This is a genomic window from Candidatus Pantoea gossypiicola, from assembly GCF_008632075.1.
GTDB classification, from domain to species: Bacteria; Pseudomonadota; Gammaproteobacteria; order Enterobacterales; family Enterobacteriaceae; genus Pantoea; species Pantoea gossypiicola.
In genome coordinates this window covers 113,772-167,070 of the sequence record NZ_VWVM01000010.1, presented here as the reverse complement: position 1 = coordinate 167,070, position 53,299 = coordinate 113,772, and the positions used below count along the sequence as shown (strand labels likewise).

At 56.7% G+C, this 53,299-nt stretch carries 51 protein-coding genes, 2 tRNA genes and 2 CRISPR repeat arrays (1 of these 55 running past the window's edge); of the genes, 34 read left to right on the top strand and 19 right to left on the bottom strand.

Going from position 1 to position 53,299, the window contains the following annotated elements:
• The first annotated feature begins 49 nt into the window (after positions 1-49).
• Positions 50-126 (top strand) — tRNA-Asp (locus F3I20_RS14645).
• 144 nt (positions 127-270) lie between these two features.
• On the opposite strand, the gene yafC is transcribed toward F3I20_RS14645, so the two are convergent.
• The gene (yafC, locus tag F3I20_RS14640; RefSeq protein ID WP_150012948.1) at positions 271-1,173 is read right to left on the bottom strand and encodes a DNA-binding transcriptional regulator YafC; all 903 of its coding nucleotides are present in this window, start codon (positions 1,171-1,173) and stop codon (positions 271-273) included.
• 261 nt (positions 1,174-1,434) lie between these two features.
• Between yafC and F3I20_RS14635 the strand changes: the two genes are divergently transcribed.
• Positions 1,435-2,226, top strand: coding sequence for an endonuclease/exonuclease/phosphatase family protein (locus tag F3I20_RS14635; RefSeq protein WP_033732016.1), 792 nt, complete (start codon positions 1,435-1,437; stop codon positions 2,224-2,226).
• Positions 2,227-2,322: 96 nt separating this feature from the next.
• On the opposite strand, the gene mltD is transcribed toward F3I20_RS14635, so the two are convergent.
• Both mltD and gloB read right to left on the bottom strand, forming a co-directional pair.
• Entirely contained in the window at positions 2,323-3,699 is a 1,377-nt protein-coding gene (mltD, locus tag F3I20_RS14630; protein ID WP_013356866.1) for a murein transglycosylase D, read from the bottom strand.
• 71 nt (positions 3,700-3,770) lie between these two features.
• Positions 3,771-4,526 (bottom strand): hydroxyacylglutathione hydrolase, encoded by a 756-nt coding sequence (gene gloB, locus F3I20_RS14625; protein ID WP_150013179.1) that lies wholly within the window; start codon positions 4,524-4,526, stop codon positions 3,771-3,773.
• Positions 4,527-4,568: 42 nt separating this feature from the next.
• Here gloB and F3I20_RS14620 point away from each other — a divergent pair, with 42 nt between their 5' ends.
• Positions 4,569-5,306: a class I SAM-dependent methyltransferase gene (locus F3I20_RS14620; protein WP_150012952.1), complete on the top strand. Its 738-nt coding sequence runs from the start codon at positions 4,569-4,571 to the stop codon at positions 5,304-5,306.
• Here F3I20_RS14620 and rnhA read toward each other — a convergent pair.
• A complete protein-coding gene (rnhA, locus tag F3I20_RS14615; protein WP_150012954.1) occupies positions 5,288-5,755 on the bottom strand; it encodes a ribonuclease HI in 468 nt (155 codons plus the stop codon). The two genes, F3I20_RS14620 and rnhA, sit on opposite strands and share 19 nt — an antisense overlap.
• 51 nt (positions 5,756-5,806) lie before the next feature.
• On the opposite strand from rnhA, the gene dnaQ reads away from it, so the two are divergent.
• Together dnaQ and F3I20_RS14605 are read left to right on the top strand one after the other, a co-directional pair.
• Complete coding sequence (gene dnaQ / locus F3I20_RS14610) at positions 5,807-6,538, top strand: DNA polymerase III subunit epsilon (protein WP_150012956.1); 732 nt, start codon at positions 5,807-5,809, stop codon at positions 6,536-6,538.
• Positions 6,539-6,672: 134 nt separating this feature from the next.
• A tRNA-Asp gene (locus tag F3I20_RS14605) sits at positions 6,673-6,749 on the top strand.
• A gap of 49 nt (positions 6,750-6,798) precedes the next feature.
• Here F3I20_RS14605 and F3I20_RS14600 read toward each other — a convergent pair.
• Positions 6,799-8,307 (bottom strand): NCS1 family nucleobase:cation symporter-1, encoded by a 1,509-nt coding sequence (locus F3I20_RS14600; RefSeq protein WP_150012958.1) that lies wholly within the window; start codon positions 8,305-8,307, stop codon positions 6,799-6,801.
• Positions 8,308-8,451: 144 nt separating this feature from the next.
• Between F3I20_RS14600 and F3I20_RS14595 the strand changes: the two genes are divergently transcribed.
• Genes F3I20_RS14595 through puuE form a run of 3 tightly spaced genes read left to right on the top strand, consistent with a single transcriptional unit; the run spans position 8,452 to position 10,890 of the window.
• Positions 8,452-9,174, top strand: coding sequence for a GntR family transcriptional regulator (locus tag F3I20_RS14595; RefSeq protein WP_150037867.1), 723 nt, complete (start codon positions 8,452-8,454; stop codon positions 9,172-9,174).
• A complete protein-coding gene (gene hpxA / locus F3I20_RS14590) occupies positions 9,171-9,902 on the top strand; it encodes an allantoin racemase (RefSeq protein ID WP_150012962.1) in 732 nt (243 codons plus the stop codon). Before F3I20_RS14595 ends, hpxA begins: the two co-directional genes overlap by 4 nt.
• Positions 9,903-9,936: 34 nt before the next feature.
• Positions 9,937-10,890: an allantoinase PuuE gene (gene puuE / locus F3I20_RS14585; RefSeq protein ID WP_150012964.1), complete on the top strand. Its 954-nt coding sequence runs from the start codon at positions 9,937-9,939 to the stop codon at positions 10,888-10,890.
• Positions 10,891-10,941: 51 nt separating this feature from the next.
• On the opposite strand, the gene hpxZ is transcribed toward puuE, so the two are convergent.
• Genes hpxZ through F3I20_RS14565 form a run of 4 tightly spaced genes read right to left on the bottom strand, consistent with a single transcriptional unit; the run spans position 10,942 to position 14,497 of the window.
• The gene (gene hpxZ, locus F3I20_RS14580; protein WP_150012966.1) at positions 10,942-11,322 is read right to left on the bottom strand and encodes an oxalurate catabolism protein HpxZ; all 381 of its coding nucleotides are present in this window, start codon (positions 11,320-11,322) and stop codon (positions 10,942-10,944) included.
• Positions 11,322-12,719, bottom strand: a complete 1,398-nt coding sequence (locus tag F3I20_RS14575; RefSeq protein WP_150037866.1) for an AtzE family amidohydrolase — start codon at positions 12,717-12,719, stop codon at positions 11,322-11,324. The genes hpxZ and F3I20_RS14575 overlap by 1 nt, the downstream gene beginning before the upstream one ends.
• Positions 12,716-12,898, bottom strand: coding sequence for an oxalurate catabolism protein HpxX (hpxX, locus tag F3I20_RS14570; protein WP_150037865.1), 183 nt, complete (start codon positions 12,896-12,898; stop codon positions 12,716-12,718). The genes F3I20_RS14575 and hpxX overlap by 4 nt, the downstream gene beginning before the upstream one ends.
• Before the next feature lie 12 nt (positions 12,899-12,910).
• The gene (locus F3I20_RS14565; protein WP_150037864.1) at positions 12,911-14,497 is read right to left on the bottom strand and encodes a gamma-glutamyltransferase family protein; all 1,587 of its coding nucleotides are present in this window, start codon (positions 14,495-14,497) and stop codon (positions 12,911-12,913) included.
• A gap of 138 nt (positions 14,498-14,635) precedes the next feature.
• Between F3I20_RS14565 and hpxU the strand changes: the two genes are divergently transcribed.
• The 9 genes from hpxU to uraH all read left to right on the top strand — a co-directional run bounded on the left by hpxU (position 14,636) and on the right by uraH (position 21,835).
• On the top strand, positions 14,636-15,475 hold the full coding sequence (hpxU, locus tag F3I20_RS14560) for a MurR/RpiR family transcriptional regulator HpxU (protein WP_150037863.1): 840 nt from the start codon (positions 14,636-14,638) through the stop codon (positions 15,473-15,475).
• A 191-nt stretch (positions 15,476-15,666) separates the two neighbouring features.
• Positions 15,667-16,452 carry a transporter substrate-binding domain-containing protein gene (locus F3I20_RS14555; protein ID WP_150059922.1) on the top strand — a complete coding sequence of 262 codons (786 nt, stop codon included), beginning with the start codon at positions 15,667-15,669 and terminating at the stop codon, positions 16,450-16,452.
• A 10-nt stretch (positions 16,453-16,462) separates the two neighbouring features.
• Complete coding sequence (locus F3I20_RS14550; RefSeq protein ID WP_150012978.1) at positions 16,463-17,131, top strand: amino acid ABC transporter permease; 669 nt, start codon at positions 16,463-16,465, stop codon at positions 17,129-17,131.
• Positions 17,131-17,787, top strand: coding sequence for an amino acid ABC transporter permease (locus F3I20_RS14545; protein ID WP_190285956.1), 657 nt, complete (start codon positions 17,131-17,133; stop codon positions 17,785-17,787). Before F3I20_RS14550 ends, F3I20_RS14545 begins: the two co-directional genes overlap by 1 nt.
• Positions 17,768-18,499: an amino acid ABC transporter ATP-binding protein gene (locus tag F3I20_RS14540; protein WP_061061686.1), complete on the top strand. Its 732-nt coding sequence runs from the start codon at positions 17,768-17,770 to the stop codon at positions 18,497-18,499. Before F3I20_RS14545 ends, F3I20_RS14540 begins: the two co-directional genes overlap by 20 nt.
• 21 nt (positions 18,500-18,520) lie before the next feature.
• Positions 18,521-19,756, top strand: a complete 1,236-nt coding sequence (locus F3I20_RS14535) for a pyridoxal-phosphate-dependent aminotransferase family protein (RefSeq protein WP_150037862.1) — start codon at positions 18,521-18,523, stop codon at positions 19,754-19,756.
• The gene (gene hpxK / locus F3I20_RS14530; RefSeq protein ID WP_150012982.1) at positions 19,753-21,006 is read left to right on the top strand and encodes an allantoate amidohydrolase; all 1,254 of its coding nucleotides are present in this window, start codon (positions 19,753-19,755) and stop codon (positions 21,004-21,006) included. The genes F3I20_RS14535 and hpxK overlap by 4 nt, the downstream gene beginning before the upstream one ends.
• 2 nt (positions 21,007-21,008) lie before the next feature.
• Entirely contained in the window at positions 21,009-21,503 is a 495-nt protein-coding gene (gene uraD, locus F3I20_RS14525; RefSeq protein WP_150012984.1) for a 2-oxo-4-hydroxy-4-carboxy-5-ureidoimidazoline decarboxylase, read from the top strand.
• Complete coding sequence (gene uraH, locus F3I20_RS14520; RefSeq protein ID WP_010671151.1) at positions 21,500-21,835, top strand: hydroxyisourate hydrolase; 336 nt, start codon at positions 21,500-21,502, stop codon at positions 21,833-21,835. The genes uraD and uraH overlap by 4 nt, the downstream gene beginning before the upstream one ends.
• Positions 21,836-21,844: 9 nt before the next feature.
• Here uraH and F3I20_RS14515 read toward each other — a convergent pair whose 3' ends face one another.
• Together F3I20_RS14515 and F3I20_RS14510 are read right to left on the bottom strand one after the other, a co-directional pair.
• A complete protein-coding gene (locus tag F3I20_RS14515; RefSeq protein WP_150037861.1) occupies positions 21,845-22,612 on the bottom strand; it encodes an amidohydrolase in 768 nt (255 codons plus the stop codon).
• Positions 22,600-23,760, bottom strand: a complete 1,161-nt coding sequence (locus tag F3I20_RS14510) for a pyridoxal phosphate-dependent aminotransferase (protein ID WP_150037860.1) — start codon at positions 23,758-23,760, stop codon at positions 22,600-22,602. Before F3I20_RS14510 ends, F3I20_RS14515 begins: the two co-directional genes overlap by 13 nt.
• Before the next feature lie 296 nt (positions 23,761-24,056).
• On the opposite strand from F3I20_RS14510, the gene F3I20_RS14505 reads away from it, so the two are divergent.
• The 3 genes from F3I20_RS14505 to F3I20_RS14495 are packed head-to-tail and all read left to right on the top strand — an operon-like array spanning position 24,057 to position 25,895.
• Entirely contained in the window at positions 24,057-24,671 is a 615-nt protein-coding gene (locus F3I20_RS14505; RefSeq protein WP_150037859.1) for a methylthioribulose 1-phosphate dehydratase, read from the top strand.
• Entirely contained in the window at positions 24,668-25,351 is a 684-nt protein-coding gene (gene mtnC / locus F3I20_RS14500) for an acireductone synthase (RefSeq protein WP_150037858.1), read from the top strand. The genes F3I20_RS14505 and mtnC overlap by 4 nt, the downstream gene beginning before the upstream one ends.
• Position 25,352: 1 nt before the next feature.
• Positions 25,353-25,895: a 1,2-dihydroxy-3-keto-5-methylthiopentene dioxygenase gene (locus tag F3I20_RS14495; RefSeq protein ID WP_150012994.1), complete on the top strand. Its 543-nt coding sequence runs from the start codon at positions 25,353-25,355 to the stop codon at positions 25,893-25,895.
• A gap of 54 nt (positions 25,896-25,949) precedes the next feature.
• Here the strand turns inward: F3I20_RS14495 and mtnA are convergent, their stop codons facing one another.
• The gene (gene mtnA, locus F3I20_RS14490) at positions 25,950-26,972 is read right to left on the bottom strand and encodes an S-methyl-5-thioribose-1-phosphate isomerase (RefSeq protein WP_150012996.1); all 1,023 of its coding nucleotides are present in this window, start codon (positions 26,970-26,972) and stop codon (positions 25,950-25,952) included.
• Between the two features lie 121 nt (positions 26,973-27,093).
• On the opposite strand from mtnA, the gene mtnK reads away from it, so the two are divergent.
• Entirely contained in the window at positions 27,094-28,293 is a 1,200-nt protein-coding gene (gene mtnK, locus F3I20_RS14485) for an S-methyl-5-thioribose kinase (protein ID WP_150012998.1), read from the top strand.
• Positions 28,294-28,767: 474 nt separating this feature from the next.
• Here the strand turns inward: mtnK and fadE are convergent, their stop codons facing one another.
• Positions 28,768-31,218 carry an acyl-CoA dehydrogenase FadE gene (gene fadE / locus F3I20_RS14480; RefSeq protein ID WP_150037857.1) on the bottom strand — a complete coding sequence of 817 codons (2,451 nt, stop codon included), beginning with the start codon at positions 31,216-31,218 and terminating at the stop codon, positions 28,768-28,770.
• 253 nt (positions 31,219-31,471) lie between these two features.
• On the opposite strand from fadE, the gene lpcA reads away from it, so the two are divergent.
• Entirely contained in the window at positions 31,472-32,050 is a 579-nt protein-coding gene (gene lpcA, locus F3I20_RS14475) for a D-sedoheptulose 7-phosphate isomerase (protein ID WP_013356896.1), read from the top strand.
• 51 nt (positions 32,051-32,101) lie between these two features.
• Entirely contained in the window at positions 32,102-32,869 is a 768-nt protein-coding gene (locus tag F3I20_RS14470; RefSeq protein ID WP_013356897.1) for a class II glutamine amidotransferase, read from the top strand.
• Here F3I20_RS14470 and dpaA read toward each other — a convergent pair.
• Entirely contained in the window at positions 32,840-33,586 is a 747-nt protein-coding gene (dpaA, locus tag F3I20_RS14465) for a peptidoglycan meso-diaminopimelic acid protein amidase (RefSeq protein WP_150013002.1), read from the bottom strand. The genes F3I20_RS14470 and dpaA overlap by 30 nt on opposite strands.
• A 244-nt stretch (positions 33,587-33,830) precedes the next feature.
• Here dpaA and dinB point away from each other — a divergent pair, with 244 nt between their 5' ends.
• Complete coding sequence (gene dinB / locus F3I20_RS14460; RefSeq protein WP_150037856.1) at positions 33,831-34,886, top strand: DNA polymerase IV; 1,056 nt, start codon at positions 33,831-33,833, stop codon at positions 34,884-34,886.
• A 36-nt stretch (positions 34,887-34,922) separates the two neighbouring features.
• Here dinB and F3I20_RS14455 read toward each other — a convergent pair whose 3' ends face one another.
• The 4 genes from F3I20_RS14455 to pepD form a co-directional block, all read right to left on the bottom strand.
• A complete protein-coding gene (locus tag F3I20_RS14455) occupies positions 34,923-35,990 on the bottom strand; it encodes a sugar ABC transporter substrate-binding protein (RefSeq protein ID WP_150037855.1) in 1,068 nt (355 codons plus the stop codon).
• Positions 35,991-36,015: 25 nt separating this feature from the next.
• The gene (locus F3I20_RS14450) at positions 36,016-37,017 is read right to left on the bottom strand and encodes an ABC transporter permease (RefSeq protein WP_150037854.1); all 1,002 of its coding nucleotides are present in this window, start codon (positions 37,015-37,017) and stop codon (positions 36,016-36,018) included.
• Positions 37,014-38,519, bottom strand: a complete 1,506-nt coding sequence (locus F3I20_RS14445) for a sugar ABC transporter ATP-binding protein (RefSeq protein ID WP_150045068.1) — start codon at positions 38,517-38,519, stop codon at positions 37,014-37,016. The genes F3I20_RS14450 and F3I20_RS14445 overlap by 4 nt, the downstream gene beginning before the upstream one ends.
• 260 nt (positions 38,520-38,779) lie before the next feature.
• Positions 38,780-40,237: a beta-Ala-His dipeptidase gene (gene pepD, locus F3I20_RS14440; protein ID WP_150037852.1), complete on the bottom strand. Its 1,458-nt coding sequence runs from the start codon at positions 40,235-40,237 to the stop codon at positions 38,780-38,782.
• A 254-nt stretch (positions 40,238-40,491) separates the two neighbouring features.
• On the opposite strand from pepD, the gene gpt reads away from it, so the two are divergent.
• The 5 genes from gpt to F3I20_RS14415 all read left to right on the top strand — a co-directional run bounded on the left by gpt (position 40,492) and on the right by F3I20_RS14415 (position 45,605).
• Positions 40,492-40,950 carry a xanthine phosphoribosyltransferase gene (gpt, locus tag F3I20_RS14435; RefSeq protein ID WP_150013014.1) on the top strand — a complete coding sequence of 153 codons (459 nt, stop codon included), beginning with the start codon at positions 40,492-40,494 and terminating at the stop codon, positions 40,948-40,950.
• Positions 40,951-41,065: 115 nt separating this feature from the next.
• Positions 41,066-42,313: an esterase FrsA gene (gene frsA / locus F3I20_RS14430; RefSeq protein WP_150013016.1), complete on the top strand. Its 1,248-nt coding sequence runs from the start codon at positions 41,066-41,068 to the stop codon at positions 42,311-42,313.
• Between the two features lie 131 nt (positions 42,314-42,444).
• Positions 42,445-42,846, top strand: a complete 402-nt coding sequence (gene crl, locus F3I20_RS14425) for a sigma factor-binding protein Crl (RefSeq protein ID WP_009091890.1) — start codon at positions 42,445-42,447, stop codon at positions 42,844-42,846.
• Between the two features lie 439 nt (positions 42,847-43,285).
• Positions 43,286-43,864: a CRISPR direct-repeat array (repeat unit 29 nt; unit sequence GTGTTCCCCGCGTGAGCGGGGATAAACCG).
• 239 nt (positions 43,865-44,103) lie between these two features.
• Complete coding sequence (locus F3I20_RS14420) at positions 44,104-44,817, top strand: zeta toxin family protein (RefSeq protein ID WP_223813102.1); 714 nt, start codon at positions 44,104-44,106, stop codon at positions 44,815-44,817.
• Positions 44,818-44,843: 26 nt separating this feature from the next.
• Positions 44,844-45,605: a hypothetical protein gene (locus F3I20_RS14415; protein ID WP_150037851.1), complete on the top strand. Its 762-nt coding sequence runs from the start codon at positions 44,844-44,846 to the stop codon at positions 45,603-45,605.
• Between the two features lie 429 nt (positions 45,606-46,034).
• Positions 46,035-47,102: a CRISPR direct-repeat array (repeat unit 29 nt; unit sequence GTGTTCCCCGCGTGAGCGGGGATAAACCG).
• A gap of 124 nt (positions 47,103-47,226) precedes the next feature.
• Here the strand turns inward: F3I20_RS14415 and ompC are convergent.
• On the bottom strand, positions 47,227-48,339 hold the full coding sequence (ompC, locus tag F3I20_RS14410; RefSeq protein WP_150013021.1) for a porin OmpC: 1,113 nt from the start codon (positions 48,337-48,339) through the stop codon (positions 47,227-47,229).
• A 238-nt stretch (positions 48,340-48,577) separates the two neighbouring features.
• Between ompC and proB the strand changes: the two genes are divergently transcribed.
• The 5 genes from proB to F3I20_RS14385 all read left to right on the top strand — a co-directional run.
• Entirely contained in the window at positions 48,578-49,681 is a 1,104-nt protein-coding gene (gene proB, locus F3I20_RS14405; RefSeq protein ID WP_150013023.1) for a glutamate 5-kinase, read from the top strand.
• A 10-nt stretch (positions 49,682-49,691) separates the two neighbouring features.
• Positions 49,692-50,945, top strand: a complete 1,254-nt coding sequence (gene proA / locus F3I20_RS14400; RefSeq protein ID WP_150013025.1) for a glutamate-5-semialdehyde dehydrogenase — start codon at positions 49,692-49,694, stop codon at positions 50,943-50,945.
• 360 nt (positions 50,946-51,305) lie between these two features.
• Entirely contained in the window at positions 51,306-52,037 is a 732-nt protein-coding gene (locus tag F3I20_RS14395) for a S24 family peptidase (protein WP_150013027.1), read from the top strand.
• 423 nt (positions 52,038-52,460) lie between these two features.
• Complete coding sequence (locus F3I20_RS24430; RefSeq protein WP_150013029.1) at positions 52,461-52,739, top strand: transcriptional antitermination N peptide; 279 nt, start codon at positions 52,461-52,463, stop codon at positions 52,737-52,739.
• Between the two features lie 204 nt (positions 52,740-52,943).
• Positions 52,944-53,299, top strand: the 5' portion of a protein-coding gene (locus F3I20_RS14385; RefSeq protein ID WP_013356911.1) for a glycoside hydrolase family protein. 112 nt of this gene lie beyond the right edge of the window; 356 of the gene's 468 nt are visible here — the first part of the coding sequence; the start codon lies at positions 52,944-52,946; its stop codon lies off the right edge, out of view.

Sequence of the window (53,299 nt, the reverse complement as noted above, 5' to 3'; positions counted from 1 at the left end):
GGGAACAGACGGTTATCAGCCGGTTGCTGATAAGCGTGAAAGAATCGGTGGAGCGGTAGTTCAGTTGGTTAGAATACCTGCCTGTCACGCAGGGGGTCGCGGGTTCGAGCCCCGTCCGTTCCGCCACTTAATTGGAAAGCCCTGACTTAACGGTCAGGGATTTTTCCATTTCAGCAAATTCATGGCGGATAAAATATCCGCGCTGATTATCTTCGATCTCCAGGATCAGACGGTAGCAACAGACCCCGAGAAGGCCTGCTCTTATAGACCTCACGTACGCCACGGCTGCTCAGCTGTCCACTCACTGAGAAAATCGATAAAAGCCCGCACACGCTGGCTTACGCCGATATCGCTGTAGTAGACCGCATTGAAGGGCATCTCGACCGGCAGACGCTGATCGGCCAGTACTTCCACCAGTGATCCTTCCGCGACCTCACGATCAATCATATAGTCCGACAGACACGCAATCCCATTGCCGGTAAGACAGAGCTGCTTAATTGTCTCTCCGCTATTCGAAGAGATAGCCCAGTCAATGTCATAGAGTTCGCCGCTTTCACGTGCAATGGGCCAGCGATTGAGCCTCGGGGATTCTTCGAAGCCAAGACAATGATGGTTATCCAGATCGGTCACCTTTTGTGGTACCCCATGCTCACGGAGATAGGCAGGAGAGGCGACAACCTTGCGAAAACTGTTGAACAGCAATCTGGCGCGTAGTGTTGAGTCCGTGAGATTGCCGGCACGAATCGCAATATCCACTTTCCGTTCAATCAGATTGATAAAACTCTCTGAGGAGATCAACGAAAGAGTCACCCCGGGATAGCGCTGGCGAAAGGGCTTAACCATTGGCATCAGCAAATGCAGAATAACCGGTGTCGCGGCATCAACGCGCAGTAACCCTTTAGGCTCCTGTAGGCTTTCCATTAAATCGCTTTCTGCGGTAGTCATCTCCTGCAAAAAACGCTGAACATGGCGGAAATAGCGTTCGCCTTCCTGCGTCAGTGCCAGCTGTCGCGTGGTTCGGGTTAGCAGAGCAATGCCCAGCTTGTTTTCCAGTTTTTTTATGGTTCTGCTAACGGCAGAATTCGCCATCTGCAACTGCTCAGCAGCGCGGCTGAAACTTCCACTCTCTACTACACTGACAAACACTTTGAGTTCGTCAGAAGATGCCTTCATTCTTCCTCCCTGTCATGTCGTAGATATTTAGCTATTTTATGAACGATTATACTGGCCTAACCCGTACAGGCGTCCTCAATGATGACACCGTTGATGTGGTTAGGTTCTGCCTCGTTTAGCTTAGCGAGCTTAAAGTAACTCCTTTATTCTGGAAAAGCGTGATGAATTCTGACATTCACCTGCATCCATTGAAACGCCGGTCTAGAATCCCTATAACAGACAGGTGTTAACTGTATTTTGAATTATCAGCCAGGCGGGAAAGTGCGCAAAAAAACTTATGCAATGCGATATGTAGCAGGACAACCAGTGGAGCAGATCTTTCCACCTGGCGCGATGCTCCATCTCGGCCAGGCACTGCCACCCGGCGCACCGTTGCCCGCGCATCCAAATCTTAAAGTTCTGGTATGGAATATCTTCAAGCAACAGCGTGCAGACTGGATGTCAGTGCTGGAAGGATTTGGTAAGGATGCGCATCTGGTGTTACTGCAGGAAGCGCAGACCACACCTGAACTGGTGCAGTTTGCCACCAGTAATTATCTGGCTGCCGATCAGGTGCCTGCCTTTGTGCTGCCTCAGCATCCCTCTGGCGTGATGACCCTCGCCTCTGCCCATCCTGTCTATTGTTGCCCCTTACGCGAGCGTGAGCCTCTGCTGAGGCTGTCAAAATCAGCGCTGGTTACGGCCTATCCTCTGCCAGCGGGAGAAATGCTGATGGTGGTTAACATCCATGCGGTTAACTTCAGTCTGGGTGTGGACGTCTACAGTAAACAGCTGGGGCCTATCGGCGAGCAGATCATGCATCATCAGGGACCGGTAATCATGGCAGGGGATTTCAATGCCTGGAGCCGTCAGCGCATCAATGCGCTCTACCGGTTTGCACAGCGGATGAAGCTGGAAGAGGTGATGTTTACGGCCGATCACCGCCGCAAAGCATTTGGTCGCCCGCTGGATTTCGTCTTCTATCGCGATCTCAGAGTGAGCGAGGCATCCGTACTGGTGACGCGCGCTTCCGATCATAACCCCTTACTGGTGGAGTTCAGTTCAGGCGGCTAATCCTGCGCCGGGCCGGGGAGGTATGTTGGTGTGAGGCCTGAATAGCGGCAGATGAATAAATGAAAAAGGCTGACAAATGTCAGCCTTTTCAACGTATCAGGTATCCGGTGTTGCGTTATTATTCACAAACAGCGTTAAGTTATCGCCGGGTTGAATATCTTTCGCACTGTCCAGCACACTGTTCCAGCGCATCACGTCTTTGATATTGACGCCGTGATGACGGGCAATACTGTCAAGAGAATCACCCTTACGAACACGGTAGGTGATGCTGTTGCCGTTATCAGCCAGTCGGGTACCGTTCGAACCGATGGTCAGTGTCTGACCCGGTCGGATATCAGCACCGCGCAGGTTGTTTTCCTGCTTCAGTGTCGAGACGCTAACGCCAAGTTTAGCGGCGATACCAGAAAGCGTATCACCCCGTCGCACTTTGTACCCGCCACTCGCGCTGGCTTTCGCAAGCTGCACAGGCTGTACCGCTGCGATGTCACCTGAGGCCAGTGAGTTACGCAATTTCGCGACGTTCGACTTTGGCACCATAATATAGTGCGGGCCGTTTGGCGCTGTTGCACCGCCTTTGTAGCCGGTATTGAAGCTCTTCAGTTTCGTGAGCGACATACCTGCCATTTCGGCAGCCTGCGTCAGCTGTATCTGCTGACCCACTTCCACTCGTGCCAGAGCACGACTTTCATTGGGTGTCGGCAGTTTGATACCGTAACGCTTGTTATTTTTAAGCAGTTCACTCAGCGCTAACATTTTAGGCACATACACGGTCGTTTCGCGTGGCAGCGATAAATGCCAGAAGTCAGTCGGCTTACCGCGCGCCTTATTCTGTTTAATCGCTTTGAGCACCCGTCCTTCACCACTGTTGTAGGCAGCGATGGTCAGTAACCAGTCACCGTCAAACATGGTATTAAGACGCTGCATCATATCCAGCGCAACTTTCGTGGATGCGACAACATCACGTCGCCCATCGTAATACTGGTTTTGTTTTAAACCATAGTTTCGACCTGTAGCTGCAACAATCTGCCAGATACCAGCGGCATTGGCGGATGAGGTTGCGCGAGGGTCAAAAGCGCTCTCCACTATGGGTAGCAGTACCAGTTCCATCGGCATTTTACGTTTCTGTATCTGCTCGACTATCCAGTACATGTACGGCTCTGCCCGTAATGTTACATCGTGGAGATAGCTCTTATTTTTTAAAAATTTACTTTTTTGTTCGCGGATTGCCGGGTTTTCCGGAATCCCCATCTTCAACTCGTCACTAATGAAACTCCAGAGATCTGCGTCTGCTGCGAGGCCAGTTCCATCTTCCTGCCATCGCGGCGACAAAAACTCGTCTCCGTACTTTCCATTTTCACCTTGACCAGCTGAAGACAGACTCTGTGCATGCTGTTCGGGGATATTGGCATCGTTCCTGGACGCCTGACATCCTACCAGCAAGACTGAGGCGAGTAAGATCGCTTTAGCCTTCATGTGTGTGTCAATAGTTCGCTTAAAAGACGAGCAACTATACGTGACGACTTTTCACAACACAACCCGAAAAATCAAAAAACGTCTTTCTTCTCGCGTAGAACGGCAAATGTCCGCCATACTGGTTCATCAGTAATATTAACGTTTAATGCCCTTTTCAAATCAATGTCTTGCGTACGAAGAAATAAATTTATTGACCGTTCGTGCGCCAGTTTTGTTGGCAAAGTAATGCCATTTTCGGCGCGTAAGTCCTTAATTTTCTGGTATTCGGCTGTTATTTGCGGGTCATGGGGCAGAATAGCCGCAGCAAACTTCAGATTGGATAAAGTATATTCATGTGCGCAACAGACTAACGTCTCACCCGGGAGCTGGTTAAGCTTTTGAAAGGAATCATACATCTGCTCTGGGGTGCCTTCGAAAAGGCGTCCGCAGCCGCCTGAAAAGAGAGTGTCGCCACAGAAAAGATAAGGTGAGCTGTAATATGAGATATGTCCTAAAGTGTGACCAGGTGTATGGATCACTTCAAAGGTCAGGCCCAGTACGGTGACTTTATCCCCTTCGCTGACTATCGTTCTGGCCCCTTTCGCTTCGGTTTCCTGAGGACCGTAAACCTCCAGGTGAGGAAAATGTTCACATAATGTTTTCACGCCGCCCGTATGGTCGTTATGGTGGTGAGTCAACAGAATGGCGACTGGCTGCCAGCCGTTTGACGCCATTTTTTCTAACACTGGCTGAGCTTCGCCGGGGTCGACGATCAGGCAGTTACCCTCATCATCATTCAGCGTCCAGATGTAATTGTCCTGCAACGCAGGAATACTGGTAAGATTCATCATCACCTCTCGCAGGTCGTAGGAAAAGGAAGAGCGTAAAGCATGAAGCCCGCTAAATCACGCCAGGTTCTGAACGCACCGCTGTCCTGGCGCAATATGCCGTGGGGAGATTATTTCCGCGACGCGCTAACGCAGCAGCTTCAGCCCTACCTCGGAAAGCTTTATGGCTTTCATATGCTTAAGCTTGGCAACCTCAGCGCAGAAATCAACACTGAAAACTGTGCTATTTCACATCAGGTCAATGTGGGCAGTGAAGGCGAGCTGTTACAGGTGCGGGCTGATCCGATGCAGTTGCCGTTTGAGTCGAAGTCGATTGATGCCTGTCTGCTGGCCCATACGCTCGCCTGGAGTCAGGATCCTCACCGGGTTTTACGCGAAGTGGACAGGGTGTTAATCGATGATGGCTGGATGATCATCAGCGGCTTCAATCCTTTCAGCCTGCTTGGTGTGAGTAAAATGGTACCGGGATTAACCCGTAAAGCCCCCTGGAGCGGGCGGATGTTCAGCCAGATGCGATTGCTCGACTGGCTGGGACTACTGAATTATGAGGTGGTCTACCGCACCCGATTTCAGGTGCTGCCATGGCATCAGCAGGGCGGGAAACTGATCAGCGCCCACTTACCGGCGCTGGGATGTCTGAATATTGTAGTGGCGCGCAAGCGAACCTTCCCGCTGCTGCCGACCCGGGCAAAGAAGAGCCTGAGCACCAGCAAGATCCGCCAGACGGTCAATGCCACGCGTCAGTTTCGCAAGGCAGAGGATCAGGACTCGGCTTTATAACCGATATCCTCAAAGGCAGGATTTTCCGCCGCGCTGCGGGCCAGCACGTCGCAGCGCTCGTTTTCCGGGTGTCCGGCATGCCCTTTAACCCACTCCCACTGAATCTTATGGGTGCTGAGGGCTAAGTCGAGACGCTGCCAGAGATCGACATTCTTCACCGGCTTTTTATCGGCGGTTTTCCAGCCACGCTTTTTCCAGTTGTGGATCCAGCTGGTAATGCCCTGACGCACATACTGACTGTCGGTGCTGAGCACCACATCGCACGGCTGGGTCAGCGCTTCAAGCGAGACAATCGCCGCCATCAGCTCCATCCGGTTGTTAGTGGTAAGGCGATAGCCCGCGCTGAAGGTTTTCTCATGCTGACCGTAGCGTAAAATCGCCCCGTAACCGCCGGGACCGGGATTTCCAAGACAGGATCCATCGGTGAATATCTCTACCTGTTTGCGCATCTCTGGTAGACTTCCTCTCAAAAGCGCCAAGTCTGACATAAAACGGGTCTTATGAGCACTGTAAATAACCGCCAGATCGTTCTCGATACTGAAACCACCGGCATGAATGTGATCGGGGTACATTATGAGGGGCACCGCATCATTGAGATTGGTGCGGTGGAGGTGATTAACCGTCGCCTGACCGGTAACAATTTCCATATGTATCTCAAGCCCGATCGGCTGGTCGATCCCGAAGCCTTTGGCGTACACGGTATTGCCGATGAGTTCCTGGCCGACAAGCCCGCCTTCAGCGAAATAGCCGATGAGTTTCTCGACTACATTCGCGGTGCCGAATTAGTCATTCATAACGCGCCGTTTGATATCGGCTTTATGGACTATGAATTTTCAAAGCTGAACCGTGGCATTGAGAAAACTGAAACCTTCTGCAAAATTACCGACAGCCTGGCACTGGCGCGTCGTATGTTCCCCGGCAAGCGTAACAGCCTGGATGCGCTCTGCTCACGTTACGAAATAGACAACACCAAACGAACCCTGCACGGCGCACTGCTCGATGCCGAAATTCTGGCAGACGTGTTCCTGACTATGACCGGCGGGCAGACCTCACTCTCCTTTTTATCGGAGAGTGAAAGCGCCCGTCAGGCGCAGGGAGAGAGCATTCAGCGCATCGTGCGTCCCGCTTCTGCACTACGTGTGGTGACGGCCAGCGAAGAAGAGGTTGTTGCTCATGAGTCCCGTCTGGATCTGGTGATGAAAAAAGGCGGCAGCTGCCTGTGGCGCGGCTGAAGGGCCTGTTTTTGTGGATAAAATCAGCGCCAAGCTGAAAAAAACAGCAAACGATTCATTCACCTGGAAAAAGCGTTGACGCCGTAACGGCCTGCCATTACTATGCGCCTCGTTCCCGACGGGGAACAAAGCGCGGAGCGGTAGTTCAGTTGGTTAGAATACCTGCCTGTCACGCAGGGGGTCGCGGGTTCGAGCCCCGTCCGTTCCGCCAATCTCTTTAAAAAAGCCGATTCAGAAATGAATCGGCTTTTTGCTGTCTGCTATTCAGCGGCGGCTTGCTTCTTCTGCGCCATTCCCTCGCTATGCCAGCAGGTCACATCCTCCGCCTCACGATCTTCACGGGCGATAAAGCGATAGCAGCCTGCCGCCAGACCGGCACCAATAAACCAGCTGAAGTTCGCCACCTGATGCAGGGAAGGGATAAAGCTAATCACCAGGCAAATTGCCACCGACGGCAGCAGCGCGCCAATCGCTTTGGGGTTAAAGCCACCGCGATACCAGTAACGGCCTGCTGGCGTATCGTTAAACAGATCGTCGACCGAGATGCGTCCACGTTTGATCAGATAGAAATCGGTCAGCAGAATCCCGAACAGCGGCCCGATAAAGGAGCCCAGCACATCCAGCGTGTAATGAATCAGCTCAGGCGACTGGAACAGGTTCCACGGCGTTAACAGCACGGAACCCACGGCGGCGATCATGCCACCGGTGCGGAAGCTGATTTTCTGCGGTGAACAGTTGGAGAAGTCAAAAGCAGGTGAAACGAAGTTCGCCACGATATTGATGCCGATGGTGGCAGTAATCATGGTCAGCAGGCCAATCGCCACGGCCAGATCGTTGCCGACCATGCTCACGGTTTCGATGGGATCGGTAATCATTTTGCCAAACAGCGACTGCGTACCTGACACAATTACCACCGTCACCACAGAGAACAGCAGGAAGTTGAACGGCAGGCCCCAGCGGTTGCCACGACGGATCTCTGACATGCTTTTGCCGTAGCGAGAGAAATCACCAAAATTCAGTAGCGGCCCGGAGAAGTAGGAGACCACCAGCGCCGTGGCCGTAATCATCTGCCACGTCTGCTCGCCTGCGGTCAGTGATTTGCTGGCAAGGGTAAAGGAGATCCCATCGAAGCCGGTCTTGTATACAATCCAGCCCGCCAGAGCCACCATCACCACATAGACCGCCGGACCTGCAACGTCGATAAAACGTTTAATCGCGTTCATGCCGTGCCAGAACACCATCGCCTGCAGTAACCACATCACCCCGAAGCAGCACCAGCCCAGCAGCGACAGGCCCAGCCAGTGCGGCACGGTCATTGACGTCAGCGACGGCGCGAACTTCAGCAGCACCAGCATCAGGGCATTCGCCGCCAGATAAGTCTGGATGCCATACCACGCGAACGCGATCAGCCCGCGGATTACTGCCGGAATATTGGCACCAAACACGCCAAACGCCTGACGGCAAATCACCGCATAAGGTACGCCTGCCATCTGGCTCGGTTTCGCCACCAGATTCGCACAGAGCTGCACGATGCAGATCCCGGCCAGCAGGCAGAGCAGCACCTGCCAGCTGGCTAATCCCAGCGTGAAGAAGCTGGCGGCCACCACATAGCCGCCCATGCTGTGAACATCGGACATCCAGAAAGAGAAAATGTTGTACCACGACCAGTTCTGATCGCGTGTCGGTGCCAGGTCGTCGTTACAGAGCCGTGGGCTGTAACGGGCACTGGCTTCAGAGGCCGTGCTGACCACCGTTGATTGATTTGGCATGAAACCTGCTCCTTTACCCGAGAGTGAAATGAATAATCTGGTAAAACGGTATTGCAGGATTCAGGCCAGAACTCTTTTCTTGTATACAATTTTTAATTTTCACGTATACGATATGTGGCACACAGTGAGTGACCGGAGCAGGTAATGACGAGTAAAACAGGCCAGCGAGACGCCACCAGGCTGCAGGATAAGGATGAAGGGATCTACCAGGCGTTAATGAACGCCATTGTTGAGCATCAGTTGCCACCGGGCAGCAAATTACCGGAAGAGGCCCTTTCCGGAGTCTTTGGCGTGAGCCGCACCGGCATCCGTAAAGTGCTTCAGCGCCTCGCGGCGGTGCAGATGGTGACGCTGACGCCCAAACGTGGTGCGCAGGTGGCGACACCCGGTGTTGAAGAGGCGCGGGACATCTTCTCCACCCGCAGTTTAATGGAGTGCGCCAATCTGCCCGCGGTAGTGGCGCATCTGCAGCCGCCTCATCTGGTGGCGCTGGAGCAGCTCATCGCGCAGGAGAACCAGGCCCTTGCCGATCAGGATGGCCCGGCAGCGATCCGGCTCTCTGCGGCATTTCATATCCAGCTGCAGGCGATCTCCGGCAATCAGGTGCTTACCGGCATGGTGACCAGCCTGACGCAGCGCTCGTCGCTGGTGATTGCCGCTTATGGCGCGCCGTGGCAGCGCGGCTGCCGCTGTGACGATCACGCGAATCTGCTGAAGTTACTGCGCGCGCGTGCGCTGGAGCCGCTGACCCACGCGCTACAGCATCACTTTGAGCACATTGTCTCCAGCCTGCACTTTGAGCGCAGCGGGGAAACGCTGCCCGATTTCTCCCGACTGTTTGCCACAGGCTCTGGAGCTGCCTTATGAGCCTGATTCAGGTGATTAACCCTAACACCAGCCTGGCGATGACCGAAACCATCGGTCAGGCCGCCCGTGCGGTCGCTGCACCGGGCACCGAAATTCTGGCCGTTTCGCCATCGCAGGGCGTGCCTTCCATTGAAGGACACTTTGATGAAGCAATCGCCGCCATCGGCGTGCTGGAGCAGATCAGGCTCGGCAGGGAGCAGGGCGTCAGCGGCCACGTCATTGCCTGCTTTGGCGATCCGGGTCTGCTGGCGGCACGCGAGCTGGCCAGCGGACCCGTGATCGGCATTGCGGAAGCGGCGATGCATACCGCCACGCTGCTGGCGACGCGTTTCTCCATTGTCACCACGCTGCCGCGCACGCTGGTGATTGCGCGTCATCTGCTGCAGCAGTATGGCTTTACGCATCACTGTGCAGCATTGCACGCCATCGATCTGCCGGTTCTGGCGCTGGAAGATGGCAGCGGCCTGGCGCAGGAGAAAGTGCGGGAACGCTGTATTCAGGCGAAACGGGAAGATGGCAGCGGGGCAATTGTGCTGGGCTGTGGCGGAATGGCGACGCTGGCCGCCTCGCTGACCCAGGAGCTGGGCCTGCCGGTGATCGATGGTGTCAGTGCGGCGGTAAAAATGGTGGAGTCGCTGGTGGCGCTTGGCTTTGGCACCAGTAAACATGGCGATCTGGCCTGGCCTTTGCAGAAACCGCTCTCAGGTGCGTTTCAGCATCTAAACTAACGGAACTTTCCAGACAGAAGACAGGAAGCGAGTAATGACTGACGCTGCAGAGAAGAAAGAGTACAGCTTTAACAAAAACTATCCGCGCGATTTGATCGGTTATGGCGCTCATCCGCCGCACGCCGCCTGGCCCAATAACGCCCGTGTGGCGGTGCAGTTTGTTCTGAACTATGAAGAGGGCGCAGAAAACAGCGTGCTGCACGGCGATGCCGGCTCCGAGCAGTTCCTCTCCGACATCATCGGTGCCGCCAGCTATGCCGACCGTCATATGTCGATGGAGTCACTCTATGAGTACGGATCACGCGCCGGTTTCTGGCGCATTCACAATGAGTTTCAAAAGCGCGGTCTGCCGCTAACCGTGTTTGGTGTGGCGATGGCGCTGGCGCGTCACCCGGAAGTCGTGGAGGCGATTAAACAGGCAGACTACGATGTGGTCAGTCACGGCTGGCGCTGGATCCACTATCAGGGCGTGGATGCGAAAACTGAACGTCAGCATATGCAGCAGGCGGTGGATGTGCTGACTGATCTGTTTGGGAAAGCCCCAACCGGCTGGTATACCGGACGGGACAGTCCGAACACGCGCCGGCTGGTGGTGGAGCAGGGCGGCTTCAGCTACGACAGCGACTACTACGGCGACGACCTGCCGTTCTGGACCCAGGTTACCTGTCAGGATGGCACAGTTAAGCCGCACCTGATTATCCCCTACACCCTGGAGTGCAATGACATGCGCTTTGCCTCGCCGCAGGGATTTAACACCGCCGAGCAGTTCTTCACCTACCTGCGCGACAGTTTCGATGTGCTGTACGAAGAGGGAGAGACCGCGCCGAAGATGATGTCGATCGGGATGCACTGTCGTCTGCTGGGGCGTCCAGGCAAATTCCGTGCGCTACAGAACTTTCTCGACCACATTCAGCAGCATAACGATGTCTGGATCTGTACCCGCCAGCAGATCGCCGATCACTGGATCACGACGCATCCGGCACCGTAAGCCGGTTACGGTGCGTCGCCTCGCTCAGGCCAGGCGACGCACCGGAGATAATCAGCTCATCAGACTGACCTGCGCCGCCACGATGCACCAGCCGTGGGGCATGCGCACCCAGGTCTGCTGCTGACGGCCGATTTTATCACTGCCGGCACGGGTAAATTCGGTGCTGCAGACCGCATAATCCTCACCGAAGGTGGTAATCACGGTGTTGCGCAGCGTCCGGTTCAGCCCGGCTGAAGGGCGGGCAGCACGGAAGGCGCGAATCTCATCGATGCCATATAAATTTTCACCCGCCCCGAGGCGCACGGTGCGCGGGTCGTGCCAGAACAGGGCATCCAGTTCGTCCACATCATTGCTGACCAGCGCCTGCTCGTAGCGATAAAACTGCGCCGTCACCTCGCTGAGCACCTGCGGTAAATTAATCTCTCTGTTCATCAGGCTCCTGCCATATTCATTTGCGGTATCGTAATGCCCTGTTGTTCCAGTGACCAGGCGGCACGTAACACTGCCTCTTCGTTAAACGGACGGGCGATAAGCTGTAAGCCAATCGGCAGACCACTTCGGGTCGCCAGCGGCACGGTACAGACCGGCAAGCCCAGGAAGGAGATGGGCTGCGTCAGCATCCCCATGCTCGCTTTGGCGGGCAGCGATTCACCCTGAATTGACAGCGTCTGCTGACCGATGGTGATCGCGCTGCAGGGCGTCGCCGGCGCAATCAGCACATCAAAGCGATCAAACAGCGGTAACACCTGCTGCTGGAAATGGCGACGGAAACGCTGCGCCTGCACATACCAGGCGCCTGGCATCATGGCACCCGCCAGCAGACGCTCGCGTGAGTTGGGTTCAAACTGCTCCGGTATCTGACGCAAGGCAGGCAGATAGTGGTTGCCGCCCTCTGCGGCGGTCATGATAAACGCCGCCGAACGCGCCAGCTCCGCGTCCGGCATCAGCACCTCTTCCTGGGCCTCCAGCGCGGCTGCGACCACCGCGACTGCAGCGCGGGCGTCATCATCGCACCAGTGGGAAAAAAAGCCGCCCAGCACGGCGCAGCGTAATCCTTCGCTGCCTTGTGACAGCCCCGGCAGCGTCGCGGCCACCGTACGATCGGCCTGAAACGCATCGGCGGGGTCTGCGCCCTGCAGCAGGTCATAAACCAGCGCCAGGTCTTCCACCCGCCGGGCCAGCGGCCCGATATGGTCAAGGCTGGCGACAAACGGATGGCTGCCGCTGCGTGACAGACGGCCAAAGGTGGGCTTAAGGCCAAAAATACCGCACAGCGACGCGGGCACCCGAATCGAACCGTTGGTGTCGGTACCGAGCGAAAAGTGAACCAGCCCGGCGGCCACGGCGGCGGCCGAACCGCCTGACGAGCCGCCCGCCACGCGGCTGAGATCGCGCGGATTGTGGGTCGCACCATAGTGGCTGTTCTCGGTGGTAAAACCGTAAGCATAGGCATCCATGTTCAGCATACCCGACAGCAGCGCACCGGCGTGACGCAGTTTATCAACGGCGAACGCGTCTGACTGTGCTGCAGGGCGATCGCGGAACAGGCTGGCACCGGCCAGCGTGCTGTGACCCGCCACATCAAACAGATTTTTCACCGCATAAGGAATGCCCGCCAGCGGTGGCAGCGTTTCGCCGCGCTGCCGCTGTGCATCAATCGCGCGGGCCTCTTTTAACATGCGCGGCCCGGTGACTTCCGTCCAGGCATTCAACGCCGGGTTGTGCTGCTCAACCGCCTGCAGCGTGTGCTTCGCTACCTCCAGTGCGCTAATCTCACCCTGCTGGATCGCCCTTTGCAGCGTCTGAATTGAAACATCACCTAATCTCATGCCTGATATACTCCTGCGACTTCCAGCCGGTCATCCAGCGGAAACGCCATCAGCGGCGCAGCCATTTCCGCAATGCGTGAAAGCTGGATCAGCAGCTCAGCGCGGCGGGCCTCATCCAGTCCCAGTTGCAGGATCTGCTCCATATGGCCGATGTAGCTGGCCCACTCTTGTTGATTCATGATTCGCTCCTGTTAAAAACCGGCGGCGCTGCCGTTACTGCGTGGGTCGCTTGCGCCCTCAAACATGCCGTTGCTGTGGCGCACAATCGCGCCCGCATGACCTACGGATTCGCTGAAGTCCGGCAGCCGTTCTACCTCATGTCCCCACAGGCGCAGCATCAATACCGTTTCGTCGTCAAAGCGGCCTTCCAGTTTTAGCGAGTCGGACGATTGCCCCCAGGTCCGGCCCAGCAGCCAGCGCGGCGCACTGACCGCCTGCTGTAACGGCAGGCCCTGAATCACATGGCGGGTGAAAATTGCCGCCTGGGTCTGCGGCTGCCCATCTCCGCCCATCGCGCCATACACCATTGTCCGGCCATCTTTCAGCCGCGCGGCGGCGGGATTGAGGGTATGAAACGGCTGCTTACCGGGCGCGAGCGCCAGCAGATGGTCAGGGTCGAGGCTGAACGCAGCGCCCCGGTTCTGCCAGGTGATGCCCGTGCCGGGCAGCACCACACCGCTGCCAAACTCGTGGTAAATGCTCTGAATAAAGGAAACAGCCAGGCCGCTGCTGTCCATCACGCCCATCCAGACTGTATCGCCCGGTCCGCGTCCGCTGCCCCACGCGGCGGCCTCGCCATCGGCGATCTGGCTGGCGAGCGTATCGAGATGATCGCTATCCAGCAGCGCCTGCACATCTTCGGTAACGTGACGCGGATCGGTGATGTGTTTGTCGCGCAGGGCAAAGGCTTTTTTGGTGGCTTCCACGATGCGGTGCACCGTCTGCGCGTCGTCAGCCTCCGTCATCTCCAGTCGATCGGTGATGCCGAGGATTGCCAGCGACACGACGCCCTGGGTTGGCGGAGCGATATTCCAGATGTCGCCTTCGCTATGGGCGAGATGCAGCGGTGTCGTGCGTCGTGCGCGATGCTGTTGCAGATCGACCAGCGTCACCGGCATGCCCAGCGTCGCCATCTCGTCGGCCATATGGTGAGCCAGCGGGCCGCGATAAAAGCTGTCGAGTCCCGCTTCGATGAGCTGGCTCAGGGTGTTCGCCAGCGCGGGCTGGGTAAAACGGCTGCCCGGCTGCGGCACATCGCCGTCGGGCATAAAATGGGCACGAAAGCCGGGCTGATGCTGCAGCTCACTCAGGAAGTTCGTGGTCGCGGCGGTCTGTGAGGCGGTTACCGGAATCCCGTCGGCGGCGTAGCGAATCGCATCCCGCAGCAGACGGGCCAGCGGCAGTGGCGAGGTGCCCATCTCTGCAGAGAGCGTCAGTGCCTCCTGCCAGCCGCTGACCGTACCGGCCACGGTCAGCGCCGCTTTCGGCCCGCGATGTGGGATTGTCGGGTGATCGGCGTAAAAATCGTGGTGAGCCAGGGAACCGGCGGCACCGCTGGCGTCGATAGCAACAGGGTCGCCGCCGGGCGGCAGAATCAGCCAGAAGCCATCGCCGCCCAGCCCGTTCATGTGCGGATAGACCACAGCGATAGTCGCGGCCGCGGCCACCATCGCTTCAATGGCATTACCGCCATCACGTAGCACCGCGAGCGCACTTTCACTCGCCAGATGGTGTGGCGTCACCGCCATCCCCTGCGGGGCCATATTGCTTTGAATCATCTTTTTCTCGTTCTTTGGGTGACAGAACCCATAACAAAGCAAGAGCTGTTCCAGTTTTCATGCTCAGCTGACAATGCGTCGGTTAACCTGGCGTAAATTGTGCTAGCTTCTGCTGAAACAAAAGTTACAGGACGCCCTATGAAACAGCTTGATGAACGACTCAGAAGTCACTATCCCCAGCTCTCTCCACAGGAGCAGCGCATCGCCGACTTCGTGTTTGACCATTTCGATGACCTGATCAGCTACAACAGCGCCGAACTGGCGCGTCTTAGTGGCGTGTCGAAAGCCACGGTCAGTCGACTGTTCAAGCGTCTCGGCTATGAGAAGTACAAGGATATGCGTGATGAGCTTCGCATCCTGCGCCAGAGCGGTATGCCGCTGACCGATAACCGGGATGCGGTGCAGGGCAACACGCTGCTGGCGCGCCACTACAAGCAGGAGATGGCAAACCTGACGCAGTGGGTAAACAGCCTGGATGCGCGGCACTTTAACGAGGTGATTCAGCAGCTGGCTCAGGCTAATCGTGTCTTTATCATCGGCATGCGCAACGCCTATCCGGTGGCGCTGCATCTGCGACAGCAGCTGGTGCAGGCGCGTTCGCAGGTGCATATCCTGCCGCAGCCGGGCCAGACGCTGGCTGAGGAGCTGGTGGATATTACGCCGGACGACATGGTGATCGTGATGGCGTTTCGCCGTCGTCCCCGCATCATCCGCCCGCTGATGCAGCAGCTGCAGGCGGCCGGTATCCCGCTGCTGGCGCTGTGTGAGCCGCAGGCGCAGACGGTGATTGCGCTGGCACGCTGGCAGCTCTGTACGCCGCTGGATAGCGTCTCCGCCTTCGACAGCTACAGTGCTGCCATGAGTCTGGTTAACCTGATCGCTAATGCGCTGCTGCATGAAATGCTGGCACAGGGACGCCAGCGGATTCATCAGATCGCCGACCTTTACCAGCAGTTTGACGAGCTGGAGCACCGTTAACAGGCACCGTTTTGGTGCTTTGCCCCATTTCAGAACATCCCCTTCATGGCGTAGTCGTCCCGATTACGCCCGATTTCTGCTGAACTCTCTGCCGTTTAACCCTTTTTCTGTTGCCGTCCGTATTGGCACATTAGTTGCAGATTCCATGTCAAAGAATCTTTTGTTTCACGTTAATCTCACCGGGGTGCATAATGAAAAAAGTTTTGATGGCGGTTGCGACAGCGGCATTACTGATGGCTCAGGCGGGTAGCGCGCTGGCCGATCAACTGCAGGATATCCAGAAGCGCGGCGTCATCCGCGTCGCCGTGCCGCAGGACTTCCCGCCGTTTGGTTCGGTCGGCACGGACCTGCAGCCGCAGGGGTATGACATCGACACGGCAAAATATCTGGCGAAGCAGATGAAACTTAAGTTGCAGCTGGTGCCGGTCAGCAGCGCCAACCGCGTGCCTTATCTGCAAACCGACAAGGTCGATCTGGTTATCTCCAGCATGGGTAAAAACGCCGAGCGTGAGAAAGTGATCGACTTCACCCGCGCCTATGCGCCGTTCTTCCTGGGCGTCTTCGGTCCGAAGGGCGATGAGATCAAAGCAGCGTCGGCTCTGAGCGGCAAGTCGATTGGCGTCACGCGCGGTGCGGTAGAAGATATGGTGCTGAGCGAAGTGGCTCCGAAAAATGCGCAGGTGAAACGCTACGAAGATAACAACACCACGTTGTCTGCTTATCTCTCAGGTCAGGTGCAGTATGTCGCGACTGGTAACCTGGTCGTCGCTGCGATTGCGCGCCAGAATCCGGCTAAAGCGCCCGTCGCGCAGTTCATGCTGAAAGATTCACCCTGCTATATCGGCCTGAAGAAAGATGAGCCTGCGCTGAAAGCGAAAGTGAATGCGCTGATTGAGCAAGGCATTAAGGACGGCACGCTGAATAAACTCTCTGAACAGTGGCTGAAAGCACCGCTGCCTGCGAACCTCGGCGCCTGAGGACGGATTCATGACCGGGCAACTTAACTTTCCCGCCCTGTGGCCTTACTGGCCGGAGCTGCTCTCCGGTCTGTGGGTCACCATCCAGCTGACGGTGCTGGCGACAACCGGTGGTGTGGCGCTCGGCATTGCGGGTGCCGCGCTGCGCAGCGGCAAACCGAGCTGGATGAGCCACCTGTGGGGCATCTATGTCGAGCTGATCCGCAATACGCCGTTTGTGGTGCAACTGTTCTTTATCGTTTTCGGTCTGCCTGCACTGGGGCTAAAACTCACTGCGGGTGAGGCGGCGCTGCTGGCAATGCTGATCAACCTCGGTGCCTACAGCACCGAGATTATCCGCGCCGGGATTCAGGTGACACCGAAAGGACAGTGGGAAGCAGGCCGGGTGCTGGGATTAACCCGCAGCCAGACGTTTCTACGGGTCGTGCTGCCGCCCGCACTGCAGCGCATTTATCCGGCGCTGGTGAGTCAGTGCATCATCGTGATGCTGGGCTCATCGGTGGTGTCGCAGGTCTCCTATGAAGAGCTGACTTTCGCCGCCAACCTGATCCAGTCGCGCACCTTCTTAAGTTTTGAGGTCTATCTGGTGACCACGCTGATCTACCTGGCGTTGTCGATAGCGATGCGCCATCTGCTGCTGGCGATTGGCCGTAAATGGTTTGGAGTGCAGGCATCATGATGACGACCTTTACCGACTGGGACATCCTGCGCAACCTGCTGCTGGCGGCGCGCTGGACCCTGTTACTGTCGCTGGTGGCCTTTGTCGGCGGGACGCTGGTGACGCTGCCGCTGCTGTTTCTGCGGCTGCTGCAGCGTAAGTGGCTGACGCGCCTGATACGCGGTTACACCGCGCTGTTTCAGGGCACGCCGCTGCTGATGCAGCTGTTCCTGGCGTTTTTCGGCGTTGGTCTGTTCGGCATTGATGTCGCCCCCTGGACCGCTGCCTCGCTGGCGCTGACCTTCTACACCAGCGCCTTTCTGGTGGACATCTGGTACGGCAGCATCCGCGCCCTGCCGAAAGGGCAGTGGGAAGCGTCGCGCTGCCTCGGCCTGACCTTTGGTCAGACGCTGTGGCGGGTGGTGGCACCGCAGGCTATCCGCATCGGTATCGCCCCGACGGTGGGATTCGCCGTGCAGGTGATCAAGGGCACCGCGCTGGCGTCGATTATCGGATTCATCGAGCTGACCAAGGCGGGCACCATTCTCAACAACGTCACCTATCAGCCGTTTAAAGTCTTTGGGCTGGTGGCGCTGGGCTACTTCCTGATGTGTTATCCGCTGTCTCGCTACAGCCAGTATCTGGAGAAAAAATTCAATGCCGCTCATCACCATTAATCAGGTGCAAAAATATTACGGCGACAACCATGTGTTGAAAGGCGTGGATCTGGATATCGACATGGGCGAGGTGATCTCGATCATCGGTCGCAGCGGATCGGGTAAAAGCACGCTGCTGCGCTGCATGAACGGGCTGGAAGGCTATCAGGAGGGCAGCATCAAGCTCGGCGGGATGACCATCACCGATCGCGATTCGCAGGCGCGTGAAATCAGCCGCTCGGTCGGGATGGTGTTTCAGAGCTTCAACCTGTTCCCGCACATGACGGCGCTGGAGAACGTCATGCTGGCACCGCGCCGCGTGCTGAAGAAAAGCGAGGCCGAGTGCCGGGCGCTGGCTGCGCAGATGCTGGAGAAGGTCGGGCTGGGCGAACGCCTTAACTACTATCCTGCCAGCCTCTCCGGCGGTCAGCAGCAGCGCGTGGCGATCGCCCGTGCGCTGGCGATGACGCCGAAAGTTTTACTCTGTGATGAGATCACCTCCGCGCTCGATCCTGAACTGGTGGGCGAAGTGCTCAAGGTTCTGGAACAGCTGGCGGCAGAGGGCATGACGCTGATCCTTGTCACCCATGAAATGAACTTCGCCCGCGACGTGGGCGATCGTGTGGTCTTTATGCATCAGGGGCGCGTCTGGGAGCAGGGCGACAGTAAAACGCTGTTCGCCCAGCCGCAGACGCCGGAGCTGAAGCAGTTTATTTCTTCGGTTCGTCTCTGAGTTTTAGAAAAGGAAATGATGATGGATATAACACAATTCCCGCAACTCAATCCGCCACAGCGTCTGCTGATGGGACCGGGGCCGATCAACGCCGATCCCCGCGTGCTGCGCGCCATGTCGAGTCAGCTGCTGGGCCAGTACGATCCTGCGATGACCCACTACATGAACGAAGTGATGGCGCTCTATCGCGGCGTGTTCCGCACTGAAAACCGCTGGACGCTGCTGATCGATGGCACGTCACGTGCCGGTATCGAAGCGATTCTGCTGTCGTCTATTCGCCCTGGCGACAAAGTGCTGGTACCGGTATTTGGCCGTTTCGGTCATCTGCTGTGCGAAATTGCCCGCCGCTGTCGTGCGGACGTTCACACCATTGAAGTGCCATGGGGCGAAGTCTTTACCCCGGACCAGATTGAAGATGCGATCAAAAAAGTGCGACCGCGCCTGCTGCTGACCGTGCAGGGCGACACCTCGACCACCATGCTGCAACCGCTTGAGCAGTTGGGCGCAATCTGCAAACAGTATGGCGTGCTGTTCTACACCGATGCGACTGCCTCACTGGCGGGTAACGCGCTGGAAACGGACGCCTGGGGCCTGGATGCCGTGTCGGCGGGGATGCAGAAATGCCTGGGCGGTCCATCGGGCACATCTCCGGTCACCCTGAGCGCAGAGATGGAAGCCGTGATCCGCAAACGCAAATGCGTAGAGCAGGGGATCCGCACCGAAGCGCATCAGGATGGCGAAGAGGAGATGATCTACTCCAACTATTTTGACCTCGGCATGATCATGGATTACTGGGGCCCGGAGCGGCTCAACCATCACACCGAAGCGACCAGTGCGCTGTTTGGCGCGCGCGAGTGCGCCCGTCTGATCCTGCAGGAGGGGCTGGATAACGGCATCGCCCGTCACAAGCTGCACGGTGAAGCGATGCTGAAAGGCATTCAGGGGATGGGGCTGGAGACCTTCGGCGACCTGAAAAACAAAATGAACAACGTGCTGGGTGTGATGATACCTACAGGCGTGAATGGCGATCAGGTGCGCAAGCTGATGCTGGAAGATTTTGGCATTGAGATTGGCACCTCGTTTGGTCCGCTGCATGGCAAGGTGTGGCGCATCGGCACCATGGGCTACAACGCGCGTAAAGATTGCGTGATGCAGACCCTGTCGGCGCTGGAAACGGTGCTGACCTACGTTGGCTATCGCACGCCGCAGGGTGCCGCCGCGCAGGCCGCGTGGGATCACTACGGGAGCCACGCATGATGATGAGCGCCAGCGAAGCCCAGGTCGCGGCACAGCGCGTGATGGCGCGCTGCGATACGCTGGCCGCGATCAGCGAAACGGCTGAGGGGCTGACCCGCGTCTACCTCTCGCCAGAACATCTGCGCGCTAACGCCTGCGTTGGTGAGTGGATGCAGGCGGCAGGAATGCAGGTGTGGCAGGATGCGGTCGGCAATATCTGTGGGCGCTACGAGGCAGCAGAAGCGGGTGCGCCTGCGTTGCTGCTCGGCTCGCATCTCGACACGGTGCGCAACGCCGGGCGCTATGATGGGATGCTGGGCGTGCTCAGCGCCATTGAAACCGTGCAGTGGCTTAACGAACATCAGTGCCGCCTGCCGCTGGCGATTGAGGTGATTGGCTTCGGCGACGAAGAGGGTACCCGTTTTGGCATTACGCTGCTCGGCAGTCGGGGTATTACCGGCAGCTGGCCGCAAAGCTGGGTGACCCATCCTGACGGCAACGGTATCACCGTGGCGCAGGCGATGGCGGATGTGGGTCTCGACAGCAATCATGTCCAGGCGGCTGCACGGCGGGTTGAAGATATCGTCGGGTATCTTGAGCTGCACATTGAGCAGGGTCCCTGCCTGGAGCAGGAAGATCTGGCGCTGGGCGTAGTGACGGCGATTAACGGTGCGCGCCGCCTCAACTGCCGTTTCAGTGGTGAAGCGGGCCATGCGGGCACCGTGCCGATGACCCATCGTAAAGATGCGCTGGCGGCGGCGGCCGAGTGGATGGTATTTATTGAGCAGACCACCCGTGAGCAGGACCCGCAGCTGGTCGCCACCGTCGGCACGATTAACTGTGCGCCGGGTGCGGTGAATGTCATCCCCGGCGAGCTGTCGCTGTCGCTGGACGTGCGTGGTCCGCTGGACACGCCGCTGGAGACGCTGCTCTCCAGCCTGTTAACCCAGGCAGAGGCGATTGCGCTTCGCCGTGGACTTCGCTTCGAGTCTAACGAATATTATCGCATCGGTGCCACTGCCTGTGACTCTGCGCTGCAACAGGCGCTGAGCCATGCGGTGGAAACGGTGCAGGGTCGCAGCCTGTCGCTGCCGAGCGGTGCCGGACACGACGCTATCGCCATCGCTGAGCGCTGGCCGGTAGGCATGCTATTTGTGCGTAACCATCGCGGCATCAGCCACCATCCGGCGGAGTCTGTAGCGGTGGAAGATGTGGCACCTGCGCTGCAGGCCTATTTGCAGGCGGTCTCGCTGATTGCCGGACGGAGCTGAACATGGAATTAGCCACATTTAATCAGCTTACCGCTGACGAAGCGCAGGCGGCCATCCGGCACTGTGTGGCGATCCCGCCCTGGCAGCAGGCGCTGGTGGCGGCCCGGCCTTTTGCCAGCACCGAGGCGCTACTGGCCACTGCCGATGCGCTGGCGCGTCAGTGGCAGCAGTCTGAACTGGCGGCCGCACTGTCGGCGCATCCGCGCATCGGTGAACGCGCGAAGGGCGCGGATAAAGAGTCTGCGTTGTCGCGCGGCGAACAGTCCGCGATGCAGCAGGCCGATCACGCTCTGCAACAGGCGATGCAGCAGGGCAATCAGGCGTATGAAGCGCGTTTTGGCCGGGTGTTTCTGATACGCGCCAAAGGGCGCAGCGGCGAGCAGATGCTGGCAGAGTTGCAGCGTCGGTTGCAGAATGACGATAGTGCCGAGCAGCAGGAAGCGCTGGATCAGCTGCGTGAAATTACCCTGTTACGCCTTAAGGAGACGATGCAATGAGTACCGTGACCACCCATATTCTCGACACGGCGCTGGGTAAACCGGCCAGCGGTGTGGCAATTTCACTGGAGCAGAACAGCCCTGAAGGCTGGTTTCCGATTTCACAGGGTGAAACGGACAGTGACGGACGTCTGAAAGATCTGACGCCGGAGCCGCTGACGCCGGGGCACTACCGCCTGACTGCTGAAATCGGCGACTATTTTGCTGCCGCCGGTCGGGATGCGCTCTACGTCAGCGCACAGATCGATTTTATGATTGCCGAGGCGGGCAGCCACTTCCATCTGCCGTTTCTGATTTCACCCTGGTCGTGGTCAACCTATCGCGGCAGTTGAGCCTGCCGTTTACAGCGAAAAGCGATCCGCATCCTGCCAGGCGGGGAAGCGTTTGCGGTAAGCGTGAAGCGCCTCCAGCGACAGCTCGGCATCCAGCCGGGCGCGCTGATGCGGCTCGGCCGCGCTGAGGATCTCGCCCTGCGGCGAAACAATCTGGCTGTCGCCGCTGTAGTGATGCTGATTGCCGTCACTGCCCACGCGGTTACAGCCTGCCACATAAGCCTGATTTTCAATCGCCCGCGCTAACAGCAGCGCCTGCCAGTGCAGCGCGCGCGGCGCTGGCCAGTTGGCGACATAGAGCGCCAGATCGTAATCGTTGCGGTTGCGCGAGAAAACCGGGAAGCGCAGGTCGTAACAGATTTGCGGCAGAATGCGCCAGCCGCGCCACTCAAAGACCTGACGCTGCTCACCGGGCAGATAGTGATGATGCTCATCTGCCATGCGGAACAGGTGACGCTTATCATACTGATGCAGCGTGCCGTCCGGCTCGACCAGCAGGAAGCGGTTTACCGCACCGTGTTCTGTCTGTATCGCCGCGCTGCCGCCGACCAGGGCATCCAAACGACGGGCATGGTGATGCAGCCACTCAATCACCTGCGACTCTGGCAGCGAGCTTTTCGCTGCTTCCATTGCAAAGCCAGTGGTAAACATCTCTGGCAGGACAATCAGATCGCGTCCGGTGAGTCCGGCCAGCTGCGCATCAAAATGGCGCAGATTGGCTTCGCCATCCATCCAGCTCAGCGTCTCCTGCAGTAGCGTGATTCTCAAAGCTGACATAAGCGCTCCGCGGCGGTATCTAATGTCGCCGGTTGTTTGGCAAAACAGAGGCGAATCAGTTTATAGGGGAAAGCATCGGCGCAGAACACCGACAGGGGAATCGCGGCGACGCCCACTTCGCGGGTCAGCCACTGGCAGAAACTGACATCATCCAGATCGGAGAGGGCGCTGTAATCGACCAGCAAAAAGTAGGTGCCTTCGCAGGGAAGCACCTTAAAGCGGCTGTTGCTCAGCGCCGTTGCCAGCCGATCGCGGCGATCGCGATAGAAGGCTGGCAGCTCAAGATAGTGTTCCGGATGCTCACGCAGCATATCGGCGATCGCCAGCTGCGCCGGAGTATTGACCGAGAAGGTCAGGTACTGATGCACTTTGCGCAGTTCAGCGCTGATCGCCGCAGGGGCAATGCAATAGCCCACTTTCCAGCCGGTCATGTGAAAGGTTTTGCCAAACGACGACACCGCAATGGCACGCTGGCGCAGTTCAGGATGGGCCAGCACGCTGGCGTGGCCCGCCTCATCGAAGCAGATGTGCTCATACACTTCGTCGCTCAGCACGTAGACCGGCCGCGCAGCAATTGCCTGCCACAGCGCGGCGAAATCCTGCTGCTGCCAGACGGTGGCCGAAGGATTGTGCGGCGTATTCAGGATCACCAGCCGGGTCTTGTCACTCAGCAGTTCAGCAAATGCCTGCCAGTCCACCCGGAAGGCAGGCGGCTGCAGTGTAATGCGTTTCATCACGCCGCCCGAGAGCGTGACCGCAGGGGCATAGCTGTCGTAGCTGGGATCAAAGCAGATCACCTCATCGCCCGGCCGCACCAGCGCGGTAATCGCCGCATAGAGCGCTTCGGTCGCGCCCGCCGTCACCGTAATTTCCGTTTCCACATCAGGACGATAGTCATAAAGCCGCGCGGTTTTCTCTGCAATTGCCTCACGCAACGGCAGCGCACCGGTCATCGGCGCATACTGGTTCGCGCCCTGGCTGACGTGATACGCCAGTCGCTGCTGCAGATAGTCCGGCCCGCTGAAATCGGGAAAGCCCTGGGAGAGATTGATGGCGTTGTGCTGCTGCGCCAGCGCACTCATCTGGCTGAAAATGGTGGTGCCGAGCAAAGGAAGTTTACTCTCGGGGATGAGGTTGTGCTGCGTCATGGTGTCAGGCCTTAAGCGCGAAGATTGATGCGGTGTCACCCGGTGTTTGTGCCACTATAAACAGGATGGTAGTATTTGGCAATCAAGACGCTTAGACGGCTAAATGCGTCATGCTCCACATCTCTTCTGCGTTGGCCGCGTTTGCTTACCCCGGTCACTTACTCATGTAAGCTCCCGGGGATGCGCGCTCTTGCCGCCTTGCTGAGATGCGGATCATTTCGCAGTTACATGCGTCATGCTCCGCGCGTTGGCTACGCGTACTTACCCGGAATCTCATTTCACCGCAAGGAACCTTTATGTCGCAGAGTCTTCCGTTAGATCAGCTGGTCGCCGCCTGTCACTGGATTGGGGCAAAAGGCTGGGCACCCGCCACCGGCGGGAACATGTCCGTGCGCCGCGATGAACATGTCTGCCTGCTGAGTGAATCGGGCAAAGATAAAGGCACGCTGACGCGGGATGACTTTATTGAGGTCGATATCGCCACCAGCCAGTCGCTCTCAGGCCGTAAGCCATCGGCAGAAACCGGACTCCACACGATGATCTATCGCCTCTTTCCGGAGGCGGGCGCGGTGCTGCACACCCACACGGTGAATTCCACCGTGCTGTCGCGGGTGGAGCAGGGCGCGGCGCTGCTGCTGCACGGCTATGAGATGCAAAAATCGTTGAGCGGCCAGCACACCCATCTCGATACGCTGGCGATCCCCGTGTTCGACAACAGCCAGGACATTGCGGCCCTGGCGTCAGAAATTGAAGATTACGCCGGCCGCTTTCCGCTGCGTTACGGCTTTCTGCTGCGCGGCCACGGCTTAACCTGCTGGGGCCGGGATGTCAGCGAAGCCCGCCGTCATCTGGAAGGTCTGGAATTTTTATTCGAATGTGAACGTCAACGTCGCCTGCTGGAGAAAGCATGATTCGCGCCATTGTTACTGATATCGAAGGCACTACCAGCGATATTCGCTTTGTACATAACATCCTGTTTCCCTATGCCCGCCAGCACTTGCCGGACTTCGTGCGTGACAATGCGCAGCAGCCCGATGTGGCGGCGGCGCTGCAGTCGGTGCGTGAAGAGGCCGGTCAGCCGCAGGCCGATCTTGCCGGGGTGACAGATATTCTATTGGGCTTTATGGACCAGGATCGCAAATCCACCGGCCTGAAAGCGCTGCAGGGGATGATCTGGCGCGATGGCTACGTGAACGGCAATTTTACCGGCCATCTCTATCCCGATGTCCTGCCTGCGCTGACCCGCTGGAAGGCGCAGGGCATTGAACTCTATGTATATTCCTCCGGCTCGGTTGCGGCGCAGAAATTGTTATTTGGCTACAGCGATGAAGGTGATATTACTGGCCTGTTCAGCGGCTATTTTGATACCCACGTTGGTGCCAAACGCGAAGTCGCGGCTTATCGCACTATCGCCGCTGAAATTGGCCAGCCAGCGGAACAGCTGCTGTTTCTTTCCGATATTCATCAGGAGCTGGATGCCGCCGCAGAAGCGGGCTGGCAGACGTTGCAATTACTGCGTGGCGAGGCGGACAGCGAGAGCCGCCATCGTCAGGTGACGGATTTTTTCCAGATTAACCCGGAGTCGATTTAGCATGAGCGCACTGACGATTTTTACCGACCGCGAAGCCAGCCAGCCGGTGTGGCACAGCACCGACGCAGAAGCGATTCGTGACCGCCTGAACGCCAGAGGTGTCCGTTTTGAGCGCTGGGAGGCCGATCGCGATTTGGGTGAAAACCCGGATCCGGAAACGGTGATCAACGCCTACCAGCATGCGATCGATCGCCTGGTGGCGGAGAAGGGCTATCAGAGCTGGGACGTAATCAGCATGCGTGCCGACAATCCGCAGAAAACCGTGCTGCGTGAGAAGTTTCTCAATGAGCATACGCACGGCGAAGATGAGGTGCGTTTCTTTGTCGAGGGTGCCGGGCTGTTCTGTCTGCATCTGGATGGCGAGATCCTGCAGATCCTGTGCGAAAAAAATGATCTGATCTCGGTGCCCGCGGGCACGCCGCACTGGTTTGATATGGGATCGTCACCGCACTTCACGGCGATCCGCATTTTCGATAATCAGGAAGGCTGGGTGGCGAATTTCACCGGCGACAAGATCGCGGATGCCTATCCGCGTCTGGCGTAATCGGTCAGCCGATGTGCGAGGCATTTACCGCTATGGCAGACGCCTCGCAGACCGTTACTGCGGCTGGAAGATGCCGTTCTGTACCTGGTCAGGCATGACCACGCCGGTGTCCAGAACCCAGCCGCTGATCAGGGCGGCGGGCGTGACATCGAACGCCGGGTTATAAACCTTCGCCGCTTCGGGTGCCCACTGCACGTTGCCAAAACTGCCGGCCACACCCGTCACTTCGCTGGCGGCGCGCTGCTCAATGGGAATCGCTGCGCCGTCAGGACAGCTGCGATCCAGCGTGGTATGCGGGGCGGCCACGTAAAACGGAAGCTGATGATAATGGGCCAGCACCGCCAGGCTGTAGGTGCCAATCTTATTGGCAACATCGCCGTTGGCGGCAATGCGGTCAGCGCCGACCCACACCGCATCCACCTCGCCACGGGCCATCAGGCTGGCGGCCATGGAATCGGTGATCAGCGTGTAAGGAACCGCCAGTTCGCCCAGCTCCCAGGCGGTTAACCGGCCACCCTGTAACAGCGGGCGGGTTTCATCCACCCAGACATTCTTAACCAGCCCCTGCTGATGGGCGCGGGCAATAACACCCAGCGCGGTGCCGACGCCAGCGGTGGCCAGCCCGCCGGTATTGCAGTGGGTCAGCAACTGACTGTTGGCTTTCACCAGCGTGCAGCCTGCGTCAGCAATGGCATCACACAGTTGCTTATCCTCCTGCACCAGCCGCCAGGCTTCTTCAACCAGCGCGGGGGCAAAGCCTGGCTGTGCCAGCGCCACTTTCATCCGATCCAGGTTGTTCATCAGATTGACCGCAGTAGGACGGGCGGCACGCAGGGTCTCCAGCGCCTGCGCCAGTTCAGCGCGCGTCAGTCCCTGTTCAGCCAGCAGCGCCAGCAGCAGTGAGGCGGAGAGACCGATCAGCGGCGCACCGCGCACCCGCAGCGCGTGGATATGTTCAATCAGCTGAGGCACGCTGTGTGCGGGCAGCCAGTTCTTCTGCTGCGGCAGCGCCTGCTGATCCAGAATCCAGAGCTGATTGTCACGAACCTGTAAACTGGTGGTTTGAAGTGTCTGCATTGTGGGTGAAATCCATGTTGCGTTAATGATGCGTATTGTGCCAACATGCTGGACGGATGTATAGACGTCTGAACGGCTTATTACACCTGAGTGACCCCCTTCGAATGATGAGGAACAGGCAATGTCGCAATACCGTACCTTTACTGCTGCTGATGCTGTGGACTATGCCCGACAATTTGGCGGCGTGGACAATCCTGCCGCGCTCTGCAGCGCAGAAGAGATTGGTGATGGCAACCTTAACCTGGTGTTTAAGATTTATGACGATCAGGGCAACAGTCGCGTTATTGTCAAGCAGGCACTGCCCTATGTGCGTTGCGTGGGGGAGTCCTGGCCGCTGACACTGGATCGGGCTCGGCTGGAAGCGCAGACCCTGGTCGAGCACTACAAATATTGTCCGCAGCATACGGTGAAGATCACCCATTATGATGCGGAGCTGGCGGTGATGGTGATGGAAGATCTCTCCAGCCATCGCATCTGGCGCGGCGAGCTGGTGAAAGGTGTGTATTACCCGCAAGCGGCGCAGCAGTTAGGCGACTACCTCGCACAGACCCTGTTTCATACCTCCGATTTCGTTCTGCATCCGCATCAGAAAAAAGCGGAAGTGGCGCGTTTCATTAATCCGGAAATGTGTGAAATCACCGAAGATCTTTTCTTCAACGATCCCTACACCGATCATGAGCGTAACAGCTACCCTGATGCGCTTGAACCGCTGGTCGCCAGCCTGCGCGATGATGATGCGCTGCGCATTGCCGTCGGCGGGCTGAAGCATCGCTTTTTTGCGCATGCCGAAGCGCTGCTGCATGGCGATATTCATAGCGGCTCGATTTTCGTGGCTGACGGCAGCCTGAAGGCAATTGATGCGGAGTTCGGTTACTTTGGCCCGATTGGTTTTGATGTCGGAACGGCGATTGGCAACCTGCTGATTAACTACTGCGCGCTGCCGGGGCTGCTGCCTCCGCGTGAGGCGGCCGATGCACGCGAGCAGCGCCTTAGCGATGTTCACTCTCTCTGGACGACCTTTGCGTCAGGCTTCCTGGCGCTGGCAGCTGAGAAAACCCGCGATGAGGCGCTGGCTTATCCAGGCTATTCGCAAGCGTTTGTGCGTAAAGTGTGGGCCGATACTATCGGTTACTGCGGCACGGAACTGATTCGCCGCACGGTGGGGATGTCTCACGTGGCGGATATGAAGCAGATTGCCGATCCGGCGATGCGTACCGACTGTATTCGTAATGCGATTAACCTGGGACGCACGCTGATTCTGGCCGCCGATCACGTAGAAGATGTGGATGCGCTGATTGCCCGCATCCGTCAGGCAGGATAAAAAAAGGCCGACGTGATGTCGGCTTTCAGGTAAATCAAAGGCTGGCTGTAAGAGTGTGCCCGCGCCGGAAATAGGGTCAGATCGGAAAGTCGCTAAAGCCATCCCTGGCTCGCTTGGCCCGCGCAATTACGCACCTCATCCCTGAGGTGCGCCCGTAAACGGGCCAACGCTTTGCGTTGTTCAAAAACGCTCCCGGCGTTTTTAGTACGCACCTCATCCCTGAGGTGCGCCCGTAAACGGGCCAACGCTTTGCGTTGTTCAAAAACGCTCCCGGCGTTTTTGTCCGTGGCGCGGGACGCTTTCCTCTTCTGACCCTGTTCCCTGCGCCTTAAGCTAATCTGTTGCGGTCAGATTCACCTGGATTTGTCATGGTCAGCTCTCTTTGGCCAACGAGGCGTCGACCTCTGAAAACAGTGCTGACTCCCATCGCTTTAAATTCGGTACCCGATGCCGACATCACATCGGCACTGAATCCTACGCCGCCTCACTCGCCCGTGATGCAGGCTGAGGCGCTTTCTCCGGCACCGGCACCGCCAGTGCTTCCGGCTCAAACTCATCAACGTTAATCGACCGCAGACGACTGGCTTCAGCACGCTGCAACACTTCAGCCTCTTTAGCATCAATCCAGCCCTGCTCCAGCGCGCGCTTCGCCAGCGCATCCAGCCGGGTAAAAGAGAGGTGCTGTTTTGTCTGTTTGCACAACCTGTCATGGATCACTTCTGCCGCCATGACATCCTGTAACGCCTGTTCCAGCTGACCGGCAGGGTTGTGTTTACTCGGTGTCAGGTACATGCCACGGCCCAGACGGCTGCGGGTGGCTGACGGCTGTTGCAGCATTTTGGCCAGCTGATGATCCAGGCGATCAGATGGCGCAGGGCAGTGATGACCGCCTGCAAAAATGGTCATTCGCAATGCGCCCGCCACCAGACGGTTCGGGAAGTTGCGCAGCAGATCGTCCATAGCCACTTCCGCCTGATGCAGCGCATCCTGTACGCCCCAGTGGACCAGCGACAGATCGGCTTCGTTGCGGCCTTCATCGTCATAGCGTTTCAGCGTCGCGGAGGCGAGATAGAGCTGGCTCAGCACATCGCCCAGACGCGCCGAAATACGTTCGCGACGTTTCAGGCTGCCGCCCAGCACCGCCATTGACACATCAGAGAGCAACGCCAGGTTGGCACTGATGCGGTTCAGGTGCTGGTAATAACGGCGGGTGCCATCGCGGGTCGGACTGGCGCTGGTGCGCCCGGCGGTTAAGCCCAGCCACAGACTGCGCATAGTGCTGCTGCCCACATAACCGATATGGCTGAACAGCGCCCCATCAAACGCATTAACATCATTGCTGGCCGCTGCCGCCATCTCCTGCAGCACATAAGGATGGCAGCGAATCGCGCCCTGTCCGAAGATAATCATGCTGCGGGTCAGAATGTTCGCGCCTTCTACCGTGATAGCGATCGGCGCGCCCTGATAGGCACGGGCCAGGAAGTTGCTGTTGCCGAGCATGATGCCTTTACCGCCCGCAATATCCATGGCGTCGATAATGGCGCGCTGACCACGATGGGTGCAGTGATATTTCACAATTGCCGACAGCACCGCGGGTTTTTCACCCTGCATAATCCCGGCCGTAATCAGCGTAGCCGCCGCATCCATCACATAAGCGTTACCGGCAATGCGCGCCAGCGGCTCTTCAATCCCTTCCATCTTACCGATTGAAACCCGGAACTGACGGCGGATATGGGCATATGCGCCTGTCGCCAGCGCTACCGTTTTCAGGCTGCCGGTTGAGTTCGATGGCAGCGTAATGCCGCGTCCCACTGACAGACACTCCACCAGCATCCGCCAGCCCTGACCGGCCATTTCCGGGCCGCCGATAATATAGTCAATCGGCACAAAGATGTTGTTGCCACGCGTCGGCCCGTTCTGGAACGGCACGTTAAGCGGGAAGTGGCGATGGCCAATTTCCACGCCGGGCGTATTCGTTGGGATTAATGCACAGGTAATGCCAGGATTCTCATTGTCGCTGAGCAGATGATCCGGGTCGGAGAGTTTAAAGGCCAGGCCCAGTACGGTGGCGATCGGTGCCAGCGTAATGTAGCGCTTGTTCCAGGTCAGCCGCATGCCCAGCACCTGCTGACCCTTCCATTCGCCCATGCAGACGACACCGGTATCGGGGATCGCACCGGCATCTGAACCCGCTTCCGGGCTGGTCAGCGCAAAGCAGGGGATCTCATCGCCGCGTGCCAGCCGCGGTAAATAGTGATTTTTCTGCTCTTCGGTGCCGTAGTGCTGCAGCAGTTCGCCCGGACCCAGTGAGTTAGGTACACCCACGGTAATCGCCAGAATCCCGGAGACGCCCGACAGTTTTTGCAATACGCAGGCCTGTGCATAGGCGGAGAAATCGAGGCCGCCATACTCCTTCTTAATGATCATCGCGAAGAAACGATGCTCTTTCAGATAAGCCCAGAGTTCCGGCGGCATATCGGCCAGCTCATGGGTAATCTGGAAATCGTTAGCCATGCGGCACGCTTCTTCGACCGGGCCATCCAGAAAAGCCTGCTCTTCGGCAGTCAGGCGCGGCTGCGGATAGTTGTGCAGCTTCTGCCAGTCCGGTTTGCCCTGGAACAGATCGCCTTCCCACCAGGTGGTGCCCGCCTCGATCGCTTCTTTCTCGGTGCGCGACATCGGCGGCATCACCTTCTGGAAGCGCTGAAAGATCGGCGCTGAAAACAGGCTGCGACGTAATGATGGCAGGTTAAACGGCAGCAGGACGATCGCCAGCGGCAGCAGCAGCCACGGCGTCCAGAGATGAGCAACAGCCATCGCCGCAGTCCACAGCAACAGGATTGTGCTGCTGAGCCGTAACGACAGGCGGTGATAGAACAGAGCGCCAATCAGCGCCAGCGTGGCAAATATTGAAACAATTATCATGATAAACCGCTCCAGGAAGTAAGAGGTCTGACCTGTTGTGTAGAGAGGTTTAGAGTAGTTGGAAGGATTTATCAATTTGTTTACATCGCAATTACAACCTGCCTCACAAAAACCGTTTTTAGCCCATTTTTGCATCAACTGTGGCAATGATAATCGACGTCACTGCCCGACCGGACATGGGATGACGCTTTGCGCTGACCGGCCATTCCGTTAAACTTGCTGCGATTAACCTCTCCTAAAAAAGGACATCCCTATGTACCAGGACATCATCCGCTCTGAGCTTAATGAAGCTGCTGATACGCTGACTAAATTCCTCAGCGATGACGCCAATATTCATGCGATCCAACGTGCTGCGGTGCTGCTGGCTGACAGCTTTAAGGCGGGCGGCAAGGTGCTTTCCTGCGGTAACGGCGGTTCACATTGTGATGCGATGCACTTCGCCGAAGAGCTGACCGGTCGCTACCGTGAAAATCGTCCTGGCTATCCGGCGATTGCCATCTCAGATGTCAGCCATCTCTCCTGCGTCAGTAATGACTTTGGTTATGACTATGTCTTTTCGCGCTATGTGGAAGCGGTAGGGCGACCAGGCGATGTGTTGCTGGGCCTCTCAACCTCCGGCAACTCTGCCAATATTATTAAAGCGATTGAAGCTGCGCGTGCGCAGGGGATGAAAGTGATCACCCTGACCGGTAAAGATGGCGGTAAGATGGCAGGCAGTGCCGATATTGAGATCCGCGTGCCACACTTCGGTTATGCCGATCGCATTCAGGAGATCCACATAAAAGTGATCCACATCCTGATGCTGCTGATCGAAAAAGAGATGGTGAAGTAAGTGTGCGGGCCTCCTGACAGACGGGAGGCCGCTTAATCAGAGGTGGTGGCTATGTGCGAATTGCTCGGGATGAGCGCCAATGTTCCCACGGATATCTGTTTCAGCTTTACCGGACTGGTTCAGCGTGGCGGTGGAACCGGGCCTCATAAAGATGGCTGGGGCATTACCTTTTACGAAGATAAAGGTTGTCGTACGTTTAAAGATCCGCTGCCGAGCTTTAACTCGCCGATTGCGCGTCTGGTGCAGGAGTATCCGATTAAATCGCATTCGGTGGTGGCGCACATCCGCCAGGCGAATCGGGGTCAGGTGTCGCTGGAAAACACCCATCCATTTACCCGCGAGCTGTGGGGCCGGAACTGGACCTATGCGCACAACGGTCAGCTCAAGGGCTATCGTCAGCTGGAGACCGGCACATTCCGGCCGGTGGGGGAAACCGACAGTGAGAAGGCGTTCTGCTGGATCCTGCATCAGCTGGCGACGCGTTATCCACGCACGCCGGGCAACTGGCCGGCGGTGTTCCGCTTCATTGGCGAGCTGGCCGGTTCGTTACGGCAGAAGGGCGTATTTAACATGCTGCTGTCAGATGGCCGGTATCTGATGGCTTTCTGCTCCACCAACCTGTTCTGGATCACCCGTCGGGCACCGTTTGGCCGGGCGCAGTTACTGGATCAGGATGTGGAAGTTGATTTCCAGCAGCACACCACGCCGCATGACGTGGTGACGGTGATTGCTACGCAGCCACTGACGGCCAATGAAACCTGGCAGCGGATTGCGCCAGGTGAATGGGCATTATTCTGCCTTGGAGAGCGCCAGGAATGAACGGGAAGCGGCTTCGGGACTGGCTAAAACCGGTGCCGGGCTGCTGTTCATCACATATTTCCCGCTGGCGACATTGACCATCGGCGGCTGGTGATACTTCGCAAAGTAAGCGTATCCCGGCTGCAGCTGCTGCCAGAAGCTGGCATAGGTGGAGTAGCGGTGACGCTGCATGTTGCTGTCGGTCATGCGGAACGGATAGATGCTGATGCTGACATCCTGCTGGCCATTACGCAGCGCCGCGTTCACATAAGTAAAAATCTCATCCATATAGGCGTTAGTCATGGCATAGCAGCCAATCGACTTACAGTCGCCATGAATCATCAGGTAGTTGCCGCTATATCCCTGATTACGATCGTACTGATTCGGGAAGCCGATGTTAATCGCGCGATAAAAGCGGCTATCCGGCTTCAGCTGATTCAGCTTCACGTTGTAAAAACCTTCCGGGCTTTTGAAATCGCCTTCACGCCGTTTCGGGCCGAGGCCACCAGAAAAGTTACAGATGCGATAGGTATCCAGCAGGCGGAATTCGTTACCGATTTTGCCGTAGAGTTCGAGTGTGCGTTCTTCCTTGAAGATCTGGATATAGACCGGGGTACCGAGTAACTGTTTCTTTAATTCTTTGCTGACCGGTGCCGCTGACTGAACGGGTTCGGGTGTCATTGCCATGCTGAGGGCTGGCAGTAAAATCATCGCAAACAGGAGTGCGATTTTGCCCATGCTGTGTATACCTTGAGGTGAAGAGAACATGACGCAAATAGTGCGTCTTTGTTTGCATTATCGGAACTGTCCGCTACCGCAGCGAAACATTAAACATTGTCTGTTTTTTTAGCAAGACACCGACGGCCAGATTCGCGATTTACTGAAAGATATTCGGCCACAAATTTGTAAACTTTAATTGTGGGTGCGACAAATATTGCAGTTACCCCTGCCAACTGTATACTTATCCAGTGCCGGAGGGGGTATGCGTAAAATCATTCATGTCGATATGGACTGCTTCTATGCCGCGGTGGAGATGCGTGATAATCCCCAGCTGCGCGATATCCCGATCGCCATTGGTGGCAGCCGTGAACGTCGTGGCGTGATCAGCACCGCCAACTATCCGGCCCGCAAATTTGGCGTGCGCAGTGCGATGCCAACCGGCATGGCTCTCAAGTTATGCCCGCATCTGCGCCTGCTGCCAGGCCGTTTTGACGCCTACAAAGAAGCCTCCGCGCAGATTCGCGACATCTTTACCCGCTACACCCCGCTGATTGAACCGCTCTCCCTTGATGAAGCCTATCTGGATGTCACCGACAGCCCGCACTGTCACGGCTCCGCCACGCTGATGGCGAAGGAAATACGCGCTACCATCTTCCGTGAAACCAGACTGACCGCGTCAGCGGGTATCGCGCCGATTAAATTCCTGGCGAAGATTGCCTCGGACCTGAATAAGCCGGACGGACAGTATGTAATTACCCCGCCGGAGATGGCCGGTTTTCTGCTGTCCCTGCCGCTGGCGAAAATTCCAGGCGTCGGCAAGGTGTCGGCCAAAAAGCTGGAGGAGATGGGGCTGGTCACCTGTGGCGACGTGCAGAAGGCCGATTTAGCGCTGCTGCTGAAGCGCTTTGGTAAGTTTGGCCGGGTGCTGTGGGAGCGCAGCCACGGCATTGATGACCGTGAGGTGATCGTGGAGCGCGAGCGTAAATCGCTGGGGGTGGAGCGCACGCTGGCGGAAGATATCAGCGACTGGGACGCCTGTCTGGAGATTATCGACTTTCTCTATGCTGAACTGGATCGCCGGTTGACGCAGATTCGACCGGACAAACAGGTGGCGCGGCAGGGCGTGAAACTGAAGTTCAGTGATTTTCAGCAGACGACCCAGGAGCATATCTGGCCGGTGCTGAATAAAGAGGACATGATTGCCATCGCCCGGAAAACCTGGGATGAGCGTCGTGCCGGTCGGGGCGTAAGGCTGGTGGGATTACATGTCACCATGGTGGATCCCCAGCTGGAGCGTCAGCTGCTGCTGGGTCTGTAACGGTCAGCCTCACCGCCCGATGAGGCTGACGCCGGATTACTTCTTATATTTCGCGGCCAGGGTCGCAAACCACGGTGCGACGAAATCCTCATTGCTGCCCCAGCCCGGAATGATTTTGTTCAGCGAGGCGACGTTTACCGCGCCAGGCTGGCTGTTAAGCTGCTGCTGAGAGATTGACGCCGCTTTAAACTGATACGTCGCTGGCGTCTCTTCACCGGCAATTTTCTTCGCCACCAGACGCATATTCACCGCGCCGATGGTTTTAGGATCGACCGCCACCGTCTGCACCCATGGGCTGTTTTTCTCGCGCATCAGCTGCAAATCCTGATTCGAGACGTCGATGCTGTAGAGCTTAATCTCGGTTCGGCCATTCTCCTGCAGCGCTTTGTAAGCGCCCTGACTGAAGGCATCCCAGGCACCCCAGATGGCGTCGATTTTGCCTTTCGGGTATTTCGCCAGAATCGCACCAATCTTGTTGGCGGTATCGCCCTGAACATCCGTCGACACAGCGCCAATCGACTCCAGCTGATGAATGCCCGGATTCTCTTTGAGCAGTTTTTCATACACCACCTGACGGCGCTCCATCGGCGGGAAACCGGCGACCCACAGCTTGACGATGTTCGCTTTGCCATTGAAATCGTGGATAAGCTGACCCAGCGACAGCTGTGCCAGTGAAGCGTCATCCTGCGCGGTGACAGTGACGCCCGGAATCGGGTTATCCACCGGCGTATCAAATACCGACAGTTTGATACCTGCATCGGCAATGCGCTTCACCAGTCCGCTTGCGTAGGGCGCTTTACCGTGCGACAGCACGATGCCGTCATATTTCTGGCTGATCGCCTGATTCACAAAATCCTGAAAGCGCGCATCGTCGCCGTTGCTGAGAAAGGTGCTGACCTTAAAGCCCAGCTGGCGACCCTGCTGAATGGCACCGGCAACAAACTGGGTGGTGTTGTCATCGGAGCCGAGGTTACGGATCACCGCAATGCGAATCGGGCCATCATGGCTGGCGATTGCCGCAGGCACCGGGGTAACGGTTTCCGCGAAGGCGGCGCTGGCGTTCAGCAGGCTCAGAGCCAGCAGCGAGAGTGTTATTTTTTGCATTGTTATCAACTCCGGAAAACGCGCCTCAGCGGCGCTGGATATAGGTGATCGCCAGTGCTAACGCCAGCACCAGCCCTTTAATAATGTCCATGGCGTAGTAGGGCACAGAGAGCATGACCAGGCCGTTCTGCAGCACACCGAGAATAACCGCGCCGACCAGCGTGCCCAGCGCGTTGGGCTTGCCGGAGCCGGCCAGCGAGAAGCCAATCCACGCCGCCGCGACCGCATCCATCAGATAGCCGCTACCGGCGTTGACCTGCGATGAACCGATACGCGAGGCGAGCAGGATGCCGCCCAGACCGGCCAGCAGTGAGGCGATTACATAAGCCAGTACCCGGTAGCGGGTGGTACGGATGCCGGAGAGACGCGCCGCTTCCGGATTACCGCCCAGCGCATACATGCGGCGGCCATGCTTGGTCAGGGACAGCGCCAGCTGTGCGGCGACGGTCACCACCAGCATGATGATCACAATGGTCGGCACCTGACCCAGCAGGCCAAATGCGGCCGGAATGGTCCCTTCCGCCATATCACCGCTCGGCAGCACCATGTTCTCGGTGATCGACCCGCCAAAGCTGTAGGTCATCGCCACACCCTGAATCACGAAGAGTGTCGCCAGCGTCGCCAGCATGTCGGGGATGCGCAGAATCACAATCAGGAAGGCGTTGAACAGCCCGACCAGCGTGCAGAGCACCAGGGTGATCAGGATGGCGGTGGTCGTGCCAAAGCCATACCAGACAAACAGCGAAATCACTAACGCATTGGCAAGCGAGGCGGTCGAGCCGACCGACAGATCAAAGCCGCCCACCGTCAGGGAGATGGACACGCCGATCGCAATCACCGTCACAATCGCGATCGAACGCAGAATGTTGATGATGTTATTGGGTTCAAGGAAGCTGTCGGAAGCCAGCCCAAAGGCGGCGATCAGGATCACCACCGTAAGCAGCATGCCCCATTTATAGAGAAAATCGAATAGCTGGTGATGCCAGGGAGTGGCGGTCAGTTTCAGGTGGGTCTCTTTGCTGCTCACGCAGGGGTTCCTCCGGTGGAATAGAGCAAAAGCGTCTCTTCGGTGACGTCGTGTGCAGCCAGTTCGGCCACAATGCGTCCATCCCAGAGCACGCAAATCCGGTCGCATAAGCCGACCAGTTCAGAAAATTCACCCGACGCGTAGATGATGCCTTTCCCCTCGCGCGCCAGGTTGTCGATCAGGGTGAACAGCTCGGTTTTAGCTTTGATATCGACGCCTTTGGTCGGCTCATCGAAAATCAGCACGTCAGCGTTGTTGCGCAGCCATTTGCCAATGGCCACCTTCTGCTGGTTGCCGCCGGAGAGACGCCGCAGTGTCTGTGCCGGGCCAGTGGTGCGCACCTGCAACTGTCGGATAACCTGCTCCGCCCAACGCCACGCCTGACGATGCCCGAACAGGCTCCAGCGCGAAAAGCTGTCGTCCGCGCTGACGCTGAGGTTCATCGCGACCGACTCATCAATAAAGATCCCCTCTTTGCGCCGTTCTTCCGGCACCAGCGCCATGCGGCGACTGACGGAGTCATGCGGCGAGCGGGGCTGCCACGGCTGACCATGCAGTTCCCCGCGACTGACGCGGCTTTTGCTGGCACCAAACAGTGCTTTGCAGAGTTCGGTTTTCCCCGCGCCGGCCAGGCCGGCGATGCCCAGAATTTCGCCTTTGTGCAGCCTTAGCGAGATATCCTGCAGCCGCTGCGCATCGTGAAGGCCTTCTACCGCCAGCAGCAGTGGCTGCGCCTGTTTTTCGCGGCGAGGTGGGAAGATATCGGTCAACTGATGGCCCAGCATCTTCTCGACGATCTGCTCACCGCTCAGCGCTGCCATCGGGCCGGTTTCAATCAGGCGGCCATCACGTAGTACCGTCAGCTGGTCGCAGATGGCTTTCAGTTCATGAATGCGGTGAGAGATAAACACTATGCCGATCCCACTGGCCTGCAGACGACTGACCACAGCAAACAGCCGCTCGCTTTCGTGCTGATCCAGCGGGGCGGTGGGTTCATCCAGAATCAGGAAGCGGCAGTGATGCGACAGTGCCCGCGCCAGCAGGATTTGCTGTTTCTCCGCCAGGGTGCAGCGCTCCACCAGTCGGTTGACGTCCAGTGCCACGTCGAGCTGCGTCAGCAGCGCCCGCGCCTGACGGCGAATCTCGCTCCAGCGATAGCGGTGACCGGGTTCTGCCAGCCTATCCAGCAGAATGTTTTCCGCCACGCTGAGTTGCGGCACCAGGGCCACATCCACTTCCTGCTGAACCAGATGGATACCCAGCTGTTTTGCATCACGCGGCGTGCGGATGGAGACCGGCTCACCATCCAGCAGGATCTCGCCGCTGTAGTGGCTGTGCGCGCCGGACAGGATCGCCATCAACGTTGACTTCCCAGCGCCGTTCGCGCCGGTCAGCGCATGGACCGAATGGCCGTCACTGCGGAAATCCACCGACGATAGCGCGGCAAACCCGCCAAAAGCGATGGAGATGTTACGCATCTCAAGGCGGTTTAACCCTGGCATGTCATTACTCTCCTGAAGAAACAGTGGCCGCATTTTTTCCTGAACCTTCAGGCGCGGCAACAGCCGAAAGCGCATAAGCTAGCACGAAATCTTATTAGCCATCCAGACATCTGGACATAATGGCGGCTGTGACCAGCGAAGCACGGGAACGTGGCGGAATTGCGGGGTAAAGCGCGGAAAAGGCAGCGGATTATGCTGGAGGTCAGTGACAGGCATAAAAAAACCAGGCCGGAGCCTGGTTGACTTTTTTTGTGACAGAATTACTTTTCTGGCACTACATTCAGCAGGGTGGTCAGTAGTTTCCAGTAAAGGCCAACGCTTTCGATGTGAACCTGCTCATCCGGCGAGTGCGGCCCGGTGATGGTCGGCCCAATCGACACCATATCCATATCCGGATAAGGCTTTTTGAAAAGACCACACTCCAGACCGGCGTGAATCACCTGAATGTTCGGGGTTTTATCAAACAGCGCGATATAGGTCTGACGGGTCAGCGCCATGATGGCGGAGTCTGCATCCGGCTGCCAGCCCGGGTAGCCGCCTTTCGCTTTGGTCTGTGCGCCCGCCAGCTGGCCCAGCGAGGTCAGCATCTGCACCACATAATCGCGGCCGGTGTCGATCAGCGAACGGATCAGGCAGTTGATCTCTGCGTGATCGTTTTCCATCGTCACCACACCGATATTCAGTGAGGTTTCGACCACGCCTTTCGCCACGTCTGAATTGCGGATCACGCCGTTTGGCGTGCTGTTCAACAGGTTCAGGAAGCGATCGCGGCTGTCAGTGCTCAGGGCATCACCCTGGTGTGCCAGTGGCTCAGTAACCAGTGCAATGTTCGGCTCTTTAACGCCATGCTCATTTTTGATGGCACTCAGGAAGTGCGCTGCCGCGGATTTCAGCGCATCCGCTTTATGGCTCTCGACGGCTACGGTCGCAAAGGCTTCACGCGGAATGGCGTTGCGCAGCGTACCGCCGCTGAACGCCAGCAGACGCAGATCCAGTTCAGCCGCGTGTGCCGCCAGGAAGCGCGCCAGCAGTTTGTTGGCGTTGCCGAGGCCCATATGAATATCAGCGCCGGAGTGACCGCCACGCAGTCCTTTCAGCGTCAGCTTCAGGGTCTGGAACTCAGCAGGCACGGTTTCACGGGTCAGCGGCAGGGTAGAGACGAAGTCTATACCGCCTGCACAACCCATGTAGATCTCACCTTCTTCTTCGGAGTCGGTGTTGATCAGGATTTCAGCCTGCAGCCAGTTGGGTTGCAGACCGAAAGCGCCATCCATGCCGGTCTCTTCGGTCATTGTCAGCAGCACTTCCAGCGGGCCATGTGTCAGGTTGTTGTCAGCCAGCACCGCCAGCGCAGAAGCCATACCGATGCCGTTGTCCGCGCCCAGCGTGGTGCCGCGCGCTTTTACCCACTCGCCGTCAATCCACGGCTGAATCGGGTCTTTGGTGAAGTCATGAACGGTGTCGTTATTTTTCTGCGGTACCATATCCAGATGCGCCTGCAGCGCAACCGGGGTACGGTTTTCCATGCCTGCGGTGGCGGGCTTACGAATCAGGATGTTGCCGACCTGATCGCGCTCACACCAGAAGCCCTGCTCTTTAGCCCAGCCGGTGATGTAGTTCGCCAGCGCTTCTTCATGAAAAGAGGGATGGGGAATCGAGCAGATCTTAGCGAAAATATCCCACAGTGGCTGTGGAGAGAGTTGAGACAATTCAGACACGACAGGTCTCCTGTGTCAGTGTACCGGCGAGGCCGGACATCGCGAGTTTCCAGTGAAAAATCGCCGTCAGAGAATCTGACGAGCCAGGCCTGAGAATATCACTGTTTTTTACCGGGTGCGCTCTCAGACGCGCTAAAAAGCCGCAACCAGTGTGCGGGTGCTGGTTTTTAATGCGTCAACTCCTTATAATCTCGCGCAACCTTTTCCCCGTTGCACATTTTTACGCCACCTCGGTTGGCTGGGATTTCTATTCTATGAGCGAAAAATACGTCGTTACCTGGGACATGCTTCAGATTCATGCCCGTAAACTGGCCCAGCGCCTGCTGCCTGTTGAGCAGTGGACAGGCATTATCGCGGTGAGCCGCGGCGGTCTGGTACCGGCTTCGCTGCTGGCACGTGAACTGGGTATCCGCTACGTTGATACCGTCTGCATCTCCAGCTATGACCACGATCATCAGCGCGAAATGAAAGTGCTGAAGCGCGCAGAAGGCGACGGTGAAGGCTTTATCGTGATCGATGACCTTGTGGACACCGGCGGCACCGCTCAGGCGATCCGCGAGATGTACCCGAAAGCGCGTTTCTGCACCATTTTCGCGAAACCAGCCGGCAGTTCGCTGGTTGATGACTACATTGTTGATATTCCGCAGGATACCTGGATTGAGCAGCCGTGGGATATGGGCGTGGTCTACATCCCGCCGATTGTAAAAAACTGATTGATATACATCAGATAACGCCCGGTTTTCCGGGCGTTGTACTTTCTGAGCCTCGCACCCCGAATTGCCGTACAGTACACTTAGCCATTGCCGTTTTGTTGCAGGAGAAGTGAGTATGTCGAGCAAAAATCTCAGCGAGGAGCTGTTCAAGCCGCGCTTTAAGCATCCTGAAACCTCTTCCCTGGTTCGCCGTCAGCATCACGCTACCCCGGATGTCCACTCAGCCCTGGATGGCGACAGCCAGCGTGGCTGGTATCGCATGCTTAATAAGCTGATGTGGACATGGCGCGGCCTGACGCCGCAGGAGATCAGTGAAGTGCTGGCGCGTATCGCCATCAGCAACGTTGAACATACCGATGAGACGCTGCTCGATACGGTGATCGGTTTCCGCGGCGGCAACTGGCATTTCGAATGGTGCAGACAGGCGGGCATCTGGCAGCAGAAAGCGCTGGAGGCGACCGATGACAGCGAGGCGGGCGACTACTGGCTGCACGCAGCGCACCTCTATAGCGTTGCCGCTTACCCCTATATCAAAGGCGATGAGCTGGCTGACCAGGCACAGACGCTGGCCAACCGCGCCTATGAAGAGGCTACGCAGCGGCTGCCAGGCGAACTGAAATCCCTGACGTTTGCCATCACGGGTGGCAGTCCGGTCAGCGGCTTTCTGCACATACCGCCGGATGTCGAAGCGCCTTATCCCACTGTGCTGTTCTGCGGCGCGCTCGACTCGTTACAGAGCGATCATTACCGCCTGTTCCATGACTATCTCGCCCCGCGCGGTATTGCGATGCTGACCATTGATGTGCCGTCCGTGGGTAACTCAGTGAAATGGACGCTGAATCAGGACACCAGTTTTCTGCATCAGCAGGTGTTACGCGATCTGAAAAATGTGCCCTGGGTTGACCACACCCGCGTGGCGGCGTTTGGTTATCGCTTTGGCGCGAACGTGGCCGTGCGGCTGGCCTATCTGGAATCGCAGCGACTGCGCGGCGTCGCCTGTCTTGGCCCGATTGTGCATGCGCTGCTGACGCAGCCGGCGTTGCAGGATGAGATCCCGGATATGTACATGGATATGCTGGCGAGCCGGCTGGGTATGGCGACCGCCTCTGACGGTGCGCTGCGCACCGAACTCAATCGCTATTCACTGAAAACTCAGGGATTGCTGGGCCGCCGGACGCCGACGCCGATGCTGTCGGGTTACTGGCAGAACGATCTTTTCAGTCCGGAAGAGGAGAGCAAGCTGATCGCTAACTCGTCGTCAGATGGCAAAGCGTTACTGATTCCGGTGAAACCGATGATGGCCAGTTTCGACAAGGCGCTGAATGAGATTTGCGACTGGCTGGAGAAGCGTTTGAAAAGGTAACTGGCAAAATTTACAGTATTTGCTACAACTAGTAGCGGAATTCTTCCGGGCTGCCCTATAAAGGCTTATGACGTAATCAGGCCGCCCGGAAATCAAGGCTGTATAGCGGTCAAAACCTATGGAGAATCAGCATGACGTTACCAAGTGGTCACCCCCGCAGTCGCCTGCTTAAGCGTTTTACCGAGCTTGGGCCCTATATTCGCGATGGGAAATGTGGTGAAACCCGCTTCTTCTTCGACTGCCTGGCTGCCTGCGTCAATGTGAAACCGGCACCGGAACTGCGTGAGTTCTGGGGCTGGTGGATGGAACTGGAAGCGCAGGCTGACCACTTTACCTATGTCTACCATATCGGTCTGTTCGATAAAGAAGGTGACTGGTCGGTGGCAACCATCAAAGGTAAAGAGAACACAGCGCGCGTGGAAGAGACCTTACGGAATTTCCATACCCGCCTGAAGGCGATGCTGAAGGAGTTAGATCTGGACCTTATACCGGCCAGTGATTTCGATGAGAAACCGGTGAAGCTGAGCGCCTGATAGGGTGTTTCAGAGGAAAAGGGCGAGTGGAAACACTCGCCCTTTTTTGATCAAAGTCTGGCTGGTTTGCTGTGAAAGCGAGTTTTCAGACGGATCCCGGTCAAAGTGGAAGGATGTTAACGTCAGTTTCTGACCATTCGTGCCGCGCAATTACGCACCTCATCTCTGAAATGGGCTCGTAGCCGCGCCAGCGCTCCTGGCGTTTATTTCGGGCGGCGGGATGTTTTCCTCGTCCTCCCTTCGCAATAAGCTTATGCATTACTGCAAGGTTCTCTTTGATAGGGTGTTGCCAGTACCCTCCAGGCTCCCATTGCGGACGCTTTTTTGCGCCAGATTTTTACCGGAAAATAAATGTGCATTTGGCTTAAGTCCGCAGGTAAAATTCGGTGGAATTATCAGATGTGAAAAAATGCTTTGTAATCAGGCTGATAATTTTAGGGTGTTCCCCGCGTGAGCGGGGATAAACCGCGCGCAGAACTGACGGCAGCTACACCAGAGGTGTGTTCCCCGCGTGAGCGGGGATAAACCGCGCACTCCCCTATATCCCATGCCTACCGGGGAGTGTTCCCCGCGTGAGCGGGGATAAACCGAGCGCATTGATCGCGAAATGGAGGCCATGATTGTGTTCCCCGCGTGAGCGGGGATAAACCCGCTGGCACCAGCGGGTTTATCCGGCTCGTTGAGGTGTTCCCCGCGTGAGCGGGGATAAACCGAGTTCATGCAGAAGGCATGGGAGCAGGAATCAGTGTTCCCCGCGTGAGCGGGGATAAACCGCATTTGGGTGTGGACGTCAAAGATTGTCATATGTGTTCCCCGCGTGAGCGGGGATAAACCGCGAACCCGCCAGCCTAAAATTTCAGCACCAACGTGTTCCCCGCGTGAGCGGGGATAAACCGCCTATGCGTGGGCTTCCGAGATTGCGCTGGGCGTGTTCCCCGCGTGAGCGGGGATAAACCGGCACCGACCATGAAACTCACCGAACCCTCGGCGTGTTCCCCGCGTGAGCGGGGATAAACCGATCGTGCAGAGTCATTGAGAATTAATTGCCATGACTGTCACGTTACTTTTTGCGAAAAAACTGGGTTGTACGCGACCTGAAAGGCAATACACTGGGCACCAATCCCATGCTAAACGTACTGCTTAAAAGCATCATTTAAGCCAGATTAAACCGACCGAAGCGAATTGATAATTTAAGGCTATTGATTGATTTCAAATGTTTGCCGATATTAGGCTATACGCGCGATACGGATAAATAATATGGATATGACGGATAAAGCTGTATTAGAGCCGATTGGCCTACAGGTGAAAGATGCAGTTAAGGAGATTCTTTTCCAGCATCTCACAAAGGATAAGACCGCCGTTGCTAATCGCTCAGTTCTGTTTATGGCTGGCTCACCTGCCGCTGGCAAAACTGAATTCATAAACAATGTGTTATTCGAAGGAAAGCAAACCAACTTTGTCAGAATAGATGCCGATGATTTTCGCTGGTGGTTCCCTTATTACAATGAAAAAAATTCAGTGTGCTTCCAAAAGCCAGCATCGAAAATGGTTGATTACATCTATCCGGCAGCCCTTGCTGGAGGGTATCAGATCATTATGGATTCGACCTTTGCGAGCAAAGGTATTGCCGAACAGAATTTCGATATGGCTATTCAATTCGGCTACAAAATACTCCTAAATTACGTTTATTTCGATCCGGCTGACGCCTGGATTTACGCACAGAAAAGAACCCGACTGGTTCCTTTGGATGTGCTGAAGCGAAACTTCATTAATGGCCGTGAAGTCATAAAGCATGTCCTTGATAAATATGAAGGCCAGTTTACTTTAAACGTTATTCACCGACAGCGAGATCCTCTCTCTGCAAGTGGCTTCAACGTCAGGTATGTACCTAATGTTACAAAATCTACATGGGAAGACTCCCATCACTGCCCATACAGCTGCGTTGAAGATCTGGCTCACATAGGCGTATAATTAATAGCCAGACGTTAGGAGTTTATATGTCATTTGAATCTGAAGCCCTTGCTCACGACGAATTGTCGCTTCTGGACCTTTTTGGTCCGGACGCATCGCCGCGCGCGCAGAACATCGTACAGGCGGCGGCGGAACGCTCAATGGACGAGATGGCTGAAGTAATCAATGCGGGCAACACTGCTGCACTTGCGGCCGAACTCGATGCCATTACGGCCAAATCAGGTGCCATTATTGAACCTGTTGCACCATCAGAATATGGTGATAGGAAAGATATCTATTACAGCATTCCAGGCTTGGATGATGTCGGTTTAAAAGCACCCGATAGAGTGTCCCCTACCGCCGAAAGCAAGGAAGGAATTAAAGATGCCTGGGCAGCTCTTCGTGAGAGTACAGGCGCTACCCATTTAAGGGAAAATGCTGATGAGCAGATGCGTATGCTCATCACTCATTATTTTTCTTTACCTCTCCCAACACAGATTGCATGGGCACGTTTTCCTGATGTTTTAGCGTCTGAAGGACTAAGAAAAGGCTTTGGAACCGCTGCTGGTGTCGGGCTGATTGCGCGTGACGAAGCATTAAAAGAGTCACTGGTTCATCAACTGACTGAACAGCTGAATGCAGCCATAGCGCGAGGCGTTGACCTTTCTAAGGTTAGCGTAGTGCTAAATGCTCCGAACCCTGAATCTCAGCGTATTGAGCCTGTGTGCATCTTTGCTGATGCTGCGGCTCATGTGCCTCGACCTCTTATCGTAACGCGGCCTCGAAAAGCGGCTACCAAAAAGTACTAACATACGGCTCCTGCAGGGGCCGTTTTTAATGATGCCATCCGCACGCTCAAGCACGGAATATCGTTAGTCTGTTCATGGCATGCGTTAGTCTATTCATGGTAAGCAGGTTTTGTGACTGCCATAACGCACAAAATTCCAGCTAAAGCCGGCTACTTACCATGAATAGACGAACAATCGCCATGAATCACCTAACGAAAGGCTGCAGCTGCCAGTCTTTGCCTAACGTTCACCATGAATCACCTAACGTTATTCACCCGGCAGTAACTCAGGGCGGCGGGAATGGATCAGAAAGTAAACGCCGCCATCCTTTTTGACTTCCGAATATGTCAGATAGCCTATCTTCTCCAGGTTTTTCATCTCGTTGCGAACCGCTAAGTTTTGGGCGCTGATCCTGGAAGTCAGGTTAGACGCTCGAGCAGGCGCTCAAGGATGTTCCCCGCGCCAGCGGGGATAAACCTCGTTCGAAGCGTTTGCTGCGCCCGGTTTAAACGTGTTCCCCGCGTGAGCGGGGATAAACCGGCCCGTCAACGCACTTCAAAAAAATAACCCCTGTGTTCCCCGCGTGAGCGGGGATAAACCGGAATGCCTGTCAAATCAGCAGCCTGTTTTCTGGTGTTCCCCGCGTGAGCGGGGATAAACCGCGCGATATGCCATTTGATGGTGTGGCTCACAAGTGTTCCCCGCGTGAGCGGGGATAAACCGCGGTGAGCACACTAAACAGTGACGCAGAACCGGTGTTCCCCGCGTGAGCGGGGATAAACCGGGATGGCAATACCTGGGCGCATTTCTCATCGAGTGTTCCCCGCGTGAGCGGGGATAAACCGCGCATCCATCTGCGCACTGGCGGTGTTAATTGCGTGTTCCCCGCGTGAGCGGGGATAAACCGCCGCCAGGGTGATGGCGGACAATCTGAGTGGCGTGTTCCCCGCGTGAGCGGGGATAAACCGCTAACCGCTAAGAAGTGCAGAACACTCATAACGTGTTCCCCGCGTGAGCAGGGATAAACCGGATGCCGTTCTGCGTGTTACTCCAAATGGAAAGTGTTCCCCGCGTGAGCGGGGATAAACCGGCCCCGTTTGTTGTGTCCGGTTATTATGGCTAGTGTTCCCCGCGTGAGCGGGGATAAACCGGGGCCCGGTTACGGCTGGGGTTAGGGTTTAATGTGTTCCCCCGCGTGAGCGGGGATAAACCGTACCACGTCGAGCAGAACAAACAGGCAACCGCGTGTTCCCCGCGTGAGCGGGGATAAACCGGCGCTCACCAGCCACAGACGTGGGTCTTCTGAGTGTTCCCCGCGTGAGCGGGGATAAACCGGGGCGATCAGTTCCTGATCCGCTCCGGGGCGAGTGTTCCCCGCGTGAGCGGGGATAAACCGATTTATTTTCGGAGTATCGGGTAACGGGGCAGGTGTTCCCCGCGTGAGCGGGGATAAACCGGTATTTACTCGTATGAGCAATAAAAAATTGCAGTGTTCCCCGCGTGAGCGGGGATAAACCGCTGTCTGCTTAGACTGCTTTGAGGTGCTATGTTGTTTCCCGCACGAGCGGGGAATAGCCAGTCTTTATCAGCACGCTATGACTGAAGCCCGGCTCTCCCCATGCTGTGCGGCATCAGCCTGAAATCAGAACTGGTAAGTCACACCCATCGCCACAATGTCGTCGTTGTTAATCGACAGCGCGTTGTCATCATCCAGCTGGTTGATTTTGTAATCCACGAAGGCGGACATATTTTTGTTGAAGTAGTAGGTTGCACCCACATCGATATACTTCACCAGATCCGCATCGCCGATACCGTTTTCGATATCCTTGCCCTTAGTCTGTACGTAGCCGATTGACGGACGCAGGCCGAAATCAAACTGATACTGCGCCACCAGCTCGATGTTCTGCGCTTTGTTGGCTGCGCCCGCGACGGCAGCGCCGGTATTACGGTTGGTACCGCTGATTGGCGTCATGTTGCGGGTATCGGTGTAAATCGCCGCCAGGTAAACGCTGTTGGCATCGTACTTCACGCCTGCGCCCCAGGAATCTGCACGGTCACCGCCGCCATAGGCGCGCGCCTGCTGCTGGTTGGTGCGGTCAGATGAGGTGATGGCACCCATCAGGCTCACGCCGCTATCACCCAGCGCGTAGCCCAGTGAAGCACCATAGCCGTCGCCGTTCTGGCGGTTAATATCGGTGCGGCTATTGGCGCTGGTGGCGTCGTTTTTGCCCTGATACTGCAGCGCAAATTTCAGGCCATCGACCAGACCAAAGAAGTTGTTATTGCGGTAAGTCGCGACGCCGGTGGCGCGCTGGGTCATAAAGTTATCAGACCGTGCCGTGCCATCACCACCGAATTCCGGGAACACGTCTGTCCAGGCTTCAACGTCATACAGCACGCCATAGTTACGGCCATAATCCACCGAACCATACTGCGAGAATTTCAGGCCAGCAAAACCAAGGCGGGTTTTGTTGCCGTTATTAGCATCGCTGCCTTCAGAGTTATTAACGTTGTACTGATATTCCCACTGACCGTAACCGGTCATCAGGTCATTAATCTGCGTCTGGCCTTTAAAGCCGATACGGGTATAAGACTTGTCGCCGTCTGCGCTGGCATTATCGCTGATGTAATGCTCAGCTTTAACTTTGCCGTATAAATCCAGTTTATTGCCGTCTTTGTTATAGATTTCGGCAGCGTGCGCGGCAGAAGCCAGCGTCAGCGTGGAGACGATCATGGCCAGTGTGCTTTTCTTCATTTGCTATCAATCCCAATGTGAACGCCGTAAAAAAACGAAAGTTTTTGTAAAACACCGACTTTTTACCCGTACGTGATGAACTTTTTATGACACTTTTCCGGATTTCTTGTTAATGCTGAACTTTTGGTCTACCGCCTTGTCCGCGTAAATTCGTGCTTTTACCCCACTGCCTGTTGGCTTCCGTATCGACTCCTGTTAAAACGTCCTTTCGTAAAAATTTTTCACTACGGCAGGAAATATGAGTGGCAGTCAGACCTTAGTGGTCAAGTTGGGTACCAGCGTTCTTACCGGCGGATCTCGCCGGTTAAATCGGGCGCACATGGTGGAACTGGTTCGTCAGTGCGCGCAGCAGCACGCAGCCGGCCACCGCATTGTGATCGTTACGTCTGGCGCGATGGCCGCCGGACGCGAACATCTGGGCTACCCCGAACTGCCACCCACCATCGCCTCAAAGCAGCTGCTGGCTGCGGTGGGGCAGAGCCGTCTGATTCAGCTGTGGGAACAGTTATTCTCTATCTACGGCATCCATATCGGTCAGATGCTGCTGACCCGTGCTGACATGGAAGATCGCGAACGTTTCCTTAATGCCCGCGACACGCTGCGCGCGTTGCTGGATAACCACATTGTGCCGGTGATTAACGAGAACGATGCGGTTGCGACTGCCGAAATCAAAGTGGGCGACAACGACAATCTTTCGGCGCTGGCAGCCATGCTCGGCGGTGCCGACAAGCTGCTACTGTTGACCGATCAGCAGGGACTGTTCACTGCCGATCCGCGTAACAATCCAGAGGCTGAGTTGATCAGCGATGTCCATGTGATCGATGATGCATTACGTGCGCTTGCGGGCGACAGCGTATCCGGCCTGGGCACCGGCGGCATGTCGACCAAGCTTCAGGCGGCGGATGTTGCCTGCCGCGCCGGAATAGACGTGATTATCGCCTCGGGCAGTCGCAGCGGTGTGATCAGCGATGTGATTGACGGCAGGCCGGTTGGCACGCGCTTTCATGCGCAGCAATCGCCGCTGGAAAACCGTAAACGCTGGATCTTCGGTGCGCCACCGGCAGGCGAGCTCACCGTCGATGACGGTGCGCTGGCGGCCATCATTGAACGCGGCAGTTCTCTGCTGCCCAAGGGCATTCGCGCTATCCAGGGAAATTTCTCGCGCGGTGAAGTGATCCGCATCCGCAGCCTGCAAGGCCGGGATATTGCTCACGGTGTTTCTCGCTACAACAGCGACGCGATGCGCATGATTGCCGGTCATCACAGCCAGCAGATCAGCGAAATTCTGGGATATGAATATGGCCCGGTGGCCGTTCACCGCGATGACATGATCGTCAGTTAAGGAGCGGACAATGCTTGAAGAGATGGGAAAAGCGGCGCGTGCCGCAGCGTACACCGTTGCCGATCTGTCGACGGCTGAGAAGAATCGGGTTCTGATGACCATTGCCGACCGCCTTGAGGCGGAAAGCGCAGATATTCTGGCAGCCAATGAGCTGGATTTAGCCGATGCGCGTCAGAACGGCATGAGTGCCGCCCTGTTAGATCGGCTGACACTCAATCCGCAACGCCTCAGCAGCATTGCCAGTGATGTGCGCCAGGTGTGTCAGCTGGCCGATCCGGTGGGACAGTTAATCGACGGTGGTCAGCTCGACAGTGGCCTGCGCATTGAACGCCGTCGCGTGCCGCTGGGTGTGGTTGCCGTGATTTATGAGGCGCGTCCCAACGTTACCGTTGACGTTGCCAGTCTGTGCCTGAAAACCGGTAACGCCGCCATACTGCGCGGTGGCAAAGAGACCTGGCGCACCAATGCGGCCACGGTGCGGGTTATTCAGAACGCGCTGCAGCAGCATGGTCTGCCGACGGCTATCGTGCAGGCGATTGAAAATCCGGATCGCGAGCTGGTGAATCAGTTGCTGAAGCTGGATCGTTACGTCGATATGCTCATCCCGCGTGGCGGAGCCGGGCTGCACAAGCTGTGCCGGGAAAACTCCACCATTCCGGTAATTACCGGCGGCATCGGCGTCTGTCACATCTACATTGATGAGACGATGGAGATTGAACCGGCTCTTGATCTGATCGTTAACGCCAAAAAACAGCGTCCCAGCGCCTGTAACTCGCTGGAGACGCTGCTGGTGGAGCAGACCATGGCTGAGCGTTTCCTGCCTCTTTTCAGCGCGCGTATGGCGCAGGAAGGCATCACGCTGCATGCGGACAGCAACGTACTGGCGCAGCTGCAGCAGGGCCCGGCGGCGGTCAGACAGGTCAATCCACAGCAGTACAATGATGAATGGCTGTCGCTGGATCTTAACGTCAAATTAGTGGCGGATATGGATGAGGCGATCGATCACATCCGCACGCACGGCACGCAGCACTCGGATGCCATCCTGACCCGCGACATTCGCAACGCCACGCGTTTTGTCCGTCAGGTCGACTCTTCTGCGGTCTATGTTAACGCCAGCACCCGCTTCACCGATGGTGGGCAGTTTGGTCTGGGTGCGGAAGTGGCGGTCAGTACCCAAAAATTGCATGCACGCGGGCCAATGGGATTAGAGGCGCTGACCACCTATAAATGGATTGCCTGGGGTGACGACACGCTCCGGTCATAGCAACAATAATTTTTAACAAAACGGGAGTCTTTCAGAGACTCCCGTTTTTTTTAGGCCGGCTTTCCGGGCCAGCGAAAGATAGAGTTTTTTGCCCGTCAGGTTAATTTTCATTCCGATTCCGTCACCATTACCCGTTATGCTGGCTGAATTTCACGCAATTTCTTACGGAACATTCCTGAAAGCCGGGGCTGTATGCGGCCTGAGGCGATATTTTTTGTTCAGCTACAGGCCGAAGCGGATAATGATAATCAGGAATGCTTGATAAAGCGGTTAGGTAGTAAACGAGCGGTAATATAAAATGAACTGGTAGCAATAATGAAAATAACATCCAGTATCTCTTCTATGGCTGATTATTAACTAATGGTTAAAAAAGAAAGTACAAGACAAGCTTTCACCACCAGGCTGATAGCGGCCTGTGAGAGTGCCGGCATTGTCGGACATGGACGAAACAAACAGGTTGCCAGAGCCCTGCAGCAGCAAGGCTGTAAGATTTCAACACCAGGAGTGTGGAAGTGGTTTAATGCGCAATCAGTGCCTGATGGCGGCAATTTACTGGCGCTCAGCCAGCTGCTGGGAGTCAGGGTAGAGTGGCTGCAATACGGTATGGAACAACCCGCTGACCCGGTAGCGCTGAGCACGTTCACCGGCCATAAAAATGTGTTCCGGGTGGATAGCCTCGATATCGGGCAGCGAAGCGCTGCGGGTCTGCCCGCGCGTGATGAGTTTGTGGAGACCATCCAGGCGATCGAATATGGTCTGGATGAGGCACGGGTGCTATTCAACGGGCGTCCGGCGGAGAACATCCGGTTAATTGCCATCAATAGCGACTCTATGGCTGACACCTTTGCACCGCGCGATCAGCTGTTTGTGGATATCAGCGTGCGGATGTTCGACGGTGATGGCATCTATATTTTTACCCTCGATGAGCAACTCTATCTCAAGCGTCTGCAGCTGCAGCATAAGAAAATTGCTGTAATTTCAGATAATAAACGCTATGAAACCTGGTATCTTAATCATGATGATGTTACCAGTCTGAAGGTCCTGGCAAAAGTGATCATGAGTCAGGCGCGTCACTATCAAATCCTCGGCTAAGGCCGCTTTTGCTGCCTTTCTCAGACGGGCTGCAAAAAAATAATCGGCATAAATTCATAAATTTAACCAGCAGTAAATAAAAAATTAACCAACAGTGTTTGATAAAGCATAAGAACCTGTTAATAATTTGGATATGGATGAACGAAGCAGTTCTTTCACGGATGAGCCGCTCTTAAACAATTGAGGCGCTGCACAAGCGCGAATCATACCACCCAAAAGTCAGTGAACTTTGGGATGGGGTGGATGCGCAAAATGCAGCGTCGTCAGATGCCGTTTATTTCCCCCTCGCTTACTTTCCACCTGGCTGCTAACGCAGCCGGGCGGCGAGCGTGCGAGCGCGATACACGTCATTCGGGCCCGTTCGGATCACCGAAAGCTCGCGCCTGCCACCCCATCGCCAAAGACTCATTCACAGGAGGAGTTATGGCGATAATTCACTATGGCAAAAGCGTTTTTGTGGGCAACGCACGTACTCGTCGCCATCGGCGGCGCCAACCTCTCAGCAGCCTGACTCAGAGCATTGACCAGGCCCTGAACTTCCCAACTGAACCCCCTGTCCTGAGACGTGCAGAGCAAATCTGCCAGCGTCAGGTCACCCCGCGCGTTGATCGCGCAATCACCGCACCCCGCGTCACCAGTCAGGAAACACCCAGTTTCGACAATTGCTGTCTCCCGCATGTTCACCTCTACGCCGTGAGCTGAAGCGCGAAGAAAGCGTGCATTTTCGTTCCGGCTAACTCTTCGTTATCTCCAGCTTTCACTGGACGCAATTTGCTGAATTACTGTTCAGTTTTGCTGCAGGGTGAGTCAGGCCTCCTGCCGCGCCTGAACGGGTAATGATCAGCGGGCGTTATGTATTTCTTTTCACAATGGTGAATTGCTTTAACCCGTCATTAAGGAGTTGTTATGAGCCAGATAATTGCAGTACTGAATTTTGAAGAGGGATATGTCGACACGCCTTACCTCGACACGCTGGGCTTTCCCACGGTGGCGGGCGGTATCCGCATCGGGCCTAAGGGGGCATCGCTGAGTAATTACACTTTCCGCGTACCACGGCGCGTCGGGGATGTCTGGAAGCAGTGCATTCTTGAAAACAAAGTTCAGGAGATGCAGGGCAGGGATCTGCTGCGTAATGCGCTGGCGAAGTGCAATGACGCCCGTACGGATGTGTTGCTGAGCATGACCTATCAGCTGGGCGTCGAAGGCGTTATGCAGTTCAAAAACATGCTCACCGCCATCGCGGCTGAACAGTTCAATGAGGC

Bases quoted from the DNA above. Each gene is read 5' to 3' on its own strand.
- F3I20_RS14470 (WP_013356897.1), top strand. From the start codon at position 32,102: ATGTGCGAATTGCTCGGGATGAGCGCCAATGTTCCCACGGATATCTGT.
- mltD (WP_013356866.1), bottom strand. From the start codon at position 3,699: ATGAAGGCTAAAGCGATCTTACTCGCCTCAGTCTTGCTGGTAGGATGT.
- dpaA (WP_150013002.1), bottom strand. From the start codon at position 33,586: ATGGGCAAAATCGCACTCCTGTTTGCGATGATTTTACTGCCAGCCCTC.
- F3I20_RS14565 (WP_150037864.1), bottom strand. From the start codon at position 14,497: ATGATTCAAAGCAATATGGCCCCGCAGGGGATGGCGGTGACGCCACAC.
- F3I20_RS24430 (WP_150013029.1), top strand. From the start codon at position 52,461: ATGGCGATAATTCACTATGGCAAAAGCGTTTTTGTGGGCAACGCACGT.
- F3I20_RS14495 (WP_150012994.1), top strand. From the start codon at position 25,353: ATGAGCGCACTGACGATTTTTACCGACCGCGAAGCCAGCCAGCCGGTG.
- F3I20_RS14535 (WP_150037862.1), top strand. From the start codon at position 18,521: ATGGATATAACACAATTCCCGCAACTCAATCCGCCACAGCGTCTGCTG.
- F3I20_RS14415 (WP_150037851.1), top strand. From the start codon at position 44,844: ATGTCATTTGAATCTGAAGCCCTTGCTCACGACGAATTGTCGCTTCTG.
- lpcA (WP_013356896.1), top strand. From the start codon at position 31,472: ATGTACCAGGACATCATCCGCTCTGAGCTTAATGAAGCTGCTGATACG.
- rnhA (WP_150012954.1), bottom strand. From the start codon at position 5,755: ATGCGCAAACAGGTAGAGATATTCACCGATGGATCCTGTCTTGGAAAT.
- yafC (WP_150012948.1), bottom strand. From the start codon at position 1,173: ATGAAGGCATCTTCTGACGAACTCAAAGTGTTTGTCAGTGTAGTAGAG.
- uraD (WP_150012984.1), top strand. From the start codon at position 21,009: ATGGAATTAGCCACATTTAATCAGCTTACCGCTGACGAAGCGCAGGCG.
- F3I20_RS14510 (WP_150037860.1), bottom strand. From the start codon at position 23,760: ATGACGCAGCACAACCTCATCCCCGAGAGTAAACTTCCTTTGCTCGGC.
- hpxX (WP_150037865.1), bottom strand. From the start codon at position 12,898: ATGAATCAACAAGAGTGGGCCAGCTACATCGGCCATATGGAGCAGATC.
- F3I20_RS14595 (WP_150037867.1), top strand. From the start codon at position 8,452: ATGACGAGTAAAACAGGCCAGCGAGACGCCACCAGGCTGCAGGATAAG.
- F3I20_RS14505 (WP_150037859.1), top strand. From the start codon at position 24,057: ATGTCGCAGAGTCTTCCGTTAGATCAGCTGGTCGCCGCCTGTCACTGG.
- fadE (WP_150037857.1), bottom strand. From the start codon at position 31,218: ATGATAATTGTTTCAATATTTGCCACGCTGGCGCTGATTGGCGCTCTG.
- gloB (WP_150013179.1), bottom strand. From the start codon at position 4,526: ATGAATCTTACCAGTATTCCTGCGTTGCAGGACAATTACATCTGGACG.
- crl (WP_009091890.1), top strand. From the start codon at position 42,445: ATGACGTTACCAAGTGGTCACCCCCGCAGTCGCCTGCTTAAGCGTTTT.
- frsA (WP_150013016.1), top strand. From the start codon at position 41,066: ATGTCGAGCAAAAATCTCAGCGAGGAGCTGTTCAAGCCGCGCTTTAAG.
- F3I20_RS14600 (WP_150012958.1), bottom strand. From the start codon at position 8,307: ATGCCAAATCAATCAACGGTGGTCAGCACGGCCTCTGAAGCCAGTGCC.
- hpxA (WP_150012962.1), top strand. From the start codon at position 9,171: ATGAGCCTGATTCAGGTGATTAACCCTAACACCAGCCTGGCGATGACC.
- F3I20_RS14550 (WP_150012978.1), top strand. From the start codon at position 16,463: ATGACCGGGCAACTTAACTTTCCCGCCCTGTGGCCTTACTGGCCGGAG.
- hpxU (WP_150037863.1), top strand. From the start codon at position 14,636: ATGAAACAGCTTGATGAACGACTCAGAAGTCACTATCCCCAGCTCTCT.
- dnaQ (WP_150012956.1), top strand. From the start codon at position 5,807: ATGAGCACTGTAAATAACCGCCAGATCGTTCTCGATACTGAAACCACC.
- uraH (WP_010671151.1), top strand. From the start codon at position 21,500: ATGAGTACCGTGACCACCCATATTCTCGACACGGCGCTGGGTAAACCG.
- mtnC (WP_150037858.1), top strand. From the start codon at position 24,668: ATGATTCGCGCCATTGTTACTGATATCGAAGGCACTACCAGCGATATT.
- puuE (WP_150012964.1), top strand. From the start codon at position 9,937: ATGACTGACGCTGCAGAGAAGAAAGAGTACAGCTTTAACAAAAACTAT.
- F3I20_RS14515 (WP_150037861.1), bottom strand. From the start codon at position 22,612: ATGTCAGCTTTGAGAATCACGCTACTGCAGGAGACGCTGAGCTGGATG.
- F3I20_RS14545 (WP_190285956.1), top strand. From the start codon at position 17,131: ATGACGACCTTTACCGACTGGGACATCCTGCGCAACCTGCTGCTGGCG.
- hpxK (WP_150012982.1), top strand. From the start codon at position 19,753: ATGATGATGAGCGCCAGCGAAGCCCAGGTCGCGGCACAGCGCGTGATG.
- F3I20_RS14540 (WP_061061686.1), top strand. From the start codon at position 17,768: ATGCCGCTCATCACCATTAATCAGGTGCAAAAATATTACGGCGACAAC.
- dinB (WP_150037856.1), top strand. From the start codon at position 33,831: ATGCGTAAAATCATTCATGTCGATATGGACTGCTTCTATGCCGCGGTG.
- F3I20_RS14555 (WP_150059922.1), top strand. From the start codon at position 15,667: ATGAAAAAAGTTTTGATGGCGGTTGCGACAGCGGCATTACTGATGGCT.
- F3I20_RS14445 (WP_150045068.1), bottom strand. From the start codon at position 38,519: ATGCCAGGGTTAAACCGCCTTGAGATGCGTAACATCTCCATCGCTTTT.
- F3I20_RS14420 (WP_223813102.1), top strand. From the start codon at position 44,104: ATGGATATGACGGATAAAGCTGTATTAGAGCCGATTGGCCTACAGGTG.
- mtnA (WP_150012996.1), bottom strand. From the start codon at position 26,972: ATGCAGACACTTCAAACCACCAGTTTACAGGTTCGTGACAATCAGCTC.
- F3I20_RS14455 (WP_150037855.1), bottom strand. From the start codon at position 35,990: ATGCAAAAAATAACACTCTCGCTGCTGGCTCTGAGCCTGCTGAACGCC.
- F3I20_RS14620 (WP_150012952.1), top strand. From the start codon at position 4,569: ATGAAGCCCGCTAAATCACGCCAGGTTCTGAACGCACCGCTGTCCTGG.
- mtnK (WP_150012998.1), top strand. From the start codon at position 27,094: ATGTCGCAATACCGTACCTTTACTGCTGCTGATGCTGTGGACTATGCC.
- ompC (WP_150013021.1), bottom strand. From the start codon at position 48,339: ATGAAGAAAAGCACACTGGCCATGATCGTCTCCACGCTGACGCTGGCT.
- F3I20_RS14395 (WP_150013027.1), top strand. From the start codon at position 51,306: ATGGTTAAAAAAGAAAGTACAAGACAAGCTTTCACCACCAGGCTGATA.
- hpxZ (WP_150012966.1), bottom strand. From the start codon at position 11,322: ATGAACAGAGAGATTAATTTACCGCAGGTGCTCAGCGAGGTGACGGCG.
- proA (WP_150013025.1), top strand. From the start codon at position 49,692: ATGCTTGAAGAGATGGGAAAAGCGGCGCGTGCCGCAGCGTACACCGTT.
- gpt (WP_150013014.1), top strand. From the start codon at position 40,492: ATGAGCGAAAAATACGTCGTTACCTGGGACATGCTTCAGATTCATGCC.
- F3I20_RS14575 (WP_150037866.1), bottom strand. From the start codon at position 12,719: ATGAGATTAGGTGATGTTTCAATTCAGACGCTGCAAAGGGCGATCCAG.
- proB (WP_150013023.1), top strand. From the start codon at position 48,578: ATGAGTGGCAGTCAGACCTTAGTGGTCAAGTTGGGTACCAGCGTTCTT.